Source organism: Patescibacteria group bacterium (assembly GCA_041650995.1).
Lineage (GTDB): Bacteria > Patescibacteriota > Patescibacteriia > XYB2-FULL-38-15 > XYB2-FULL-38-15 > JAHIRI01.
In genome coordinates, this window is record JBAZJZ010000001.1 from 1 (window position 1) to 57,671 (window position 57,671).

Annotated in this window: 51 protein-coding genes and 1 pseudogene (1 of these 52 running past the window's edge); 45 read left to right on the forward strand and 7 right to left on the reverse strand. The window is 42.1% G+C overall.

Annotated features, from left to right (window positions below; genetic code table 11):
• The 9 genes from WC445_00005 to WC445_00045 all read left to right on the forward strand — a co-directional run.
• Positions 1-480: MopE-related protein (locus WC445_00005; GenBank protein MFA5128336.1), on the forward strand; the 480-nt coding region annotated here is incomplete at its 5' end.
• Between the two features lie 513 nt (positions 481-993).
• Positions 994-1,983: a radical SAM protein gene (locus WC445_00010; GenBank protein ID MFA5128337.1), complete on the forward strand. Its 990-nt coding sequence runs from the start codon at positions 994-996 to the stop codon at positions 1,981-1,983.
• A 5-nt stretch (positions 1,984-1,988) separates the two neighbouring features.
• Positions 1,989-3,416 carry an O-antigen ligase family protein gene (locus tag WC445_00015; GenBank protein ID MFA5128338.1) on the forward strand — a complete coding sequence of 476 codons (1,428 nt, stop codon included), beginning with the start codon at positions 1,989-1,991 and terminating at the stop codon, positions 3,414-3,416.
• 43 nt (positions 3,417-3,459) lie between these two features.
• A complete protein-coding gene (locus WC445_00020) occupies positions 3,460-4,137 on the forward strand; it encodes a methyltransferase domain-containing protein (protein ID MFA5128339.1) in 678 nt (225 codons plus the stop codon).
• Positions 4,138-4,165: 28 nt separating this feature from the next.
• Positions 4,166-5,260 (forward strand): glycosyltransferase, encoded by a 1,095-nt coding sequence (locus tag WC445_00025; GenBank protein ID MFA5128340.1) that lies wholly within the window; start codon positions 4,166-4,168, stop codon positions 5,258-5,260.
• Between the two features lie 33 nt (positions 5,261-5,293).
• Complete coding sequence (locus WC445_00030) at positions 5,294-6,511, forward strand: glycosyltransferase family 4 protein (GenBank protein ID MFA5128341.1); 1,218 nt, start codon at positions 5,294-5,296, stop codon at positions 6,509-6,511.
• Positions 6,512-6,553: 42 nt separating this feature from the next.
• The gene (locus tag WC445_00035) at positions 6,554-8,695 is read left to right on the forward strand and encodes a putative glycoside hydrolase (GenBank protein ID MFA5128342.1); all 2,142 of its coding nucleotides are present in this window, start codon (positions 6,554-6,556) and stop codon (positions 8,693-8,695) included.
• 18 nt (positions 8,696-8,713) lie between these two features.
• Entirely contained in the window at positions 8,714-10,036 is a 1,323-nt protein-coding gene (locus tag WC445_00040) for a hypothetical protein (protein ID MFA5128343.1), read from the forward strand.
• A gap of 123 nt (positions 10,037-10,159) precedes the next feature.
• Positions 10,160-11,341, forward strand: a complete 1,182-nt coding sequence (locus tag WC445_00045; protein ID MFA5128344.1) for a glycosyltransferase family 4 protein — start codon at positions 10,160-10,162, stop codon at positions 11,339-11,341.
• A gap of 57 nt (positions 11,342-11,398) precedes the next feature.
• On the opposite strand, the gene WC445_00050 is transcribed toward WC445_00045, so the two are convergent.
• Positions 11,399-11,674: an excisionase family DNA-binding protein gene (locus tag WC445_00050; protein ID MFA5128345.1), complete on the reverse strand. Its 276-nt coding sequence runs from the start codon at positions 11,672-11,674 to the stop codon at positions 11,399-11,401.
• 408 nt (positions 11,675-12,082) lie between these two features.
• Here WC445_00050 and WC445_00055 point away from each other — a divergent pair, with 408 nt between their 5' ends.
• The 18 genes and pseudogenes from WC445_00055 (at position 12,083) to WC445_00140 (ending at position 38,560) form a co-directional block, all read left to right on the forward strand.
• Positions 12,083-12,691 (forward strand): RNA polymerase sigma factor, encoded by a 609-nt coding sequence (locus WC445_00055; protein ID MFA5128346.1) that lies wholly within the window; start codon positions 12,083-12,085, stop codon positions 12,689-12,691.
• Positions 12,681-13,949 (forward strand): DUF5667 domain-containing protein, encoded by a 1,269-nt coding sequence (locus WC445_00060; GenBank protein ID MFA5128347.1) that lies wholly within the window; start codon positions 12,681-12,683, stop codon positions 13,947-13,949. The genes WC445_00055 and WC445_00060 overlap by 11 nt, the downstream gene beginning before the upstream one ends.
• 159 nt (positions 13,950-14,108) lie before the next feature.
• A complete protein-coding gene (locus WC445_00065) occupies positions 14,109-17,849 on the forward strand; it encodes a hypothetical protein (protein ID MFA5128348.1) in 3,741 nt (1,246 codons plus the stop codon).
• A 251-nt stretch (positions 17,850-18,100) separates the two neighbouring features.
• Complete coding sequence (locus tag WC445_00070; GenBank protein ID MFA5128349.1) at positions 18,101-18,679, forward strand: transposase; 579 nt, start codon at positions 18,101-18,103, stop codon at positions 18,677-18,679.
• A gap of 421 nt (positions 18,680-19,100) precedes the next feature.
• The gene (locus WC445_00075) at positions 19,101-19,760 is read left to right on the forward strand and encodes a tetratricopeptide repeat protein (GenBank protein MFA5128350.1); all 660 of its coding nucleotides are present in this window, start codon (positions 19,101-19,103) and stop codon (positions 19,758-19,760) included.
• 96 nt (positions 19,761-19,856) lie between these two features.
• Positions 19,857-20,126: a GIY-YIG nuclease family protein gene (locus WC445_00080; GenBank protein ID MFA5128351.1), complete on the forward strand. Its 270-nt coding sequence runs from the start codon at positions 19,857-19,859 to the stop codon at positions 20,124-20,126.
• Positions 20,127-20,195: 69 nt separating this feature from the next.
• Complete coding sequence (locus tag WC445_00085; GenBank protein ID MFA5128352.1) at positions 20,196-21,884, forward strand: Ig-like domain-containing protein; 1,689 nt, start codon at positions 20,196-20,198, stop codon at positions 21,882-21,884.
• 93 nt (positions 21,885-21,977) lie between these two features.
• A pseudogene (locus WC445_00090) lies at positions 21,978-22,343 on the forward strand (endonuclease domain-containing protein).
• 456 nt (positions 22,344-22,799) lie between these two features.
• Positions 22,800-25,553 (forward strand): invasin domain 3-containing protein, encoded by a 2,754-nt coding sequence (locus WC445_00095; protein ID MFA5128353.1) that lies wholly within the window; start codon positions 22,800-22,802, stop codon positions 25,551-25,553.
• Positions 25,554-25,722: 169 nt separating this feature from the next.
• The gene (locus tag WC445_00100) at positions 25,723-28,560 is read left to right on the forward strand and encodes an Ig-like domain-containing protein (protein MFA5128354.1); all 2,838 of its coding nucleotides are present in this window, start codon (positions 25,723-25,725) and stop codon (positions 28,558-28,560) included.
• A 181-nt stretch (positions 28,561-28,741) separates the two neighbouring features.
• Complete coding sequence (locus WC445_00105; GenBank protein ID MFA5128355.1) at positions 28,742-30,625, forward strand: invasin domain 3-containing protein; 1,884 nt, start codon at positions 28,742-28,744, stop codon at positions 30,623-30,625.
• Between the two features lie 87 nt (positions 30,626-30,712).
• Entirely contained in the window at positions 30,713-32,941 is a 2,229-nt protein-coding gene (locus tag WC445_00110) for a S8 family serine peptidase (GenBank protein MFA5128356.1), read from the forward strand.
• Positions 32,942-32,967: 26 nt separating this feature from the next.
• Positions 32,968-33,999, forward strand: coding sequence for an NAD-dependent epimerase/dehydratase family protein (locus tag WC445_00115; protein MFA5128357.1), 1,032 nt, complete (start codon positions 32,968-32,970; stop codon positions 33,997-33,999).
• Between the two features lie 47 nt (positions 34,000-34,046).
• Complete coding sequence (locus tag WC445_00120; protein ID MFA5128358.1) at positions 34,047-34,712, forward strand: glycosyltransferase family 2 protein; 666 nt, start codon at positions 34,047-34,049, stop codon at positions 34,710-34,712.
• Positions 34,713-34,719: 7 nt separating this feature from the next.
• The gene (locus WC445_00125; GenBank protein MFA5128359.1) at positions 34,720-35,079 is read left to right on the forward strand and encodes a DUF2304 family protein; all 360 of its coding nucleotides are present in this window, start codon (positions 34,720-34,722) and stop codon (positions 35,077-35,079) included.
• 11 nt (positions 35,080-35,090) lie between these two features.
• Entirely contained in the window at positions 35,091-36,149 is a 1,059-nt protein-coding gene (locus tag WC445_00130) for a glycosyltransferase family 2 protein (protein MFA5128360.1), read from the forward strand.
• Positions 36,150-36,152: 3 nt separating this feature from the next.
• Entirely contained in the window at positions 36,153-37,364 is a 1,212-nt protein-coding gene (locus WC445_00135) for a glycosyltransferase family 4 protein (GenBank protein ID MFA5128361.1), read from the forward strand.
• Between the two features lie 8 nt (positions 37,365-37,372).
• Positions 37,373-38,560, forward strand: a complete 1,188-nt coding sequence (locus WC445_00140; GenBank protein ID MFA5128362.1) for a glycosyltransferase family 4 protein — start codon at positions 37,373-37,375, stop codon at positions 38,558-38,560.
• Between the two features lie 80 nt (positions 38,561-38,640).
• Here WC445_00140 and WC445_00145 read toward each other — a convergent pair whose 3' ends face one another.
• The 3 genes from WC445_00145 to WC445_00155 form a co-directional block, all read right to left on the reverse strand.
• The gene (locus tag WC445_00145) at positions 38,641-39,318 is read right to left on the reverse strand and encodes a Fic family protein (protein MFA5128363.1); all 678 of its coding nucleotides are present in this window, start codon (positions 39,316-39,318) and stop codon (positions 38,641-38,643) included.
• Positions 39,319-39,325: 7 nt separating this feature from the next.
• Positions 39,326-39,502 (reverse strand): hypothetical protein, encoded by a 177-nt coding sequence (locus WC445_00150; protein ID MFA5128364.1) that lies wholly within the window; start codon positions 39,500-39,502, stop codon positions 39,326-39,328.
• 170 nt (positions 39,503-39,672) lie between these two features.
• Positions 39,673-41,805 carry a hypothetical protein gene (locus tag WC445_00155; GenBank protein ID MFA5128365.1) on the reverse strand — a complete coding sequence of 711 codons (2,133 nt, stop codon included), beginning with the start codon at positions 41,803-41,805 and terminating at the stop codon, positions 39,673-39,675.
• 8 nt (positions 41,806-41,813) lie between these two features.
• On the opposite strand from WC445_00155, the gene WC445_00160 reads away from it, so the two are divergent.
• The 10 genes from WC445_00160 (at position 41,814) to WC445_00205 (ending at position 49,091) form a co-directional block, all read left to right on the forward strand.
• Positions 41,814-43,442, forward strand: a complete 1,629-nt coding sequence (locus WC445_00160) for a glycosyltransferase family 39 protein (protein MFA5128366.1) — start codon at positions 41,814-41,816, stop codon at positions 43,440-43,442.
• Positions 43,443-43,445: 3 nt separating this feature from the next.
• Positions 43,446-44,039 carry a hypothetical protein gene (locus WC445_00165; GenBank protein MFA5128367.1) on the forward strand — a complete coding sequence of 198 codons (594 nt, stop codon included), beginning with the start codon at positions 43,446-43,448 and terminating at the stop codon, positions 44,037-44,039.
• On the forward strand, positions 44,036-44,233 hold the full coding sequence (locus WC445_00170) for a hypothetical protein (protein MFA5128368.1): 198 nt from the start codon (positions 44,036-44,038) through the stop codon (positions 44,231-44,233). The genes WC445_00165 and WC445_00170 overlap by 4 nt, the downstream gene beginning before the upstream one ends.
• A 4-nt stretch (positions 44,234-44,237) precedes the next feature.
• On the forward strand, positions 44,238-44,648 hold the full coding sequence (locus tag WC445_00175) for an HIT family protein (GenBank protein MFA5128369.1): 411 nt from the start codon (positions 44,238-44,240) through the stop codon (positions 44,646-44,648).
• Between the two features lie 14 nt (positions 44,649-44,662).
• Positions 44,663-45,676, forward strand: coding sequence for a dTDP-glucose 4,6-dehydratase (gene rfbB, locus WC445_00180; GenBank protein MFA5128370.1), 1,014 nt, complete (start codon positions 44,663-44,665; stop codon positions 45,674-45,676).
• Positions 45,677-45,679: 3 nt separating this feature from the next.
• Positions 45,680-46,093, forward strand: a complete 414-nt coding sequence (locus WC445_00185; GenBank protein ID MFA5128371.1) for an FdtA/QdtA family cupin domain-containing protein — start codon at positions 45,680-45,682, stop codon at positions 46,091-46,093.
• 11 nt (positions 46,094-46,104) lie between these two features.
• A complete protein-coding gene (locus tag WC445_00190) occupies positions 46,105-46,296 on the forward strand; it encodes a hypothetical protein (GenBank protein MFA5128372.1) in 192 nt (63 codons plus the stop codon).
• A gap of 125 nt (positions 46,297-46,421) precedes the next feature.
• On the forward strand, positions 46,422-47,009 hold the full coding sequence (locus WC445_00195; protein ID MFA5128373.1) for a hypothetical protein: 588 nt from the start codon (positions 46,422-46,424) through the stop codon (positions 47,007-47,009).
• A gap of 164 nt (positions 47,010-47,173) precedes the next feature.
• Complete coding sequence (rfbD, locus tag WC445_00200; protein MFA5128374.1) at positions 47,174-48,016, forward strand: dTDP-4-dehydrorhamnose reductase; 843 nt, start codon at positions 47,174-47,176, stop codon at positions 48,014-48,016.
• 4 nt (positions 48,017-48,020) lie between these two features.
• Positions 48,021-49,091: a glucose-1-phosphate thymidylyltransferase gene (locus WC445_00205; GenBank protein ID MFA5128375.1), complete on the forward strand. Its 1,071-nt coding sequence runs from the start codon at positions 48,021-48,023 to the stop codon at positions 49,089-49,091.
• Positions 49,092-49,162: 71 nt separating this feature from the next.
• On the opposite strand, the gene WC445_00210 is transcribed toward WC445_00205, so the two are convergent.
• Positions 49,163-50,317 (reverse strand): PEGA domain-containing protein, encoded by a 1,155-nt coding sequence (locus WC445_00210; protein MFA5128376.1) that lies wholly within the window; start codon positions 50,315-50,317, stop codon positions 49,163-49,165.
• Between the two features lie 81 nt (positions 50,318-50,398).
• Here WC445_00210 and murA point away from each other — a divergent pair, with 81 nt between their 5' ends.
• Both murA and WC445_00220 read left to right on the forward strand, forming a co-directional pair.
• On the forward strand, positions 50,399-51,652 hold the full coding sequence (gene murA, locus WC445_00215; GenBank protein MFA5128377.1) for a UDP-N-acetylglucosamine 1-carboxyvinyltransferase: 1,254 nt from the start codon (positions 50,399-50,401) through the stop codon (positions 51,650-51,652).
• A 15-nt stretch (positions 51,653-51,667) separates the two neighbouring features.
• On the forward strand, positions 51,668-52,918 hold the full coding sequence (locus WC445_00220; protein MFA5128378.1) for a S41 family peptidase: 1,251 nt from the start codon (positions 51,668-51,670) through the stop codon (positions 52,916-52,918).
• Positions 52,919-52,965: 47 nt separating this feature from the next.
• Here the strand turns inward: WC445_00220 and WC445_00225 are convergent, their stop codons facing one another.
• Entirely contained in the window at positions 52,966-53,235 is a 270-nt protein-coding gene (locus WC445_00225; protein MFA5128379.1) for a hypothetical protein, read from the reverse strand.
• Positions 53,236-53,344: 109 nt separating this feature from the next.
• Between WC445_00225 and rplI the strand changes: the two genes are divergently transcribed.
• The 3 genes from rplI to WC445_00240 all read left to right on the forward strand — a co-directional run bounded on the left by rplI (position 53,345) and on the right by WC445_00240 (position 56,338).
• Positions 53,345-53,791, forward strand: a complete 447-nt coding sequence (rplI, locus tag WC445_00230; GenBank protein MFA5128380.1) for a 50S ribosomal protein L9 — start codon at positions 53,345-53,347, stop codon at positions 53,789-53,791.
• Between the two features lie 73 nt (positions 53,792-53,864).
• Positions 53,865-55,490 (forward strand): CTP synthase, encoded by a 1,626-nt coding sequence (locus WC445_00235; protein ID MFA5128381.1) that lies wholly within the window; start codon positions 53,865-53,867, stop codon positions 55,488-55,490.
• Between the two features lie 35 nt (positions 55,491-55,525).
• Complete coding sequence (locus tag WC445_00240; protein ID MFA5128382.1) at positions 55,526-56,338, forward strand: C39 family peptidase; 813 nt, start codon at positions 55,526-55,528, stop codon at positions 56,336-56,338.
• Between the two features lie 132 nt (positions 56,339-56,470).
• Here the strand turns inward: WC445_00240 and rpmA are convergent, their stop codons facing one another.
• On the reverse strand, positions 56,471-56,755 hold the full coding sequence (gene rpmA / locus WC445_00245; protein MFA5128383.1) for a 50S ribosomal protein L27: 285 nt from the start codon (positions 56,753-56,755) through the stop codon (positions 56,471-56,473).
• A 206-nt stretch (positions 56,756-56,961) separates the two neighbouring features.
• Here rpmA and WC445_00250 point away from each other — a divergent pair, with 206 nt between their 5' ends.
• The 3 genes in view from WC445_00250 to WC445_00260 are tightly spaced (at most 19 nt apart) and all read left to right on the forward strand, a layout consistent with a single transcriptional unit that may run on beyond the window.
• A complete protein-coding gene (locus WC445_00250; protein ID MFA5128384.1) occupies positions 56,962-57,183 on the forward strand; it encodes a hypothetical protein in 222 nt (73 codons plus the stop codon).
• A gap of 19 nt (positions 57,184-57,202) precedes the next feature.
• Positions 57,203-57,586, forward strand: coding sequence for an iron-sulfur cluster assembly scaffold protein (locus WC445_00255; protein MFA5128385.1), 384 nt, complete (start codon positions 57,203-57,205; stop codon positions 57,584-57,586).
• 4 nt (positions 57,587-57,590) lie between these two features.
• Positions 57,591-57,671, forward strand: the 5' end (the start) of a protein-coding gene (locus WC445_00260; GenBank protein MFA5128386.1) for a NifU family protein. 144 nt of this gene lie beyond the right edge of the window; 81 of the gene's 225 nt are visible here — the first part of the coding sequence; its start codon is at positions 57,591-57,593; its stop codon lies off the right edge, out of view.

Below are 57,671 nucleotides of genomic sequence, written 5' to 3' on the forward strand. Positions count from 1 at the left end.
GGGACGGACATGGGCGCTTGCGTCCGTGGTACCGCCACCTGCAGCGGCGGTCGCTGGGGCGTCTGCGCCGGCGAGATCACGGGTTCGCCCGAGACCTGCGACGGCCTGGACAACGACTGCGACGGCTCGGTTGACGAGCTCCTGCTGAATGCCTGTGGTACCTGCGGACCCGTCCCGCCCGAAGTCTGCGGCGACGGGTTGGACAACAACTGCGACGGGTTCATCGACAACGGCTGTGCCGCTCCGGTCTGTCTCACCCCGGGCAGTCCGGAGATCTGCGACAACGGTCTGGATGACGACTGCGACGGGGCGATCGACGACGGCTGCTCCGGGCCGGCCAGGTACCAGCACTGCACTGCTGGGCTCTGCCTGCCGCGTCCCCAAGGGTGGCCTTCGAAGGTTGTTCGGGTTGGGCGATTTCCACTGGTCCGGGTGATGGTCTCAACGGCCGTCTTGTCTGCACCCGGTCATGGAGTCTGATCGCGGAGACGACGGGCGCAAGCTCGTTCTGCTTCGCGGTGTCGCTCGACCCGGGCCAGATCATCGAGTACAATTCGGTGAGCGATCTGGTTCCCGATTTCTGGGGTTGCGTCGGGCCGTATCCGCCAGGAACGCTGAACGGAGCGCACACCGCCACTCAAGGCGGTGTCCCGACGGCGTTCACTCTGGTGGACAATCGGCTTTCCGGCTGCAACTTCCGATACCAGCGGCCGTAGCCAACTCCTGGAGGGACAATTCGTAAGTCCGTTTTCCCAAAACGGACGAAGGAGGATAGTGTAGGAGTTCCTGGTTCTTCCCTCCACCAGGAACTCTTGCACCCCAGCAGACGGGGTGTAGAAGTGGTCAAATGGGCCGACGCAAGTTGGCTCTAATGATCCGCCGCCCCTCTAACTGGGGCTGCGGGCGGGCGTTTTACGTGATCGAGTAATCGAACATGTAAAACGTCCCGCCCGCTTTTTTTATTTTTGTAAGATGTTATAATGATATAAATATATGAATAGAATAAATTTACCCATAGATTGTGTTTTGGCCGTGACCTACCGGTGCAATTCGCGCTGTACGATGTGTGATATCTGGAAACTAAAAGACACGCCGGAGCTGGAACTGGAGCAGTATAAAAAATTACCGTCAACATTGCGTGATATTAATGTAAGCGGCGGCGAACCGTTTTTGCGTCAGGATATCGTGGATCTGGTCAGAATTTTGCACGAGACTTGCCCAAAGGCGAGAGTTGTTATTTCTACGAATGGTTATCTTACAGATTTGATAAAAGAAAAAATGCGGGAAATTTTAAAATATGCGCCTAACGCTGGCATAGGAGTTTCTATTGATGGAATAGGGGAAATACATGACAAAATTCGCGGTATTCCCGGCGGATTTAATTTGGCGACCCGAACCGTGAAAGTTCTCCGCGAAGAATTGGGCATGAAAAATTTACGCTTGGCCTTTACCGTTTCTAAACAGAACGTAGATCATCTGAGTAAGGTTTATGATTTATCGCGCGAACTCGGGGTGCAATTTACCATGGCTTTGGCCCAAAGTTCAGAATTTTTCTTTGGCGGTAAACAAGTAGAAGAATCGCCGGATATAAATGTCTTAAAAAAACAATTCAGTTATGTTATTCGGCAGGAATTGCAAAGTTGGCAACCCAAAAGATGGGCGCGGGCGTATTTTACAAAAAGCCTTTTGGATTTTGCGATTACTGGAAAACAAGCTCTCCTTTCACGGGCTGGTATAGACTTTTTCTTTCTTGATCCGTTTGGAAATGTTTATCCGTCGGTCGTGCATAACGCCGTAATGGGAAATTTGCATGATAAAAATTTTGAAGAAATTTGGAATTCGCCTGAGGCGGAAACAGCGCGGGCAAAAGTCCGCGAGGCGGAACAAGATGTTTGGATGATTTGTACGGCGAGAACGGCGATTAAAAAACATCCAGTAAGGGTTGGATGGTGGGTTTTAAAATCAAAAATTAAAAATTTATAACATTGATGTTATCTCGTCTTGGCCAAATTTTATTTCCCGGACATACGGCGGAAGAGCAAGCGCGTTTTTTAATCTGGGCGCTGGTTTTGATTTTGGGAATTACCGCGGTAGCGCTTTTGGCACCATGGCAATATGTTTTGGGAACCATCGCCATAGTTTTAATTTTACTTTTCTTTTTCAGATTTATTACTCTCGGGTTGTATTTAATGGTTTTACTTTATCCGTTCATTTATCTTCAACTATTTGTCGGACGCGATATTAATATCCCTTATGTTGATTTGCTCGCGATGATAGTTTTTTTCTCCTGGGCGGTTCGTTCGATTTTTTTCCCGCCTTATGGAGGTATTCATTTTATAAAAAATTTGGGAAGGGGGACTAAGTTTTCCTTTGAAAATTTTCCCGGTCTTGTTTTTTTTCTTTTATTTTTTGCGGCTTCCCTGCTTTCTTTAATCAACGCGGAAAACGTTTTGTATAGCTTGAAATATATTTTCCGGCCGCTGACTTTCTTCTATTTGATGTTTGTTGTATTACCATATAATGTAATCAATTCAAGAAAAGTTCTTTTAAATGTTTTAAGAATTTTTTATGGAGTAGGAATTTTTGTCGCCCTGATGGGTCTTTGGTCGATTTTATTTTCTGAAAATTCCGGGATTCTTCGGCGCGCTCTGCCTTTGCCGATTTTCGGTGTGCCGATTTTAGGGACAAACCATAATTTAATTGCCGAAGTTTTAATTAGTGTTATTCCAATCGGTTTTATTCTGATTTGGGAAGCTAAAGAAATTTGGCTTAAAAAAATTTTGATAGCGGGGGTTCTTTTAATGGCGGCGATTAACCTTCTGACTTTTTCGCGCACCGGATGGATTGCTTTGGCTTTTGAGCTTTTGGCTTTGGTTTTAATAAAATACAGAAAAAATATCAGAAGTTATTTTGAACTTGGTTTGGTGGTGATGTTGATTATTTCTCCGCTTTTGCTTTACGGATATATTTTTTTAACAAGCGAAATTGTTCGAAGTTCCAACATGAATCGTTTGGCTTTGACAAAAATCGCGCTGGAAACTTTTATTAAACATCCGATTGTCGGCGCGGGCGCGGGAACTTTTGTTGAACAGGTGGCGATGAATCGTTGGTTTGTTCTTGATTTTGGCAATCCTCTTGAAGCGCACGGCGTTGTTCAAAAACTTTTGGCGGAAACCGGGGCGCTTGGATTTTTGACATTTTTTGCTTTGCTCGGCTATATAATTTTTAGGTTAGTTCAAACGTATCGAAAAATACCAAGTAGTTCTCCGTATAAATATATTCTTTTGGCGTTAATTTTAACTTCGACTGGCAGTATTATTTTTCAACTTTTTAATACATCATATTTTGTCTCAAAAATGTGGTTACCGCTTGGCGTTGCATTAGCTGCTACGCGTTTGGCCGAAGAACAAAATTAATCTTACCAATTGTAATTATATTGATGAGGGCAAACAATATTTTATGCAAACACCAGCCGAAAAATATCTCGTAAAAAGGCTCGCTGAATTTCTTAAAAAAGACGAATTAAAGAGGGTAGTTGCTCCTAGGATTTTAAACATTGGCGCAGACAAAAGTCTTTCTATAGAAAACCAATTAACTGCCTCTGGCAGTAATTATATTTGTGATCGCATCGACATTAGTGATTGTGGAGTAGATTATTTTGCGGTGGATAAGTGTTGGAAATGTTCAGTTGAAGAAATGTCGCCAGTAAGTTCTGAATATTATTTTGCGGCATTCGCGAATTATGTTCTTGAACACGTTTTAGTTTTAGACAAAGCCGCCAGAGAGATTTACCGAGTGCTAAAGCCAGGAGGAGTTTTTATCACATCTACTTCAAATCCTACGGCCCCGGAATTTGTGTTAGCCAGGTGGACGCCCCTATGGTTTCATAAAAAGATAAGGAGTGGTGAGAGTTGGGAAACACATTATGCATATAAAAATATAGAGGAATTGATAAATATTTTTGAAGATGCGGGTCTTCGCATGATTGAGATAAGACGCTATCCATTTGTTGAAGGGTATTTGGCGAGGTTTTTTCTTTTAAACATATTAGGAAAATTTTATGATAAGATTATTTCTATTTTGAAAGTAAAAAGATTTATGGGGAACGCGTGTATCGTGTTTGAGAAAAATAAATAAGATATTGAGGATGGGAATATAAAAAACTATGTCTTCTTCCAAAAAAATAAAAGTCATTCATCTTATAACGAGTCTTAATTTCGGCGGCGCAGAAATTATGCTTTTGGATTTGGCGCGCAGGCTTCCTTCAGAAATTTTTGATGTTAAAGTTGCTACCACGGTTCGGGGTGGAGCGTTAGTTGATGATTTTAGAAATGCAGAAATTCCGGCGCATGTTTTTGATAAAAAAAGCAAACTTGGTCTTGGAGTAATTTGGAAACTTTGGAGGTTTTTGCGCCATGAAAAACCAGATATTGTCCACACACATCTTTTTGGCGGAGATACTTGGGGAAGGATTGCCGCAATTTTGGCTAGAGTGCCGGTGATTGTTTCTACGGAACACAACATGAATTTTGACGAAGGATGGATAAAAAGAAAAGTAAAGAAATTTTTAAGTCATTTCACAAAAAAAATTGTCGCTGTTTCCGAAGCGGTAAAAAATTATTCTGTAAGCCGTGACAAAATCAAAGCAAGAAAAATAACCGTTATCGCGAACGGAATTGATTTAGATAAATTTGCGTCAATTCCAGAAAAAGAGTTTGGCGATCCGCCGGTTATTGGAATTATTGGCCGGCTTGAAGAGCAGAAGGGTCACAAATATCTTTTTGAAGCATTGAATCTGATTAAAACAGTTCCCTGGATTTTGTGGGTGGTGGGGGATGGTTCGAAAAAAAATGAGCTTGAGAGATTGGCTAAAGATTTAAATTTACGCGAGAGAATAATTTTTTTGGGGGCAAGAAAAAATGTCACTGAAATTTTGTCGGGAATAGATATTTTCGTTATGCCGTCGCTTTGGGAAGGTTTGGGTTTGGCAGTGCTCGAAGCCGCGGCGGCAGGGAAACCGATTGTAGCCTCGCGCGCGGGGGGAATTCAGGAAATAATTGAAGATGATAAAACAGGAATTTTAGTTGAATCAAAAAATGTGAAAAGTTTGGCCGATGGGTTGGAGCGAGTTCTTTTGGGAAAAATAGATGCGCGGGAAATGGGCGCGCGGGCGAGGGAAATGGTGAAAGAAAAATTCAGCGCAGAGAGAATGGTGGAGGAATATGAAAAATTATATAAAGAATTGATAAATAAAAAGTAATTAGTAAATAGTAATTGGTAATTATTGTTTTGTATGCGTATTTTGCAAATTAATAAATTTTTTTATCGGCGGGGCGGAAGTGAAACATATTTTTTTGGATTGATTGATTTGCTACAAAAAAACGGTCATGAGATTGTTCATTTTAGCACTAAATCTCCGGCAAATATACCTTCGCCATACGACGATTTTTTTGTTAATGAAATAAATTTTGGAAAAAGAGAGGGTTTAGTTCGTGATTTAAAAAAAGTCGGCCACTCACTTTATTCCTTTGAAGCAAAAAGAAAATTAGAAAAATTAATTTTAAAAACAAAACCGGATATTGCTCATCTGCATAATATTTCCCATCACCTTTCGCCGTCGATTTTAGGCGTGATTAAAAAATATAAAATTCCGGTGGTGCAAACTTTGCATGATTATCAATTAATTTGCCCGAATTTTAAATTATTTACCAAGGGGACGGTTTGTGAAAGATGTAAAAAATATAAATACTGGAATGCCGTTTTGCATAAATGCATTCATGATTCTCGGCTTCAAAGCTGCATTGAGGCCAAGGAGATGTTTTTTCATAAGGCTTGCCAATTTTATGAAAAGGGAGTAAATTGCTTTGTTACACCGTCAAAATTTTTAGCGGAGAAATTGGCGGCATGGCAAGTCAAGTCAAATGTGGAAAACATACCGCTTTTTCTTGACGCGAACCAGTTTGAGCCAAAATACGAACCGGGCGATTATATTATTTATTTTGGAAGATTGGCAAGGGAAAAGGGGATTGATGTTCTTATCGAGGCCCTAGTCGGCACGGAAATAAAATTAAAAATTGTCGGTGACGGACCGGAAAAAGAAAAATTAAAAGTTGAAAGTGAAAAATTAAAAGTTAACGCGGAATTCATTGAGCATAAAAGTGGAAAAGAGCTGCACGACTTGATTCGCGGCGCGAAATTTGTTGCTTTGCCCTCAGTTTGGTATGAAAATTATCCAATGTCTCTGCTTGAGGCGGGTGCTTTGGGCAAAGCCGTAGTAGGCGCGCGTCTTGGCGGAATTCCTGAAATTATTTTTGACGGAGAAAACGGATTTTTGGTCGAGCCGGGAAATGCGGACGATCTGCGGGAAAAAATTCAGCGACTTTTTGGAGATAACGATTTATGTGAAAGAATGGGCAGGCGGGCAAGAGAAATGATTTTAGAAAAAAATTCGCCGGAAGATCATTATAGAAAAATAATGGAAATTTATAAACGACCAACGACAAACAACTAACGACATGGTTGTGGGTTGTAAGTCGTGAGTTGCGAGTCGCGTATGCCAAAACAAAAAATTAAAATTGATCATGATGCGCCGGGGGTAAAAGTGGGATTTTTTTGGTTTAAAAATAAATACTTTAAATATTTAACGCTAAGTTTGATAGTCGGGACAATTGCTCTCTCGGCTGTTTTTTATAATCAAGAAAGTCCGGATTTTTCTATCCAGGCGGTTAAGATGGAAGAAAAATATCCCCGCCTGGCCAACCTTTTTTTCAAGTGGGATGTGACGGATGGCGAAGCCAGGGAATTATCCAAATGGGATGTTCTCGTGATTGATATGGAAGCGCAAATTAACACGCCGGACAATTTAAGGAAAATTAAAGAATATAATCCGCAAATAAAAATTTTAGCTTATATTACTTCGCAGGAATTTACTTCAAGTGTTTCCCGGTTGAAATCCAGTAGCTTGCGGAGAAAATTATACAGCGGAATGTCTGACAATTGGTGGTTGAATTCTTCCGGCGGAGGTCGTCTTGTTTGGTGGCCGGGTACGTGGCTTTTAAATGTTACTGATGATTCGCCGACTGATGGGGGAGGGAAAAAATGGAATGATTATCTGCCGGAATTTGTGGCGCGGGAAATTTTAAGCCAGCCGTATTGGGACGGAGTTTTTTATGATAACGCTTGGGATAGCGTTTCCTGGATGCCTTCGGGAAGTGAAATTGATTTAAATCGGGACGGCCAGGCAGAATCTTCTGCTACATCAGATCAAAAATGGCGCGAAGGAATGAACAAAATTTATCGACGGACCAGAGAGCTTGCGCCCGGGAAGATAGTTATGGGTAATCAAGCTGGTGGCGCGAGCGGCAAGATTTATTTTTCAAATCTGAATGGTATTTCTATAGAGCATTTTCATAAATATAATTGGACAGATGTTTTAAATAATTATTTTTTCATCTTAAACAATGGCCAGACGCCGAAGACGACTATTCTAAATTGCAACACGGAAAATACCGGCCGGCAAGATGATTACGCCAGAATGCGTTTTTGTCTCGCAAGTACTCTTTTGGGTGACGGATATTTTAGTTTTGATTATGGCGATCAGGCTCATAACCAAACTTGGTGGTATGACGAGTATGGCGTTTTTTTGGGCAAGCCAATAAATTCCGCCTACAATATTGCAGATGGCAGTACGAAAATTTCCTCTGGCGTATGGCGCCGAGATTTTCAAAATGGTATCGTGCTTGTTAATTCCGGAAGCACATCTAAAACAATAAATTTGGGTGAGGAATTTGAAAAAATTCATGGTAGCCAAGACAAGACAGTAAATAGCGGGGCAATTGTAAAGAGTATTTATCTTTCGCCTAAAGACGGGATTATTCTTTTACGTCGAGCGGAAGTTGAAACGGTCTCTAATTTTCAAAACGGTTCTTTTGCTCGTGTTTTCGACGGTAACGGAAAACTTAAACGGACTGGCTTTTTTACTTATGATGGAAAATATAAACCGGCAAGCCAGGTGATGATAGTTGATTTAAATCAGGATGGCCCGAAAGAAACCGTGGTGGCGGATTCGTCAAAAGTAGAAATTTTTGACAGCAGCGGAAAAAAACTTTATTCATTTTTTCCGTATGACCAAAATTACGATAAAGGAATTAATTTTGCGGTCGGTGATTTAACCCATGATGGTAAAATGGAAATTGTTACAGGAACTTTGCGCGGCGGCGGCCCGCATGTCAGGATTTTTAATTGGCAGGGGCGCCTGATTCATCCGGGATTTTTTGCTTACGGTAAAAATTTCCGCGGCGGAGTTTCTGTTGCCGTGGGAGATACCGATGGTAATGGCTGGCCGGAAATTATTACCGGCGCCGGTTTTGGCGGCGGACCGCATGTCAGGATTTTTTCCGGCGGGGGAAAATTAATGCATCCGGGATTTTTTGCCTATGACCCAGCTTTCCGCGGCGGAGTGAATGTGGCTATGGCTGATCTCAATGACGATGGACGAGCGGAAATAATCACGGGTCCGGGGATCGGCGGCAGTCCGGAAGTTAAAATTTTTGATGCCAAAGACCTTTCTCTTAAGGCTAAGTTTTTTGCCTTTAGCGCGACGAGCCGTGGCGGGGTTGCCGTTTTTGCGGGAGATTTGGATAATGATGGAAAAGAAGAAATAGTTGCCCAAACTACAGATATATTTTCTTTTTAATATATAATTTAAATAATTATGAAAAATATAAAAAATAAAAAAGAAAAAATAACAGCGTCTTCGCCAGAAGAAATGGTCTGTGTGGAATCGTCCGATAAAGAAGAAGTGGTTTGCGCAAAAGGCGGAGAAGTCGTTAGTGTTGAAGCGAAGGAATCGGAAAAACCGCAAACAAAAAATGGCGGAGTTTGGATTGGCACAATAAATTTTTTCGCGGCTCCATATCAGGAGTTAAAAGAAAATTATGAAAAAAAATATGGCCAAGCTAAAAAATTATTTGTCATAGATTTGATTTTGCTGGGTATCATCGGACTTCTTTTTGGCTTTAATATTTATTTATTTTTAACCAAAACAACTGGCGGCTTGTCTTGGTTTAATTTTCCAGAAATTACAGCTCCCGGTGATGTTGTTTCCGAGCCGGTTGCCGGCTCGCTGCTTAAAACAGAAATGAAAATAAATGGTGAGGCACAAATAGTTTTAAATCCGGGAGAGGACCTGGAATATGTTGTTTCTTATTATAATGGCGGGAGTAAAGAACTTTATGACGTCGCTGTAAAAGTAGATTTAGCGGGCGCAGCGGTTGACCTTAGCCAATTTTCTTTGAGCCAAGGAACTTTGCGCGGCGGGGCAGTTGTTTGGACAAAAGACCAAATACCGGATTTTGTTAAATTATTGCCGGGCAAAAGCGGCGAATTAAAATTTAAAGTCAGTACGAGCCAAATTGTGGAACCAGCCAGAGTTTTGAATTTTGGCAGTCTTCTTAAAAGTGAGTTAGAAATTTCTTATAAATTAGAAAGTAGTTTTGGGGAAGCGCATAATTTCAAAAGCGCCATCCGGGAAGATAAATTTAATTCGGATTTAGTTTTGGGAGATTACGCGAGGTATTACACGCCCGAGGGCGATCAACTGGGTTTGGGCCCCTTACCGCCGAAAGTCGGGGAGCGAACAACATATTGGGTTTTTTGGAATATAAATAATAATTTGAATGATTTAATCAATGTTTCTGTTTCCGCGCTTTTACCGCCAAACGTTTCTTGGACAGGGAGGATGAGTGTGACTTTAGGCCAGCTAAATTACAATTCCGCCCGTCGCCAGATTAATTGGAAAGTTGGTGAAGTCGGGTGCTACACGGGGGAGGAATGGCCAAAGCTTGGCGTTGCCTTTGAGCTAGCTTTAGTGCCTACTGCGGAACAGCTTGGAAGCGAGCCGGCCCTTCTTGGCCAAGTTAAAGTTTTTGGAGAAGATAAGTTTACTGGCCAATTTTTAGAAAGAGAGGGGACGGTTCTGACGACAAATTTAATTTATGATAGTTTGGCGGAAGGAAAGGGGAGGGTGGCGAAGTAACTGGTAATTAGTAAATAGTAATTGGTAATTAAAATTTAAAGCCGGCCGAGAGGCCGGTTTTTTGTGTTGTAATTGTCCCCTTGACAAAACGTTTAAATTTTGCTATGATTTAGGGTCATAAAAATGACAGAAATAGGCCTTTATTATAAGCCTTTTATTATGCGTATTGCCATGGTTGGACAAAAAGGAATACCAGCTGTCTACGGGGGCATTGAACGCCACGTAGAGGAATTAAGCGCTCGTTTAGCCGAGGGCGGTTTTGATGTTACGGTTTTTTGCCGGCCGTGGTATGGAAATAAATCAGAAGTAAAAAATGAAAAGTTAAAAGTTTATAAAGGTATTAATCTGGCTTATTTGCCATCTTTAAAAACCAAACATTTTGACGCGATTTCTCATACTTTTTTGGCGACGATTTACGCGATGATTGGTAAGTTTGATATTATTCATTATCACGGTGTTGGACCAGCTTTACTCTCTTTTCTGCCTAGAATTTTTTGTCGCAAAACAAAAGTTATCACCACTTTCCATTGTATTGATCGCAAGCATCAAAAGTGGGGATTGTTTGCCAAGATTATGCTTCGGGCGGGGGAGTGGGCGGCTTGTCGTTTTGCTCACGAAACAATCACGGTTTCAAAAACCTTACAGCAATATTGCTCCGAGGCTTATGATAAGGATACGGCTTATGTTCCGAATGGCGTAAACGTGGTGGAGAGTTCTCCAAATCCGTCTTCGGAAATTTTGAAAAAATTTAATTTGGAAAAGAATAAATATTTATTGATGGTTTCCCGTTTGGTTCGCCACAAAGGCGCGCATTATTTAGTGCAAGCATTTCGCGATCTTAAAGAAAAAGACGCAACTTTCCGAGATTTGAAGTTGGTTTTTGCCGGGGATTCCGCCTTTACCGATGATTATGTAAAAGAATTAAAAAATTCAGCCAAAGATGATTTAAATATTGTGTTTGTCGGGTTTCAGTCCGGTCGGCCGCTTGAAGATTTATTTTTGAATTCTTTGGCAGTAGTCCATCCTTCAGAATCAGAAGGATTGCCCATTGCCGTGCTTGAAGCCATGAGTTATGGAAAAGTTGTTTTGGCCTCGGATATTCCGGAAAATATGGAATTGATTAAAGATTATGGTTTCAGTTTTCAAAATAAAAATATCGGCGATTTAACACAACAGCTTAAGGAAGTTTTGCCGCGCCATGATCTTTGGGAAAAAGGAGAAGAAGCAAAAAAATTCGTTGCCAAAAATTACAGCTGGGATTTTGTTGTCTCGGAAGTGAGAAAAGTTTATCAAAGTTTATATTAAAATAGAAAGAATATAAAAAAGACTGGGGGTAATTCCTCAGTCTTTTTATCCCCGAAATTATTCCGTAGCCTTTGGGTTTGGAGAATAAAGAGTATTTTTTATCCGCCATTTTTCTACGTATTGCCCAAGTCCTTTTGTTTCAGTTTTATATTTTACAAGCGGTCGCTGTTGGGACCATTTCACAAGGCTCGCGAAGTCGATTTTATATCTTCCGCGGACGACGACATAACGCAGAGATTGATCTTTTAGTGCCCGGCGGATGGTGAGGGGGTTAACCCCAAAAAGGCGAGCGGCCTCCGACACGGAAACACGGATTGGATTTTGATTGGCCATAAGTTGATAATAATGTGTAAATTATTTATTAAGGAGTGACACGCTTTAGCGTGTTATCGGTGTAACAGCCTAAAGGCTGTCAGTCCAGCCCATTTGATAAATTAATTTTATTTAATTATTTTATTGATTTAAAAATTTAAAATTAATAGATTAAAACCTTGCCAAAAGTTTATATTATTGTTAAGGTAATGTATAAATTAATGTCTACATTTATATTATAAAACATTGATTTTATTTGTAAAGATTTGGGGTGTGGATAAATAAGATAATATTAATCTAAACATTTTGTATATAATATCTTTAACATCAAAATGGTAAAACACGGAAGTCGAGACAGTGAAATTATTTGTAATTTTAGCGGTTTTTCTCTATAATGAGGCTGTAACAAAATTCTAAAAAATCGTCTCAATGAGTAGAAGCTTGAAAGAACAATATCTTTTCCTTAAATTGCGCGCCACCCGTGACCCAGAGGTCTTCGGCAAACTTTACGATATTTATGTTGATCAGATTTATCGGTTTATCTATTTTAAAGTCGGCCGAAAGGAAGAAGCAGAAGATTTAACGGGTGATGTTTTCTTGAAAACCTGGCAATACATAAATGAAATGGGTTCGGAAGTGATTGATAATCTGCGCGCCTTTCTTTATCAAACCGCGAGAAATACTGTAATAGATTTTTACCGTTCGCGAGATCAAAAAGAATTTGTCGCCTTGCCGCAAGAAAGCGATGAAGAAAAATCGGCCGCTGTGGAAATAGTTGATGAGAAGCAGGATTTGGTGGAAAAAATTGAACTGGCCTCAGACCTTGAAGAAGTTAAAAAAGCTTTACAAAAAATAAGAGAAGAATATCGCGAAATAATAATTCTCAGATTTATTGAAGAAATGAGCGTGAAAGAAACAGCGGAAATTTTAGGAAAATCGGAAGGGGCGGTTAGAGTTCTGCTCCACCGCGCCGTCGCCGCCTTAAAAGAAGAAGCCACGCGAAAAGTTTTAGCGAAAAATCAAAATTATGTCCACTGATTTGATAAAAAAACTCAAAGGGCTAAAGAGAATTGAAGCAAGGACCGAATGGAAAAAATCCAATCGGGAATTTTTGATGTCGCAGATTGAGAATAATTTAAGTGAGAATTCTATAAATGAAGGTTGGGCGTTGGAGTTATCAAAAATCGTTTTTCCTTGGAAAGTAATGAAATTAGTAGCCCGTCCGGCCATGGCTCTTGTAACAGTTGCCGCACTTGTTTTGGGTAGCGGTCTGTCTGTTTCCGCTTCGCAATTGGCGTTGCCTGGCGACGCGCTTTATGGTTTGAAGATTGCTTCCGAAAAAGTGCAGGTGGCTCTGACTTTTGATAAAAAAGAATCGGCAAAAATGCACGTTGAGCTGGCTGGAAAAAGAATAAATGAAATAAAGAAAATAAAAGAAAATACTGATTCGGTTGAGAAAAAAACTAAGAAAATTAATGTTGCCATGGATAAATTTAAAGAAGAAATTTCTACAGTGCAAAATAAATTAGATAATCTAAACAAAGAATCGTCTCCTGAGGCTACGGTTGAGGTGGCTAAAATTATTGACAACAAAACAGCTGAGTATCAGAAAGATTTGGTTACGGCTACGAATGAATTACCCACGTTGAATGGAGCGGCGAAAAACATAAATCAGAGTTTGGACTTAGCGGATAAAACAAGCGATGCAGCCTTGGCTTTAGTTGTGGAAAAACATGTTCAAGGAGTTGTGATTTTGACAGGAGAATCCGAGGGAGATGTTTTAAAAAGAGTCGGTGAAAAAATTGAAATCATAGAAGAAAAAGTAGAGGCAGTTTCGGGACAAGCAAGCGGCTTGACCTTACCAGTTGATCCGGCCGCGACCCTTGTGGCTCAACAGACGGTCGGCCAGGCAAAAGTTGTTTTAGGGGAAGCTCGCGAAGCTTTAAATAAAAAAGATTTGAGCATTGCCTTAACTAAAGCTATTGAAAGTAAAGAGTTGGCCAGGCAAGCGGAGCAGATAGCCACCGAAGCAGTTGCCGCTGTTCCCGCCCTGACAGAAGTTGCGGATTGTGGCGAAGCTTGTGGCGAGAATGTCACAGAACAAAATCCTGATTTGACGGATACCGCAGAGAATGTTACAAACACTAAAACCGAAGTGAATACAAATACCAACACAGTAAAAACATACATCCCGGTCAAAGTTGTCACGCCGCCTCCGCCGGCCGAGCCAGTTATTGATGAAAGCACTTTAAAAGTAGGGATTGACATAGTGCAGGAGCCGACAGCCACAGAGTAATTTTAATTTTTAATTCTTAAATTTATAAATCGATAAAAGCATAAAGGTCGACCCAAATGGGGCTTTTGTCATTAATAAAAATAAACACGAATTGAAAACCAAGAAATAAACGCGAGTTTATTCTTAGTTTGGTTCGTGGCAAAACAAGAAATTTACTTTATGAACGATTTGATTAAAAGCGGGAAGAAAGTCTTCACGTTTGCCGTTGTTCTTACCACAATCGTTTGGTCAATCGGAGTTGGCGCTTTGGCACTGCCATTAGCTGCTAATGCCGTGACATCTGGCGATTTGATTAAGGGCTCTGGCACCGCCGTTTATTATTACGGCGCGGACGCGAAGAGATATGTATTCCCATATCAGGCTGCTTATGCGTCATGGTATGGCTCCACCTTTGGTGCTGTCACCACTATGACCGACGCAGATTTAATTGCCATTCCTTTTGGCGGTAACGTGACTGTTCGTCCGGGCAAATTAGCCCAGATTGTCAGCATGGATTCTCCTTGGATGGTAATGGATCCTAAAGTTTACGCCGTAGAAAAAGACAACGTTCTTCGCTGGGTTAAATCCGCGGACGTCGCTGTCGCCATCTTCGGCGCGACCTGGGAATCACAGATTGTCGCTATTCCAGAAGCTCTCCTCACCAATTACACAATTGGCGCGGAAATCAATGCTGCTGGTGACTACAGTTTAGCCACTCAGCAAGCTGTTGCCTCAATCAATGAGTGCAAAGGTTTGACCGGCGTTTCCGGTGGTGGAGCCTTAACAGTCTCCTTAGCCTCCGACACTCCGGCTGCCGCTTCAGTGCCAAAGAGCGCGGCTGACGTTAACTTCACAAAGGTTAACTTCACTGCTGGCGCCGCTGATGTTGTCATTACCGGCCTTAAGGTCACACGATCCGGTCTTGGTATTGACGCGAATTTAAGCGCCGTGAAACTTTTTGTTGATGGCGTGCAACGCGGCACTTCTCAGAGTTTAGGTTCGCTTCATCAAGCAACCTTCTCTTTGACCTCAAACCCGATTACGATTTCTGCCGGCACCACAAAAGCGGTTATGTTGGCTGCTGATATTGCTGCCGCGACCGCGTTTGATCAGCATATCTTGGGCATTGCCAATGTTGCTGATATTACCACAACTTCATCAGTTTCCGGCACGTTCCCAATCAATGGTAACGTGATGTCTTTGGTCAACACTTCAATCGGTTCCGCCACAATTTCAGGCGGTCCATTGAATCCGGGCTCTTCGTCAGGCGATGTCGGAATTGATCCGGCCGCGGTTGGTTTTAGATTTTCACAGATTAAAATTGCCGCTGGCTCAGTCGAGCCGATCGTTGTTGATCAGATCAGCGCCATCAAAAATGGCACTGCTGCCAACACTGATGTCAAAAATATTGAACTCTTCAACGATACAGCTGGCGTTTCTTTAGGAACTGTGACTGGTTTGGATTCAAACGGCAAAGCCGTATTTTCAAACCTGAATCTAACAGTTGCCAAGGGCGCTTATGTTGAATTGTCAATTAAGGCCGATATGGCTGGCGGTTCTGGCAGAACAATCGGTTTTGACGTCCATGATGGCACATCATTCTCCGGCATGATAAAGGGTGGAACCTTTAACTTTGGTATTACCCCGACCTTTACCAACACGGTTGCTTTCTGCGACACTGGTGTTACAGATTACACCTGTCAAAGACAAACAATTAATCAGGGCTATTTAACAGTTTCAAAGAGCGCTTTAGCTCCGGCCACTAGCAAAGTTGCCGTGGGCGGATCAAACGTTCCTTTGATGGCCTTTGATTTTGTCGTGGCTGGCGAGCCGATCAATGTCACTTCAACAGTGGTTCGTTACACCACTGCCGATGGCACTGGTACAGGTGGAACTGGTATTAGAACGTATGTTACTAATTTCACATTAGTAACAGCTGACGGCACCATTTTGGCTGGTCCAAAAGATGGCGCTACCACCAACAACAGCGTTGGTACGGAAACATTGACCATTACTGATGGTTACACTTTGCCGGTTGGCACAACTGTGGTTTATGCTAAAGCGAATTTGGACACAAGAATGACCGCTGGAAACACGATTGTTGTTGATATGCAGACCAGCGCGATTACTGGCAAAGGCGCGAATTCTGGCAAAACCACTTACACCACTTCAACCGGCGGAACCGTTCCTCCGGCATCTATAATCACTGGCAACACGATGACTTTGCAAGGTCCGGTATTAGCCGTCACCACAGCCGCGACTCCGGTTGTCGGCAATATGGTGGTTAACGCGCAGGATCAGGTTCTTGCCTATTTTGATTTGGATGCTTCAGGTGGTGGTGAAAACATCAGAATTTCAGCTATTACCGTAACGGCTACTGACGCAGTAGCTGCCTCACGCCCGGTCGCTGACTTCAACAATTTTGAACTTTGGGGCGATCCGGATAACACTGACGCCACAGCAGTGAATGAACGCTTGGTGACTTCAAATTCAACCGCCACAATGGTTGACGGAGGCGCTACGACAGCGACACTGGCGTTTACGTTCCAAACCCCAATCGTTGTTTCTAAAACAGCAACTTCTCGCCTAACTTTAAAAGCAGATGTTGTTGGTAATACTACTTCTGTGACTGCATGGAATGTTGCCGCAGGCGGAGATGTTACTGCGATTGGCGCGACTACTGGTAATACAGCCTCAAAGAGCGTTTCGGGGAATGGACAACAGCAGTCAACCCAGGCAAGCGGCACTTTGAAGGTTGAAAAAGCGGCTGATATGCCGTCTGCTGTTCAGCTCGTTTCGTCCTCAACCGGCAATGAAGTGATGAAATACAAATTCACCACTCAATATGAGCCAGTTGACATCACGACGATCGGTCTCTTCTGCGGTAACAACGCTCAAGGCGGCACAAGCTGCACTTTGGGCAACATCGCGAAACTTTATGTTTATGCTGATGGTGTCTTGGTCGGCAATACCGGAGGCTACTCTTTAGATGCCAATGGTCTCGCTACCGTTGTCTTGGATAGCGGAACTTTGGTTATTCCAAAGGACAGCTATAAGACAATCACCATCAAGGCTGATTTGCCTGACAAGACTCAGGTGACGACCTCTGCTGGTGCTTTGATCCAAATTGGTATTGAAGCCGCGAAGACAAATGGCACGGTCAGAGATGAGGATAATACTTGGGGCGATGGAGCTGGCGACCAGGACTACTGGATTATTGCGACTGGCCAATCTTCAGGCGCGATAATTGACAAAGATACCATTAACAGTGCGGCGCATGCCACAACTGGCCAAGTCTTTGCTTCAAATGGCTTCAGTGCTCACAAAGGTATCTTAACTGTCAGCTTGAACGCTTCTTCACCTTCCGGCACTCAAACCGCTGGCTTGAATAAGGAAGTCTTAAGACTCAACCTTACTGCCACTGGTGATGATATCACTATCAGAGAATTGGAAATGGTGAACAGCGGCACAGCGACTATCTCCGGTACTGGCGACTTAACCGTGAAGAGCGATGATCTTGGCACAACTTATGCCACGGTCGTGACTGCCAACGCCAACACTTATGGCGGCAGCACTGCTCCTCTCGCGGCTCAGTTGTCAATTGGTCCGAATGGCTGCACCGTTGGTGCTGCTGACGGCACTGGTGATAAATGCGCTGCTGGTTGGGCTGCGGCCGACAATCTCCAGATTGCGGCTGGTACCACGAAAGTCATCAGAATCTTTGGTGACACGACTGGCGCCCTTTCAACCAAAACCTACCAGATGTCAGTCAGCAACTCTGCCGCGAATAAGACCACCATGTTTGGTGTGACTTATCGCGACAGCTCTGGCACTGATGTCGGCGATAGGACTGGTTCAGCGGACAGCACACATCCAGCAACCAAGAATCTGCCTTTGACTGGCGGAAGCTTGAGCTACTAATCTCTGAATTCGTTGATATAGAAAAAGCAGGGCGCTTCGGCGCCCTGCTTTGATTTTGTGGTAAAATAAATACAACGGGTTGACAGCCTCCACAATAAACACGGACTGACAGCCTTTAGGCTGTTACGATAACACGCTAAAGCGTGTCACTCCACAATAAACACGGACTGACAGCCTCCACAATAAACACGGACCGACAGCCTTTAGGCTGTTACAATAACACGCTAAAGCGTGTCACTCCAATTACTTCTATGTTCCCTCAAGATCGTAATGCCCATCGTCCGCCACATTTAAGTGGTAACACCCTAAAGGGTGTCACTCCGGGTGTCACTCCGGACAATAATATTTATTTTATTACCGTGAGAACCGTGGATCAAAAACCATATTTTGACGCTGATTTTAAAAAGAAATTATTTTGTCTTTGCCTAAAGGCAGGACTCCAAAAATTTGAGATTCATTTATACGCCTGGGTGTTGTTGAATAACCATTATCATCTGTTATTTAAGATTCTGTCAGGGGAAAATTTATCTAAATTTATTAATTTTATTAACGGCAAAAGCTCTTTTGAACTAAATAAATTGGAGAACGAACAAGGCCGTAAAATTTGGTACCAATATTTTGACCATTGTATTCGCGACGAAGCTGATTTTTGGAAACATTTTAATTACATTCACCAAAATCCGGTAAAGCATGGTTTGCGCACCGACTTGGCGGGCATTTTTGCTTATCCCTTTTCAAGCGCGAAAAATTGGAGTAAAATAAAAGGGGAAGAGTGGGTTGATTCGTGTTTTGAACTTTATCCGATTGTTGATTTTATTGCGGGGGAATAACGCCGCGGTCGGAATGACAGCCTTCAGGCTGTTACGATAACACGCTAAAGCGTGTCATTCCACAAAAACATAGATTGACGGTCAGACTGACAGCGCCTGCAACTTTTCGGAATGACAGCCTTCAGGCTGTTAAAACTAGATAACACGCTAAAGCGTGTCATTCCACAAAAACATAGATTGACGGTCAGACTGACAGCGCCTGCAACTTTTCGGAATGACAGCCTTCAGGCTGTTAAAACTAGATAACACGCTAAAGCGTGTCATTCCACAAAAACATAGATTGACGGTCAGACTGACAGCGCCTGCAACTTTTCGGAATGACAGCCTTCAGGCTGTTATGGTAACACCCTAAAGGCTGTCACTCCGGGTATTACTCCAAAATTTAATTTAAAAAACATTTTAATAATTAATTTAAAAACCTATGACCAAAAAAACAAAAATCATTATCCTTGTCGTAGTCCTCGTTTTAATTCTTGGCGGACTTCTTGCCTGGAAAACATGGAGTTGGCAAGGAAAGATGGGGGATCTGAGAAACTATGTTTCTTCCTTATTTTCCAGTGAAGAAGAAAATTTGCCTGAAGATATTAAAGCAGCTTATGAAACTCTAAAAAATGATCCGTCGGACACAAGCTCTTACATAAAAATCGCACTCTGGAAAAGGGACAATGGCGATTTGGAAGAGGCGGTTAGATTGTATGAAAAAGCCTTGGAAATTAAACCGGACGACACGCTTCTTTTGATGAATATCGCTGATCTTTACATAAGAAATGAACAATACCCTGAGGCGGCCGGGGCTTATGTAAAAGTTATGGAAAGCAATCCAAAGTGGCTTGCCGCTTATCGCGGTTTGGCTGATCTCTACCGCTATCAAATGCCGGAGAGAAAAATTGAAATTCCAAGTATTTTGAAAAAAGGTCTGGAAGCCAATTCAGAAAATGAACTTTACTTTGTTGGGCCGCTTGCTATTTACTACAAAGATTTTGGTCCGGAAGACGAGGCCATTCGCTGGTACGAGCGCTTGATTGAACTTGATCCGGAAAATACTACGGCGAAGAATGAACTTGAAGAATTGAAGAAATAAATAATAAAATTTTAATTTTTAATGTACCAATCTTATTCCCTGAGCGAAGCGTAGCGGAGTCGAAGGGCGGCCTTCGACAAGCTCAGGCCGTAGCATATGCCAGGATGGAAGTGGTACATTTATATTATTCGGTGTAAAGATAAAAGTTATTACACTGGTTTGACATGGCAGCCAAGTGATCGCTGGGCACAGCACCTGTCCGGTTTTGGGGCGGAATACACCAAACTTCATAAGCCGGAAAAAGTTGTCTTTTTGGAAGAATATGAAGATTTGGAAGAGGCGAGGAGGAGAGAAAAACAAATAAAGGGTTGGACAAGAAAAAAGAAAGAAAAATTGATTAAGGGTGAGTGGAGCAAATGGGAATAGCCCTTCGATAAGCTCAGGGCATAATATTTTATGTTATTTAAAAATTAAAAATTATAAAATTTAAAAATTATGAAGAAGTTTTTTTCAGTTTTAATTTTCTTTTTAATTATAGCGGGTTTTTCTGCGCAGGCATCCGAAACCATCACCGTCACAAACACCTCCGCTCCGACCGCGATTTTTTACCCCTCGGAGTTTGACAAGTTAGTGATGGATTTTACAATCGCGCGGGCGGATGGAGCAGCTGATGTTTTAAACGCTTTAACTTTAAAAAATGAAGGAACAGCCTGGGGTTGGGATATTTCTAAAGTTGTGGTTTGGGCGGATATTGGACCAACGGGATTTCAGGGAATGGATATAGACAAAAAAATAGGCGAAGCAGTGCGTTATGAAACCGGCGGATATTGGTATTTGCAGGCGCTTCAGGAAACTGTACCCGCGACCGGGCTTCGAATTTTCGTAAGTATCGAAACGGCATCAAGGAGCGTGATTTCATCCAACAAAACAATGCAAATGAAAGTGCCGGCGCTTGAAGATAGCGGAACAATCGGCAGGTTTGATTTGGGAGACACGGGTTTGTTTTTGGCTGGAACGACGGGAGTTTCCGAAGGGATTTTGAATCCACACGTTCAAACTATTTGGCCTTCAAACTATGACGCAAGCGCGCCGAAAACCGTGATTACTTCGCCTTCCGGCGGAGCAACGCTCACTGGCTCAAGTTACAAAATCATGGGCACTTCGCGCGATCAGGGCGGTTCAACTCCGGCCTCGGTGCAGATTTTAATTTCATCAGGAAGTTCGGCCGGCTCTTGGGTTGATGTCACAAATACCGGAACAAATTATTCAACCTGGGAATACAATTGGACAAATATTTCCGACGGAACTTATACGATTAAAACTCAGGGGTCGGATTGGATTGGCAATGTGGAGACTCTCGGAGAGGGGATCACAGTGACGGTTGACCAGACCGCCGCGACCGCGGTTTCTGCCGCGCTTTCCACGGTTTCCGTTTCGCCGAATGTTTTGACTGCTGATGGCGTAGCAAGAGCTTTTGCCACAGTAACCGTTAAAAATTCCGCTGGCAGTACGCTTTCCGGGAAAACCGTTACTTTAACTTCAAACCGTTCAACCGATAGCATCACGGCAACAAAAGATTTAACCGGATCTGATGGCGTGGCTACCTTTGAAATAAAATCAACTTCGGCAGGCGATGCGACACTAAAGGCCATGGTCGGAACTGTAGAAATTTCAGAGCAGCCGGTTATAACTTTTACTGCGGTAACTTTTGCCGCGGGAGATTTGATCAAAGGGTCTGGCAGCACCGCTGTTTACTATTACGCGGAGAATGGCAGAAGATATATTTTCCCGACCGCTGCGACTTATTCTTCCTGGTTTTCTAATTTTTCTTCAATTAAAACAATTTCCGACGCAGAACTCGCTTCAGTGCCGACAACCGGAAACGTGACAGTTCGTCCTGGAAAATTAGTCCAAATCGTGAGCATGGATACGCCGTGGAAAGTAATGGATCCCAAAGTTTATGCCGTAAGCCGCGAGGGAGTTTTACACTGGATTAAAACCGCCGAGGTGGCCGTCGCGATTTTTGGAGCGAACTGGGAGAGCCAAATCATTGCCGTGCCAGAAGTTTTTTCTACAAATTATAATTACGGCGCGGATATTTCCGCTACCGCCGATTATAATCTTTCCGCCGAGCAGGCGATAGCGACGATTGACGAGGATAAAAGAGCATGGGTGACGGAGTAATTGGTAACTGGTAAATAGTAATGGGTAATCATGGATATCGGGTCAAAATTTTTCCCCTCTTAAGATAAGAGGGGATTAAGGGGAGTTATGAAAATGCCTCGTTTGTGTAATAATGTTGTCATTAAAATAAGGCGGCGTATTCTGCGTAAAAACCAAACTGATGCAGAAAGAAAATTGTGGAGTATATTGCGAAACAAGCAAACGGACAACTTAAAATTTTTTCGTCAGTATAGTGTCAGCCATTACATTCTTGATTTTTACTGCCCTAAACATAAGTTGGCCATTGAACTCGACGGCGGGCAGCATGGAGAGGAGAAACAAAAGGCACATGATGACTAGCGTACTGGATATCTTCAACAATATAAGATTTATGTCCTGAGATTTTGGGATGATGAGGTGTTAACTAATCTAGATGGAGTGGCGATGAGTATAAAAGAAAAAATTGATGGCCGTTCATAACCCCTCCCAACCTCCCCTTATCTTAAGGGGAGGGGAAAATCTCGTTACTTATTACCCGTTACCCATTACATTCAAATACTGTGGATAACTTTCCTCTTGACCAACTCGTTTTTTCGTGATAAAATAAAAGAAGATTAAATTCTTATGAATCGTACCGTGCTTGTCGTTTCGCAAACAGGCGAATTAGTTTTAAGTTTCTCTAGGGGGAGAGACTGGTTTAATGCTTAATTTTAGGCATTTTTTTGTTGTTTTTTGTCATTGCGAGGAGTCCCGCCAGAGTGGGACGACGCGGCAATCTCTTAAAAAGACGTCTACTTACTAATAAATTTAATTAAATATAAATCTTATCCCGCGAGAATTTACTTTCTGCGGGGAAAATAAAGACGAATTTCAGAATTAATCGCGAATAAATTTTTATTCGCGGTTCCCAATTCTTAATTCGTAATTTAGAAAAATATGGCAGAAAAAATCAAAAAAGGCTTTTTTAAAGTATTACCATTGTCGGTGGTAGTATTTTTAGTCATCGGCGTGTCCGTCGGTGTCTGGTATAGTTTACCAGTTAACCCGGCTAAGGCAGCTGCCTTAGCGCCTTTGACTACCACATACCTAGACGCGGATGCCGACGGAACAGTTGATAATATCAGACTTACTTTCACTAATGTTACTGCCTGCACTTATGAAGCGGGTGATTGGGCAGTGGGCGCGGCTGGGACAATAAATGTTACGGCTGTAAATGGTTTTACTAACGCTGCTTCTTGTACGACCGATGAATATATCGACGTAGCTGTTACAACTACTCCGGATATTACCGGCGGGGCAGTTGATCCGAGACTTGACTATACAGACGCGGGTGTGGCAGGAAGTGTAGTCGCCGATGGCAATCAGGATGCGGCTAATTTTACGGCGACTGACGCGGCTGCGCCATATCTTGTTTCCGCAACTTACGCAGATTCCGACGCGGGTGGTAATATCGATGAAGTTACTTTTGTATTTTCCGAGTCGACAACTTGGACCGCCATGACTGCTGCGGATTGGGCATTTTCAGCGGTCGGTGATGTTAATTTGGCGGGAGATTTTCTCATTGGCGATTGTACTGCCTCTCCGGCTGTAACCTATACCTGTACTGATGCGGCCAATGCGCACATTACTTCCGACGCCAATAAAACCGGTAAACAAACCACGGGAGGAAGTGAGCCAACCTTTACTTATACTAATGCCCACAACGATATCAACGACACAGTCAACAATACCGCCACTTTTGGGCCGAGATCTTTAGTTGATGGCGCCGCTCCGTTAATTTTGACGCGCGTCACTAAAGACACTAATTCAACTTCGGGCGCTGCGGGAACAGCTGATGGTGATTTGGATGGCGTTCTTGCTACCTTTACCGAGGTCATGGATGCTTCCTCTGTCGCCGTCACGGATTTCGTTATTACTCTAAATGATGGTACGGCTAAAACCGAAGCATATGCAGACACAACCGATGACACTACTTTATTTTTTGGCTTGAGCAACCCAACTGCCAATGATACTTATGATCTTTTAAAGTTGCAGATCACTGGTGGTGATGGCATTTTGGATTATGCCGGCGTTAGTTTTGTTGCTGAAGGAGCTTCCTCGGCCGCAACCGATGGCGCTGCTCCAGTCATTGTGACCACTTCTCCGGCCGACAACGCAACCGACGTGGCTTTAGACGCAAACCTTGTTATCACCTTCTCTGAACCAATGACTACAGCCTCTGTCACCGGCGCGATTGCCAGAGTTCCGTCCTTTACTCTTGGTGCGGCAGGTTGGACGGCTGGCAATACAGTCTTGACTTACGCGGCACATGATGCGTGGGCCGGCATGCAGAACTACATTATTACCTTAGCTGGAACTATCGCTTCGGCTGCCGTGGGTGATCCTGATCTTGGAACTGGTCCGGTCGCCAATCCCTTTGACTTTACAACAGTCGCGGCTTCAAGCGGCGGCAGCAGCGGCGGCAGCAGTTTACCTGCTTCTGTAACCGTCACTGCTCCGAATGGCGGGGAAACTTTGGTCGGCGGTTCAGCATATAGCATCACTTGGTCTGCGGCGGGTGTCACTGATACTGTGAGCATCTACTACTCCCTTGATTCCGGAATTAATTTCCCATACACCATTGCCACGGGCGAAACAAATGATGGATCTTACATATGGACAGTGCCGAACATTGGGACAAGTACTGCTAAAATAAAAGTAGCTGCCGGTTCTTTAAATGATATTTCCGACGCGAATTTTACAATCACTTATTCTACAACAGAGGTTTCTGCCTCAAACTCTACGATTGTTGCTTCTCCAACCTCAGTTGTTGCCAATGGGACTTCTAAATCAACCGTTACAGTCACTGTCAAAGACACAAGCAACAATTTGCTTTCCGGCAAGACTGTGACCTTAGCCTCAAGTCGAGGCACTTCTGATACGGTCACTACTGTGACGGGTACGACTGGCGCAAATGGCGTTGCCACTTTTGAAGTGAAGTCCGGTACTGCCGGCACTTCAACTTACACGGCGACTGCCGCGGGTGTAATTCTTAGCCAAACCGTTTCAGTTGTCTTTTCAGCTCCTGGCGAAACTCCTCCAGTTGGCGAAACCCCAGTTTCTTTGAGCGTTGGCGATTTGATTAAGAGTAGTTTGAGTTCTTCTGTTTACTATTATGGCTCTGATGGTAAACGCCACGTCTTCCCAAATGAAAAGACTTACAAGAGTTGGTATGTTGATTTTACTGGCATTAAGATTATTCCCGCTTCTCAACTTCAGGGATTGGCTCTTGGTAACAATGTCACTATCCGCCCCGGCACTGTGCTTGTGAAAATCCAAACAGATCCTAAAGTTTACGCCGTTGAACCAGGCGGTCTTCTCCGCTGGGTGCCGACCGAAGCCCGCGCCACCACCTTGTACGGTTCTGCCTGGGCGACAAAGATTGTTGATGTCCCGGTGGTTTTCTGGGGCGACTATACCTTTGGAAGCGACATAACAACTGATGCTCATCCAACAGGAGCAATAATCCAATATTCTGGCTCAACAGACAAGTACTACATCCAGGGATCGGCAAGGCGATTAATCTCCACAGCTGGCTTTACTGCCAATCACTTCCAGCTCGGATACGTCCTTTCTGTTCCAACCACATTGTCTTATTCTCTGGGTTCGCCCTTGACTGCTGAGGAGACTGCGCTTACGAGGATTTTTTAGCATAAGGTTAGATAGTTAAAAACCAGGCTGGGTTTATTCCGGCCTGGTTTTGTGGTATAATAAAAAAACCATTCATTAGGGCGTGTGGATAAATTTATTTTTAAAAATAATTAATTTTTCAGTTTGGCCATTTTTAATTTTTACATTTGGCTAAATTAACTAAAAAAATATGGCAGAAAAAATCAAAAAAGGCTTTTTTAAAGTATTACCATTGTCGGTGGTAGTATTTTTAGTCATCGGCTTGGCAGTAGCGTTTACCATGCCAACCCCTCAAAACCCAGGTGTTCGGCCCGCGCTTGCCGGTGTAATTACCATGTCTAGCGCAGTGACAGCCGATACGAACGGAGATGGCACAGTTGATCAGATTACAATCACTTTTAGTGAAAACGCGGATATTACCGATGCTGGCGCTGGCGCTGATGGTTTAGACGTTATTACCCTCACGGATGGCTGTACAATACCAAACGTAGATTATACGGCACTCGCTGCGCCAACATTAGTCTTGAGCAATCTTACGGGATGCACTGCTGGTGACACAAGTATAACTCCTACGGTAACGTACACCACAGCGGGGGCTTCCACAATTGTGGACAGCGCGGGTTCCGTAGAAATGGTTAATGGTGTAAATGTGGTAGCCACTGATGGTGCCGCGCCGGTTATCAAAACAATTACTTACAAAGACGCTGACGGTGATGGACAAATTGATCGCATAACTCTTGATTATACAGAAACAGTTGTCGCCACTTCAATTCTTGCGGCCAATGATTTAATTTTTGGTGATGTAGGTAGTTTCTTAGGCGCGGATTTTGGAACCGACGCTACGGATCTTATTGTTGGCGCTGTTGCGTCTACTGATGTAATCCTGGGGACAGAAGCAAGTATTGTTGCCACACATGATGATTCGGGCACATTGGCGGTTTCCACGCAGAATGCATTTTCTTTGGTTGATAGTATTCCAAATACCAATGCACTGCTTGGTAACCAAACCCAGGCCACTTATGCCGATGGCGCTGGTCCGGTTTTGATTGGTGGACAATATACTGATGATGATAATGATGGGATGATCAATTTTCTTAATGCTTCTTGGTCGGAGACGGTAGTAGTGACAGGCAGCACGGCAGTTGATTGGACAATTACGGTCGGTTCAATCGGCGCGGTTTATGCCACTTCCAGTGATAATCCCGGAACTATTACATACCCCATAGGAGTTACTGCTGACGCGAATGAAACCGGCGGCGCGGTTGCTCCAACGGTTACTTATGACAATGATGATGCAAATAATAGTGTGGTAGACCTTTATTCTAACCCCGCCGGCACAACAGGCCCGGTTGATATTGGTGACGCAGCTTCGCCAATTCCGGTTTCAGCTGCTTATAAAGATTCTGATGCCGATGGCACAGTTGATCGCATTGACGTTACGATGTCTGCGGATGTCGGCTTAGTTTGTACTTGGGACGCGGGAGATTGGTTAATCCCAACGCCAGGCAGTATTACAGCAGCCTCTCCTTCAGCTTGCAGTGTTTCCGGAAATGATGTTCAAATTACAATTTCAGCTGACGCAAATGAAACCAGTGGCGCAGTAAATCCAACAATTAATTATATTAACGCCGCTCCCAAAAATAGTGTAGGAGATAGCTCAATGAATTCAGTACAACCTTTTGTCGGCCCAATTACTGCGACTGACGGCGCCGCTCCAGTTGTCCTTAGTACCTCGCCGACCAACGGCGCTACGGGAGTAGCCTTAGACGCGACATTCTCAATTACCTTTTCAGAGCCAATGACTACAGCCTCAGTTACAACAGCCTCTCTTGGAAGATCCCCAACATTTACACTTGGTAGCGCTGCCTGGACGGTGGGTAACACAGTTGTTACTTACGCCGTTCACGAAGCTTGGGCTGGTATGCAGACTTACACTATCACTTTGGCTGGAACAATCGATTCGGCTGCGGCAGGCGATCCTAATGTCGGCGCCAGCTCCAAGAATCCTTTTGTCTTCACCACCGTCGCGGCTTCAAGCGGCACAACAGGCGGGATTTCCGAAATGACATCTATTGCATTGACTTCTCCAAATGGCGGCGAATCCTGGGCCGGCAATTCAAGCCACAATATCACATGGTCTTCTGCGGGAACAACAATTGATAAAGTAAAATTATTCTATTCCCTTGATTCGGGCATTAATTTTTCCCATACCATTGATCTTGATGAAGCGAATGACGGCTCTTATGCTTGGACTGTTCCTAATGTGACAAGTGCCACCGCAAAAATCAAAATTGAGGGATATGATGAAAGCGGCATTTTTGTGACTTCAGATATTTCCGACGCAAATTTTGCCATTACCTATGTCACTCCCACCCCCGGGACACCGGAAACCCCAAGCACGCCAGAAACTCCAAGCGTCCCAGAAACTCCTTTAGGCGAATTGCAAGCGGGCGATCTTTTTAAGAGTCCTTTGAGCACAACTGTCTATTACTACGGTTCTGACAACAAGCGCCACATTTTCCCAAATGTAAAGACCTACAACAGCTGGTATTCTGATTTTGCCAATATTAAGAGTGTTTCCGCGGCGACTCTTCAGGCGATTGATCTTGGAAAAAATGTCACAGTTCGCCCTGGTACTGTGCTTGTGAAGATTGATACGAATCCCAAGGTTTACGCGGTTGAGCCAGGCGGTCTTCTCCGCTGGGTGCCGACTGAAGCTCGCGCCATTACTCTTTATGGTTCTGATTGGGCCACAAAGGTCATTGACGTTCCGGTCGTCTTTTGGGTTGACTACACCTTTGGAACAGACATCACAACTGATTCTCATCCAACCGGCGCGCTCGTAAAATATTCCAGCGCAGCTGACGTCTACTATATCCAGAATGCCGAGAAGAGAAAAATAACCTCGGTCGGTTTTACCGCGAATAATTTTCAGAACATCCACGTTCTCACAATTCCGACGACCGTTACCTACGTTGCAGGCACTGACGTCACTGCCGCGGAGGCCGCGCTTTGGAGGATTTACTAAATCAAACAGGATAGAATTAAAAACCAGGCTGGGTTTATTCCGGCCTGGTTTTGTGTATTTTAAACCCGAATTTTGGTATAATGGTTTTGGGAGGGATGAAAGTTTTCGGCTTTTGGGGCGTTTATATTTAAAATAGGCCGCAAAATGTGGCTATAATAATTAATTTTTAAAGAAAATTTTTATGAAAACTCTTAGGATTTTCTTAATGGTCGCAGTAGTTTTAGGCGCAAGCGGAGTTAATTTTTTGCCCGAGGCGGCAAACGCCTGGACGCCGACATTAAACTCCGCCGCTTTTATTGACTCCGATCATAACGGCACAGTTGACCGCGTGAAAGTGACTTTTGATTTGAATGTTACAAGCTGCAAGTTTGAGGCGGGGGATTGGATAATTAATCCTGGAGAAATTGGATTAACCGGACCGACTGGAAGATTGAATGGTTTTGGGATTGATGAAAATTGTAATGGGACAACTAATTATTTTTATCTCCTTGTTTCCGGCGATGCGAATGAAACCGGTTATTCGGGCGGAGGCATGATTCTTCCGGCGGATATTCAATATAGAAATCAGGGGATTTTAGACGATGTGACAGTTTCCGGCGTGCCCGCGCCAAACCAGGCGATAGTCTATGTTGATGATAACGCTTCGCCAGTTATTGTTTCCACGGTTCCTGCTGCCGGAGCGACGGGCGTAGCTATCACAACTTCGTATATCAGAGTAACTTTTTCTGAACCAATGGAAACTAGCGCGACATCTCTTTCGATTAGCGCTGGGTCGTGGGGACCTCCTTCCTGGGGCAGCGACAATACAGTTATGACCCGTTCAAGATTATTGTCTCCTCCTTACGATACAAATATAACAGTTTCAGCAACCGGCGAAGATAGAAATGGATATTTGCTTGCTTCTGGCAGTTCCCCGGCCGTCGGAAATCCTTGGAGTTTCAGAACAGCCGCAGATCCGGCTCTCGCGGTTTCGGCGAGCCAATCAACACTTTCCTCTTCGCCAGGAACAGTAGCGGCTGACGGCTCTTCTGTCTCGGTAATTATTGCGACTGTAAAAAATTCTTCGGGCAGCGCGCTCTCCGGAAAAACCGTGACACTTTCCTCTAGCCGTGGAGCAACAGACATAATAGCGGTTGTTAATGGAATAACTGACGCATCTGGTAAAGCCTATTTTCAAGCTCGTTCCAACACGGCGGGAGGCGCAACCTTTACTGCGGTTGCCGATGGCGTGATAATAAGCCAGACGGCAGACGTGACTTTTACGAGTGTCGCCACAAGTTCTGTTTCCGCCTCAAGATCAAGTGTTTTGGCCACGCCCGCTTCGGTCGTGGCTGATGGGAGTGCTTATTCAGTAATTTATGTGACAGTCCGCGATTCATCAGATGGTTTGCTTGCCGGAAAAACTGTGGCTCTTTCGTCTAACCGCGGATCAGCTGACACAATTTCTATCGTGGACGGAACAACAAATTCTTCGGGTCAAGCGACTTTCCGGATTAGGTCAAGCACGACAGGAACAGCAACTCTTACCGCCGTGGCAGACGGAGTAACGATTTCCCAAACTACAACAGTATCCTTTACTGGCACCCCAGCTTTAAACTATGGAGATTTGTTTAAGGAAGCCGGGAGCACGGCAGTTTACTATTACGCGGACAACGGCAAAAGATATGTTTTTCCGACCCAGGCGATTTATTTTTCTTGGTACACTGATTTTTCTACTATTAAAACCGTAAGTCACACTATCGTGACGTCTGTTCCTCTCGGCGGCAATGTTCTCGCAAAACCTGGCACATATCTTGTCCAGTTTGTCAGCATGGATACGCCCTTCAGAGTTCTTGATCCCAAAGTTTATGTTTTGACTGCGACCGGTCAGTTGCGCTGGATTACTTCCGCCTCTGTTGCAACTTCACTTTACGGTGCTGACTGGGAAAAGAAAATTATCGCCGTGCCAGAAGTATACAAAACAAACTATGGCAATGCCATAGCCGGAGCTGACGTTAATTCAACTTCAGATTACAGCAAGACGTCAGTAGAGTTAGTCGCGAGAACGATTAGTGATCTCTATTAAATAAACAATAGCTTTAAACTTACCCGTTTTTTCTTTACGAATTAGGCGGGTTTGTTTTTTAGAGAAAAGGTGGTATAATTTTTAAATATGGCTAAAAAAATAAATTTAGTGGTAATTTTTAGTTTATTTGCTCTTATTTTCGGTCAATTTTCGGCCGTAAGGGCGGATTTTAATGTGGGGGAGAATAAAATCAGCGGAGTATATGCGCCAAACGAAATTTTAGTTAAACTTAAAGACAGTCCGCGAGCGGAAAAAATAATTTTGGAATCAAATGAGAGCGCGGCGGAAGCAATTTTTAAATATGAAAATTTGCCAGAAGTTGAATTTGCCGAGCCAAATTATAAAGTAGAAATAGAGGCAATCGCTTCAAACGACCCATATATTTCCAAGCAGTGGTATTTAGATAAAGTTAAAGTGTGGGCAGGATGGGAAAAAACTTCGGGAAATAAAGATACTGTGATTGCAATTTTGGATTCGGGAGTGGATATTGATCACCCTGATCTTGCTGACAATATTTGGGTAAATTCTGGTGAAGTGTCGAATGATGGGATGGATAACGATGGAAATATTTATGTTGATGATGTTAATGGTTGGGATTTTGTCGCGGGAGACAATAACCCCAGGCCGGATTTTAAAGAATGGTGGTTTACTAAAGAGGGAATTGACCACGGAACTATTGTTGCCGGCGTTGCGGCTTCCGTGGGAAATAATTCCCGAGGAACTGCTGGTATAGCGTGGGAGGCAAAAATTATGCCGATCCGCGTTTTGGATTCTTCTGGATCAGGCGATGTTTTGACTGTGATTGAAGGGATAGATTACGCCGTGGAAAAAGGCGCGGATGTTATTAATTTAAGTTTTATTGGTTCAGGATTTAGCAAGAGTTTATTTTTAGCGCTGGAGCGGGCTTACAAGGCTGGTGTAGTGGTGGTTGCCGCAGTGGGGAATAACGGCGTGTCGGGAAAAAATTTAGATGAAGAACCGCTTTATCCAGTTTGTTATTATGGCGGTGATGGAGAAAATGTTGTAATCGGTGTAGCGGCGACAGACAAGGATGACAAGAAAGCTCAGTTTTCGAATTATGGGACAAAGTGCGTTGATGTTTCTGCGCCGGGAGTTGATATTTGGGGCACAGTCGCCTATAATCCGGGTTTGCCACAATTTACCGAATATTATAGCGGTGGATGGTCGGGATCGTCTGTTGCCGCGCCGATTGTTGCCGGCACTGCGGCGCTCATAAAATCTTTAAATCCAAATCTTGGTGTGCCGGAAATTAGAAATCTTTTGACAGTTAATGCCGACAACATTGACGGTGTAAATCCAGATTATATTGGAAAATTGGGGAAAGGAAGATTGAATATTGGGAGAACAATTGAAGCGGCTTATTTAACAATGGAGAGCTCCCCGTTTTCTTTGCACAAGGGTGATATTTTAGTCGCGCCGGTTTCTACCCTGAAACCAGAAGTAAAAACATTTAGAGAAGACTCTTCTTTTCTAAGAAGTTTTTTGGCTTACACTGATAAATTTTTAGGCGGAGTAAGTCTTGCGTCCGGAGATGTAAATGGTGATGGAACTGGTGAAATTGTGACAGGCGCCGGGCCGGGCGGCGGGCCTCATGTTAGAATTTTCCGTCAGGACGGAACGCCAATTGGCGGATTTATGGCTTATGCAACAACTTTCCGCGGTGGAGTGAATGTTGCCACGGGAGATCTTGATAAGGATGGTAAAAATGAAATTGTGACAGGCGCCGGGCCGGGCGGCGGGCCTCATGTTAGAATTTTCCGTCAGGACGGAACGCCAATTGGCGGATTTATGGCTTATGCAACAACTTTCCGCGGTGGAGTGAATGTTGCGGTCGGAGATGTTGATGGTGATGGCCGAGCGGACATAATTACCGCGCCAGGCAATGGCCTGGAGTCAATGATTAAAGTTTTTGATTCTAAGGGAAATTTAAACACGCAATTTTTGGCCTTTGAAAAGGAATATAAAAGCGGCGTGAGGCTTTCTGTCGGCGATATTGATGGTGACAAAGTTGCCGAGATAGCCGTAAGTAAGATGAGTGGCAGCGGCGAGGTGATAATTTATGGCCAGTATATGACTTTGAAATTAAAATTTTTGCCTTTTTCCGGCTTGACGAACGGAGTAACTTTGTCTTTAGGAGATTTAGATGGCGATAAAGTTTCGGAAATTATTGTTGGCGCCGGGCCGGGCGGCGGGCCGCATATTAAAATTTACAATAATAAAGGATTTTTACGTAAAGAATTTTTCGCTTTTGGCCAGGATTTTAAGGGCGGAGTAAATGTTGGCGTAGTCAGATAATTTGTGGTAAAAATATTAATAAAAATATGGATATGCAATCTTTAGAGAAAAAAAATGTTTTAGTCACGGGCGGCGCCGGATTTATTGGTTCGCATCTTTGTGAAAAATTAATTAAAACTAGCCGGGTAATTTGTTTGGATAATTTTTCCACCAGCAATGTTTCAAACATTGATTTTTTGCTTCAACACCCGGATTTTGTTTTTATAAAACAGGATGTTTGTGACCCGATTGATTTTGAAACTCTTCCAGAGCTTGATCGCTTTAAAATAAAATTTCAGGGTATTCAGGAAATTTATCATTTAGCTTGCCCGACTTCGGCAAAGAATTTTGATCAACTTAAAGCCGCCACGCTCGCAGCTAATTCCGTGGGGATGAAAAACATGTTAGATCTGGCGGTTAAATATAAAGCAAAAGTGGTGCATGCTTCGTCGTCTGTGGTTTACGGTCCGCGGCAAGAGGACAAGGAATTTTTTAAAGAAGAAATTCTTGGCTGCGTTAATCATCTTACGCCGCGAGGTTCCTACGACGAAGGAAAAAGATTTGCCGAAACAATGGTTGAAACTTATCGCCAGATTAATGGTTTGGATGCTAAAATCGCGAGAATTTTTAGAACATATGGTCCTCGCGAAAGATTGTTTGACGGAGAAATGGTGCCAGATTTTATCATTGATGCCCTGGACAATAAAGATTTAATTATTTATGGTGATGAAAATTTTTCCACTTCGCTTTGTTATGTTGATGACGTCGTCTCTGGCCTCATAAAACTTATGGCCGCGCCATCTGATATTGGTCCAGTAAATATCGGAAGTAATGAAGATTTAAAACTTTTGGACGTAGCGAATAAAATTATTTCTATAACTGGTTCGGAATCAAAAATAATTTTTGAAAAACCATTGTTATTTATGACGCCGCTCGGCCTGCCCGATACCGGCCGAGCCAAAGAAATGCTCGGATGGGTGCCTCTTGTTCGGCTTGAAGATGGTTTACAAAAAACAATCGATTACACACAAGCGTATAAACCGCTTCTTCGGCAGCAAGGTGTAGTTGATGAAAGATAAATTGTAATCGAGTAAATGGTAAATAGTAATTGGTAATTGATATTTTTATGAAAACAATTGCGGTAATTCCCGCCTATAATGAAGAAAGAACGATTGCCGACGTCGTGATGGAAGTGCAGAAATATGTCACAGAGGTTGTAGTGGTTGATGACGGATCGGCCGATCATACCATAGAACACGCTAGAAGAGCGGGCGCGGTTGTTTATTCTCATTTTTTAAATCGCGGTCAGGGCGCGGCTCTTGAAACCGGAAAAAAAATCGCACTTTTACGCCAAGCCGATGTTATTGTGACTTATGACGCGGACGGTCAATTTGTCGCCGAAGAAATAATTAACGTCGTAAGGCCGGTCGCCGAGGGGCGGGCTGATGTTGTTTTGGGAGCTCGTTTTGGGAAATCGGAAATTCCATCGGTTAAGAAGTTTTTCTTAAGGGGTGCCACGGTTTTTACCAGATTAACTTCCGGATTGAAATTATCGGACACGCATAATGGGTTTAGGGCTTTTTCCCGCGAAGCGGCAGAAAAAATTACGATCGAACAAAATCGCATGGCTCATGCCTCGGAAATTTTAGAAAAAATCGGCCGGCACAGTTTGCGCTACGAAGAAGTCCCGGTAACGGTTAAATATTTTTCACCAGAGATTCGTCGCGGTCAGCACCTGCCAGATTATTTAAAAATTTTATTTGATTTATTTTTAGGAAAAAATATAAAGTAATTTTTGTATGCTTATTCAATATCTTTTGAGTTTTTTAATTTTGCTCATTATCTATCGAGTGGTGATAAAATGGAAGCAGGGAATTTTAACGTCTCGAGATTTGCTTTTTTGGACAGGATTTTGGTTTGTGGTGGGAATAATTATTTTATTGCCCGATACGACCAGTTTCCTGGCAGAGCTTGTTGGCGTGGGCCGCGGAGCTGATTTGGTTGTTTATCTTTCCATCGTTTTGATTTTCTACATTATTTTCCAGATGACGATTAAAATTGAAAAAATTGAAAGAAATATTACAAAGGTTGTGCGGACCGTGGCGATGAAAGAGGAAACGGAAAATAATGGACGGCAAACAACTAGCGAAAAAACATAGATTGTAAGTTTATGCCAAAGGTTGCCGTAATTCTCATAAATTATAAAGACTACGCAAAAAAATATTTGCCGGAATGCATCGCGAGTCTCCGAAATCAAAGCTATCCCAAGGATAGCTTTAAGGTTTTTATAGTTGATAACGCGACAACGGCTGAGACGGAAAAATATTTATGTGAAATCGCGCCGGAGGCGGAGATTATTTTGGAAGAAAAAAATACGGGTTTTGCCTTGGGAAATAATTTAGCGATGGAAAGGGCGCTCGCGGCGGACTATGATTACATAGTTCTTTTCAATATGGATACAGTGGCCGATCCCGAGTGGCTCCGAGAATTAGTGGCCGCGACCGAAGCCAATAAAAATGTTGGCGCGGCGCAGTCGTTAATTCGGCTTCATCCGGAAAAAGAAAAAATTAATTCGCTTGGCAACGAGATGCATTTTCTTTGTTTTGGTTTTTGTCGGGGTTATGGAGAACAAGTATCTAATATAAAATATCCCATATCTAATGATTTTTTTTACGCGTCGGGCGCGGCCGTTCTTTATCCCGTGAAAGTTTTGCGTGAAATAGGAATTTTTGATCCGGAATTTTTTATGTATCACGAGGATACAGATCTCTCTTGGCGCGTTAGACAAGCTGGTTATAAAATAATCCTCGCAGAAAAATCAATAATGTATCATAAATATCAGTTTTCCCGGAGTATTTTGCAATTTTATTATATGGAACGGAATCGGCTGATTATGATATTTGAAAATTATAGGCTTGGCACTTTAATTTTGATTTTTTTGCCGTTCTTTTTTATGGAACTCGGAATGCTCGCTTATGCGGCGCTCCGCGGATTGTTTACGACGAAATTAAAAGTTTACGGATATTTTTTCCACTTCAAAAATTGGCAGAGAATGATTAAAAATAAAAGGGCAAAAGCAAAATCAAGAAAAGTTAAAGATAGAGAATTAGCGCGTTTGATTGTCGGTAAGTTAGAATTTCAGGAGATTGCCAACCCGATTTTAAAATATATTGTTAATCCAGTTTTTAATATTTATTGGCGCGCCGTCCGAAATTTAATTTTTTGGTAAATTATGAAGATAGCAATTATTTCTCCGGTTTTTCCGCCGTATCGTGGCGGGATTGGAACGGCGGCGTACACCGAAGCGCGAGAATTGGCGCGCCGTGGCCATGACGTTTCGGTTTTTGTGCCGCGTCGACCGGGAGGCCAGGGCCATGAATTAAAAGAAAAATTTAAACTCTTTTGCCCCGGGCCGTTTTTAAGATATGGCAACGCCGCTTTTTTGCCGCAGCTTCGATGGAAATTAAAAAACTTTGATGTGATTCATCTGCATTACCCATTTTTCGGCGGAGCAGAAGTGGTTTATAAGTTAAAAGTTAAAAGTGAAAAGTTAAAAGTTGGGACAAAATTAGTTATTACTTATCATCATGACGTCGTGGGTAGTGGCTGGCTCGGGAAAATATTTCGTTGGCATACAAAAAATTTAATGCCGAAAATTTTGGGGCGAGCGGATAAAATTATTGTTTCATCGCTTGATTACGCAAAAAATTCAAATGTCAAAGAAATTTTAGAAAAAAATCCGGAGAAATTTGTTGAAGTTCCTTTCGGTGTGGACACAGAAAAATTTGCGCCAGCTGAGGCAAAGCAAGATCTTTTTAAAAAATTTAATCTGTTTGCCACTCGGACGATTTTATTTGTCGGCGGGCTGGACCGAGCGCATTATTTTAAGGGATTAGAAGTTTTGATTAAGGCAAGGGCAGAAGTGGCGAACGCTAAAATTTTGGTAGTGGGCGACGGTGATCTTCGGCCGCATTATGAAAAAATGGTGGAAGAATTAAATTTGAAAGACCAAGTAATTTTTGCCGGTTCGGTCACGGCAAAAGATTTACCGGATTATTATAATCTGGCCGATGTTGTGGTTTTGCCCTCACTTGACCAGTCCGAAGCGTTTGGCATAGTTTTAATTGAAGCGGCGGCTTGCGGCAAGTCAATAATCGCTTCAAATCTTCCCGGCGTTCGGAGTGTAGTTCAATACGGCGTGAACGGGTTTACTTTCCCGCCGGGCAATGCCAAAGAGCTCGCGGAAAAAATAAATTATTTTTTAGATAATCCCGCCGCGGCCAAAGATTTTGGCAAACACGGCCGGGAAATAGTTTTGGAAAAATATGATTTAAAAAAAGTGGGGGAGAGGTTAGAATCTGTCATTGCGAGCGCCGTAGGCGCGTGGCAATCTTATTCCAATGATAACGACGGGATTGCTTCGTCGCTACGCTCCTCGCAATGACCAAAAGAATGAAAATTTGTCTTATTTCCAATTTGTATCCGCCAATTTCCCGCGGGGGAGCGGAAAAAGTGGCCGAACGCGTAGCGAAAGGTTTGCGCGGCGAGGGCCACGAAGTTTTTGTTATTTCCACAAAACCGTGGGGCGGATGGAAAAGTTTAAAACCGGTTGCGGCAGAAGAGAACGGAATAAAAGTTTATCGTTTTTATCCCGCGAATATTTTTTATTATCTTAATGATTTTAAGCACAACGCCTTGTGGCGCGCGAAATGGCATTTTTTGGACATGTTTAATTTTCAGAGCGCAAGAGCAGTAAAAAAGATTTTGCGCGCCGAAAAGCCTGATCTGGTTCTGACGCACAATTTGATGGGCATTGGCTTTTTAATTCCCCGCGCGATTCGTGGGCTCGGCATAAAACACATTCATACGCTTCATGATGTACAGCTGGCTGTGCCGAGCGGTTTGATAATTTTCGGTCAGGAAAAAAACTGGGAGCAGAGAACTTGGCTTAGAAAAATTTATGAATCCGTTTGCCGGCGGCTATTTAATTCGCCGGACGTTGTAGTCTCACCATCAAAATGGCTTCTGGATTTTTATTTAGAAAAAGGATTTTTTAGAAAATCAAAAAAAGTCGTGCTGCCAAATCCCGTGGAGCGAATTTATCCGGCTGGGATTCCCATGGACAATAGTATTTTAAAACTTCTTTATCTCGGGCAGATCGAAGAGCATAAAGGAATTTTATTTTTAGTAGAAATTTTAAAAAAGTTAGATATTGGGTTTAAACTCCATATTGCCGGCGACGGGTCAAAATTGGAAGAGCTGAAAAAAATGGTTGGCGACGATTTACGATTTGTCGTTCACGGAAAATTGGTTGGAGAAGAAGTGATTAAAATTTTTGATTTGGTTGATTTGACTGTTGTTCCCTCGCTTTGCTACGAAAATTCGCCGAGCGTGATTTACGAAAGTTTAGCTGCCGGCGTGCCGGTCATTGCCGCAAAAATTGGGGGAGTAGCGGAATTAGTGCATGACAAAGAAAATGGTTTTGCTTTTGAAGCGGGCAATGCTGAGGATTTAGAGCGCGTTCTAAAACACGCCGCCACCAGCCGTGAAAATTTACAAAAGATGCGTCCCGCTGCCGCAAAGTCGGTGGAGAATTTTGGGATTGAAAATTATATTGGGGGACTGTTAATGAAAATTTAAATGACCAGCGTGTGGGCGTTAGACATAAACAAATCGACATCTCATTAAGATGTCGATTTTGGAAAATAAGTTATGCTATTTTAAAATTTATTTTTTGATTTTAATATTTTAATAATTTTGGCAGTTTCGTAATAAGCCGTAGTCATAACGCGGGTCATAAATTTTACGGCGGGAATAAAATCGTTCGAATCGGACGCGTTTAGACAATCCAGATATTGACATCGATTATCTTTAATGATGAAATTTATTAAAATAGGAAATGACTTCTCAGATAAATCCTCGGATCTTAAAATTAGGCACATTAATAAACGAGCAGTTCGTCCATTGCCGTCAGTGAATGGATGTATGGCGACAAACTGATGGTGGATATACCACGCCATAAACACCTTACGAAGAATTTCATACTGTTTGTCCGTGAATGTATTTTTTTCTATTTTGTTTAAGAAAAGTAGCTTAAACTTATTTTTCCATAGGCGTTTGTTGTTAATAAAATCAATTAGATCTAGAATTTTGTATTCTATTTGCCATGCCTCACAGGGCGAGAAAGTTTTTTTATGAATTTCTATTTTATCCGTGGCTGTTCTGTATCTTCCTGCTTCTTTTGGCTTGTCGGCTAATACTTCTTTATGCAGCATAAGAAAAAAGCTCTTTGGTATAAAGAGTTTTTTTCTTTTTGCTTGTTTAAAGTAAGAAAGAGCCACGGCCGTCGCCTCGGTTAGATTTTCTGTTTCTATTTTTAGGTTGGCATTCTTTCTCATACCCGTTTTAACATTGCTGGTGTTCTATTTCCACAGAGCTGCGATTTTCCAATTCTAAAAGATGGTCTGAAATTTTTTCGCGGATTGATTTTTCTAAAATTTCAAGTTGCTTAAAGGATTTTTGATATTCCCTGTGGGCTTTTTGAAATTTGTTGAGATTTTCTTTATTTATTTTTGATGCCATAATTATATTGTATAGCGTAAACAATGTATTCGTATTTAAATATATTATACCATAAGTTTTAAATATTTACAATTAATATTAAAATTTAAATTTTTTTACAAAAAAGCCACCGGTTGAAAGGTGGTGGGTAGCCGTCGGGATTCCCGGCGGTTTTTTTGTTTTAATTTTATTTAAAACTGATATTTGAACATCCAAATTTTTCCGTTGCCGATTTCCAGAGTTTCGTCGGCAGTGGGGCGGGCGGCCTCCATGATTTTGTCCGAATCGGTCCAATATTTGTTTAAGACAAAATAAACAAGTTTTACGCCGGTTAAGTTTGCCGCTTCTTTCGCCGTGGCGCGTGTCGGCGCTTCGTAGACCATTTTTAAATAATATTGGTAAAGCGGATCGCCGGTTGGGATCGGATAATAAAAATACGGTCCGTAGTATTTGTCAAATCCAAATTCTTTGACGGCCGCGGCGGAAACGCTTTGATTGGCAAGAACTACATAATCTTCCGCGCCGGCATCGTCGGCAATTGCGCGAACAGCATTTAAATCAAAAAGTGAAACAGAATATCCGCGGTCAATTGGATAGTCTTCGCCGTCGTCCTTGGGGTAAGAATAATAAAGAGAAAAGGTTAAAAACGCGGCAAAAATTAAAATGAAAAATAATTTTAATCCTTTACTCTTGCCCCCCATTAATTTTTCAAAAAATTTAAAAAGGGCGAAAAGGAAGAGGGGAATCAGAAAATAAAAACTGATTTCTAAAATACGGCTAGGAAAAATTCCTTGCTCATATTTTATAAGAGAAGGAAAGTCGGCAAAAAGTTTTATTAAAATGTAGTTTACAATTAAACAAAAAAAAGCAGTGATATAAACTAAAACAGCAGGCAAGTGTTTTCGGAGGATAAAATATCCGGCAAAACCGACGAGTAGAAGAATAAAAGGGATATTTTGTCCATAAGTATAAGCTAGGTCGTAGAGCGGCCGGAAGTGATCAACTAAAAGCGGCGCGGACCAGCCGAGAGCAGAGAGAAAATTATTTGCCCCTTCAATGGTTTTTAAGGAAATTATTGCCGCTGGGCCTTTAAAAAATAGAATTGCCGCAAGAAAAACCAGTGGGATAGCTATGGCTCCGAGAAGCGTGCTCATAATAAAAACAACGTGGCGGATAAATTCAAAAATGCCTTGTTGTTTTTTGAAAAAAGTAAAAATGGTAAGAAGAAACAAAAATATGAGAGCGGGGAGGCCAGCGAGAGGATGGATTAGAAGTGTGGTAAAACCCAAAAACCAAAGGGCGGAAATCGGGAATTCGCGGCGCAAGGCAAGAATACCGAAGAAAACTATAACGAGAAGAAAAAAGTTGGCGAGGCCTTGCGGGGTTGTGGCGATAAAAGCCGTGAAGGGTAAAAGAAAAATAAGGAGCGCGGCCAAACTCGCGCCAGGAGTTTTATTTCGGTCGGTGTAAGAGCGGAGAGAAAAATAAATTGTGGCGGGGAGAAAAATAGAAATTAAAGTTGGGAGAAGAAGGCGGTCTACCCAAATAACCGATGTATGAAAAATTTTCGCCAAAAAAACGACAAGCGAGTATTGGCCAAGATAATAAAGAGGTTTTGGTAAAATAAAACCTTGCGCCAAGATAATTTTTTCCGTAGTTTGATGAATGAAAGGATCAAAACCATAACCGATGCGATAGACAAAAAGGGCGAGCGCCACGGTCAAAAAGGTATGAACGGAAATTAAAATTAAATTTAAACCTTCTTTTTGACTTTTTAAAACAAAATAAAGAAGAACGGCTGTGGCGAAAAAATAATTTATAAAAAATTCAAATGGCAGAATTTTCCAGGGAGTGCGGATTGCTTCAACTGTCCCGGCAGTCAAGAGATGGCGGACATTTAAAATTGTTAAAAAAATAAACGCCGCCAAAAGGAGCGTCGTGCGCAAAATGTGGGGATTAATCTGAACGGGATTAAAATGTTTTTCCGATTCAGGATGATTGCCGAAACGTAAGAATGGGAGAATTACGAATGGCGGAAAAAGCACAAGTCCGGCGAGGGCCAAAGTATTTAGTTTATAAAAAAAGTAAATTATAGCGCCGAAAAGGGAAAGGCCGGCGAGAAAAAATAAAAGTCCGTAGAGAAATTTAAAAAGATCGGGTCGTCCGCGGAAAAGGACAAAACCCAGTAAAAATCCGTAAAAAATGAGGTAGGCCGGGCCGAAAGTCAGGCCTAAAATAGCATTTTCCCAAAGGAAAAAATTGCCGAGCAGGCCGACTATTAAAATCAAAGAAATGATGATACAATAAGGTAATCTGAGGGTCATATTTATTTATGTATTCTATCATAAAATGGATAAAGGGAAATAGGGCGGAAACGGCGTTGATTTTTTTTGCCGTTATTTTTTTCTTTATTTATTCATGGTTTTATTTGGGAACAGCGGTCGAAACGGCAAAATTTAATTCGCCGGACGAGGCGGCTAATTATTTTTTTATAAAAAATTACGTTTCAGAGGGGTCGCTTAAAATTTTTGAGCCGTTGAACCTTACAACTGGAGGAATTATCCATCCGCGGAGCATTACGACAGTAGGCGGATATCTTGTGCCAGGGAGTTTTTTGGGGTTAATTTTGATTTATGGATGGCTGGCGAAGATTTTTACGCTGGGCGTAATTTGGTGGCTTACGCCGTTTTTTGCCCTTGCGGCAGTTTTGTTTTTTTATGGAATTATAAAAAATATTTTTGATCGGCGGATTGCTCTTTGGTCATCCTTTTTGCTTTTGGTCCATCCGGCTTTTTGGTATTATGCGAGCCGAGGTCTTTTTCCAAATATTTTATTTATTTCGCTTTTGCTTGCGGGATTTTATTTTTTAGTGGGACATAAGAAATCAAAAGCGTGGGTATTAAATTATCTAGATTATATTTTGGCTGGTTTATTTTTTGGGTTAGCGCTGACCGTGCGGTTGTCGGAAATAATTTGGGTTGGCGCCGCGCTTCTTTTACTATTTTTAATTTATAGAAAAAATGTAAAATGGTTCGAATTGATTATTTTTATTTTCTCCGCTGGCGTAGCTTTTGTTCCAGTATTTCTTTATAACAGGACGATTTACGGCGACCCGCTTACCACCGCCTATAATTTGGGTGGGGAGAGCGCCGCAGCGGGCGAGGTGGCGTGGCATGTTTCAGCAGGAAAATTTATTTTTCCCTTTGGCCTTGAAATAAAAAATGTTTTGAATAATTTTTCCACATATTTTGTTGGGATGTTTTGGTGGTTTGTAGTTCCTGCGACTTTTGGCACCGTAGTTTTTATAAAAAAATTGATTGCTGGTAAATTAGATAAGAAAATTATAACTTATTTATCCATCGGCGGATTTATTTCTTTGTTTTTATTTTTGTATTATGGCAGTTGGGTTTTTTATGACAATCCGGCCAAAGAAGCGTCAATCGGAACTTCTTACGTGCGTTATTGGCTGCCGATTTATATTTTGTCATTGCCGCTCGTCGCGTTTACTCTCATAAAATTAGTTGATTTTATTCGTCCCCTAAAAGAAAAGATTTTCGCCGGCGTTCTTTGTTTAATTTTTATTCTCTTCGGGATGAAACTTACTTTTTTTGATAAAAATGACGGTTTGGCTTATGTTTATAAAAACGTGCATGATTACGCCATGATTGCCAAAGAAGTTAATTTACTCGTTCCATCCGAGGCAGTGATTATTGTTGACCGCGGTGATAAAATATTTTTTCCCGAGCACAGGGTTGTCTCGCCGTTTCGTGAAGAAAGTACTTATGCGGCAATCCCAAAACTTGCGAAAACTTTACCGCTTTATTATTACGGCCTGCCGCTCACCGAAAAAGAAATGGATTATCTTTATGATGACGGGAGGATTAATGGGGAAGAGATAAAAATAATTGAAATAAAAAATTTTGGAGCGGAGACGCTTTATCAATTGGAATATTTAAAATAGAATATGCTTTCTTTTTGGCATAAATTTATCCGTACAATTTTAATTTTTATTCCCATGATCGCTTTGGGCTGGCTTTCCGTAAAAGCAATCGCGCCTAGCGGTAGGATGGAAGCAGTTTATGATATGCGGAGCGAAACGCCCTTTATTTCCAAACTTTATCCAAAAGATAGAGTTTCCGAAATAGAAGAAGATATTGACGGTGAAACTTATCGGACAATGCTTTCCGAGCCGGTTTATTTTGATTTGAGTCCGAATAGCAATTTTTCCGAGGTGGCCGTGACTATAAAATATAAAAATTCAGCCGATGTGCCAATAAAATTTGGTGGTCTCGCGAATAAAGATGCCTGGACATTTGATTTTCGCGAATTACCGCCGACCGAGGGAGCTTTGCAAACAAAAACAGAAATTTTTGAGTTGGGAAAACTTTCCCCGGAAGGAAAAAAGTTTAGATTTGGTTTTTCCGCGCCGGAACTTCAAGCGGGCGATATTATGATTTATAAAATTAGGGCACTTTTTATCCGCAAACCGATGACCGAAAAAGAAATAGCCAATAAAGTTCTGGAAGAAATAATCGAGCGGTTAAACAAAATTTTATGACAATAAAAGAATTTTTTTACAAAATTTTTAGAGATGCGTTTGTGGTTTCCTTTATTGCCCTTATTGTTTTTTGTATTTTGGATTGGATTGAACCTGGGTTTGTGAGTTTTTATATTAGTTTTAATTTACTCTTGATAATCCCGCTAGTTTCTGGTATTCTGACGGTAATATTGGATAAAAAAATCAAGACATAAAATTATGGACTGCATTTTTTGTAAAATCATCAGAGGAGAATTGCCCTCGGTAAAAGTTTATGAAAATCACAAAGTGGTGGCCTTTTTGGACATTAATCCGGTGAATCCCGGACATACACTTGTCGTACCCAAAGAGCATTTTGAAAATTTGCTTGACGGAGGAGAGGAAATTTTAAAAGAAATAATGATTACAATAAAAAAAGTGGCGTGGGGAATTACCAGGGCGTTTGATTTGAAGGGTTTTAATGTCGGACAAAACAACGGCGCGATCGCCGGTCAAGTCGTTCCGCATTTACATTGGCACATTATTCCACGCTTTGAAAACGACGGTTTGCATCCGTGGTCAAGGACAAAACAATATCAGGAAGGGGAGATGGCAGAAATCGGGGAAAAGATTAAAAAATTTATAGAATAAATAAAAATAAAATTATGAATTTATTAGTTTGTGGAGGCGCCGGATTTATTGGTTCAAATTTTGTCCGGCAAATGTTAAAAAAATATCCGGATTATAAAATCGTAAATTACGACAAGCTAACTTACGCGGGAAATCTGGATAATTTGCGCGACGTAGAAAATAATCCCAACTACACTTTTGTCCAAGGTGATATTTGCGATTTGGAAAAATTAAACCAAGTTATTGCCGAGCACAAAATTAGCCATGTGATTAATTTTGCCGCGGAAACTCACGTTGACCGTTCAATCCATGGTGGCTGCAAAGATTTTGTTATGACAAATACGCTCGGTGTGCAGATGATTTTAGACGCCGTGCGAGCCAATAATATAGAAAAATTTGTAAATGTTTCAACCGATGAAGTTTACGGCGCGTTGAGACTTGATGAAGATAGAAAATTTATTGAGTCCACTCCGATCTGGCCCAATATGCCTTATGCCGCGGCCAAGGCCGGCGGAGATTTAATGTGTAACGCATATTTTGTCACCCACAAAGTTCCGGTCGTGGTGACTCATTGTTCAAATAACTACGGACCATATCAATTTCCCGAAAAATTAATTCCATTCTTTATTTTCCGCTTGATTAATAATCAAAAAGTTCCGGTTTACGGCGATGGACTTTATGTCCGCGACTGGATTCATGTTACAGACCATGCTGCCTCTCTGGATTTGCTGCTTCACAAGGGCGTGCCAGGAGAAGTTTATAATATCGGTGTTGATAATGAACGCAGCAACATGGAGATTACAAAGATGATGTTAGAAATTATGGGCAAGGGAGAAGAGATGATTGAGTACGTTACTGATCGTCCGGGACACGATCGCCGCTATGCGATTGATGCTTCAAAAATTTTGACTTTGGGATGGCAGCCAAATTATACGCGTGATAAATTTGAGCAAGGCTTGAAAGAAACTGTGGAATGGTACTTGGCGAATAAAGAATGGGTAGAAAAATTGCAAAAGCGAAAAGAAGAGTTAAATCCGCATATTAAATAATTTATGGCAAAAGAATTTAAAATTTTTGAATTAAAGAAAGTTGACACGCCGAAATTTGTGATGAGTCCGATGGAGTTGAAAGATTATATTGATTTTGAAGTGAAGAGAGTTTATTTTATTACAAAGCCCCAATCTCCGACCGGGGCGCACTGCCATAAAGTTGAAGAAGAATTTTTTGTTTTGGTTCAGGGAACATGCACAGCAGTTATCGATCGCGGACAGGGTCTTGAGGAAATCCCGCTTACCGGACCGACCGGAGCGCTTTATGTTCCAAATTTTGTCTGGCATCATTTTAAAGATTTTTCCCCGGACGCGGTACTTTTGGCCTTGTCATCTACAAATTATAGTCCCGACCGGAGTGATTATGTTGAAGACTACGAAGAATTTAAAATAGTGAATCCTCATTATCAAAAATAAATTATAAATATATGCGAGAAGGAATAAATCCGGAAAGAGAAAAAGAGAGAATAAGAGAACGTTTTCGAAGTTTAGAGGGCATGATTTTAAGAGGAGGAAAACAGGGTGAAGACGCAAAAAAGGCGTTATTTAGAGAATTTGGTTCCCAGGTTTTGGGGATTATTGTAGAATTGGAGAGGGAAGCAAAGAAAAAGAAAAGATAATTAGTTTGGATTAAACAAAAACGGCCGGGTGGCCGTTTTTTAGTATTGACATTTTTCAGTTTTTGTTTTAATTTATTTGTATCAGCAAGAAGCCAAAAGGTGGCTTCAGGGAAGGAGAAGAAGGAATGAAAGAGACCATCACCTTGGCGGAGGCGCGCAAGCGCTTGGGCGAGAATGTCGTCGTCTGTCTCGAGCCCGATGCGGTCCGCGAGAAGAAGGTCACGGAGAACAAGGCGGCCGAGCTCTGGATTTTCGATCCGGCTACCGGATGGAGCTGCCGGGGCGACGGCAAATTCCACGACGCCCGCTACGTGGATCGCGGCGGCTGGGGACAGATCGCGCTCTACGAGGAGCCGAACGTGCCGCAGCCGGAGGACGGTAGTCCGCGCGTTGTGGGCCATGTCGTGATCGAGATGAACAGGTACGGCGCGCCGCGGGTGCGGGTGCGGAGGACCAAGGGTCTGAATGGCGAGGTCTTGGAACTGAAGCCGTCCAGTATCTCCAAGGGAGAATTGGCCGACAAGGGCAAGCTCGTCGGTACGTTCTACGATTCGAACTTCGTCGAGTCGAACCCCCAGCGCATCATGGGGATGATAGCCATCTATCTCGTGAATGCTGACTTCCCGGACGAAGAGGGCATGACTCCGGACGAGTTCCGGAGGCAGTCCACCGACGGTCGCTCGCTTTCGGCCTTGGCCAAGGCCGGGCTGTAGTCGTCCGTGGCCTGATCCGGGCAAGAACAAGGAGGAAGAACACTACACCGTTTTGGCAACTAGCAGTTGCCGAGGCGGTGTCTTTTTTATTGTTAAGGATTGACGAAAAGCAGCGATTTTAGTAAAGTAGAAAGAGTAGTAAAATGTTAAAATTTAGCTTAAATATGAAGGTTTTAATCATTGGGGCAAAGGGGATGTTGGGGCAAGAGTTAGCGCGGGAATTTAGCGGAAACGGCTATGAGGTTTTGACGTGGGATAAAGAGGAAATTGATATTACAAAAAAAGATTTAGTTTTGGAAAAAATAAAATCTGCGAGGCCAGAAATTATTATTAACGCCGCGGCTTATAATGCGGTGGATAAAATTGAAGAGGGAGAGAAAGATTTGGCTGAAGCGGTTAATGGTTATGCTGTTGGGAATTTATCTTTAACAGCCGAGGTGGTTGGCGCGATTTTGGTTCATTATAGCACCGACTATGTTTTTGACGGAAAAGAGATTGATGGTTATAAAGAAGATGACGAGCCAAGACCGCAAAGCGTGTACGCCGCGTCAAAACTTTTGGGAGAAGGGCAATTGAAAAATGAAAAATATTATTTGATAAGAACCTCGCGGTTGTTTGGCAAACCGGCAACAAGCGAAGGAGCAAAGAAAAGTTTTGTTGATGTAATGTTAAAATGCGCCGAGGAAAAAGATTGTCTGGAATTGGTTGATGAAGAAGTGAGTTCGCCGACTTATGTTTTGGATCTCGCGAAACGAACGAGAGAAATTATTGAATGGGAAAAACCGTTTGGCATTTATCACGTAACGAACTCCGGCTGCTGCACCTGGTACGGTTGGGCCAAGAAGACATTTGAATTATCCGGAAAAAGTATTAAATTGGCGCCGGTTGGCGCCGAGAGATTTCCTCGTCCCGCCAAGAGGCCAAAATATTCGGTTTTGTTAAATACCAAACTTCCGCCAATGCGAAAATGGGAAGAAGCGTTGTTGGATTATCTAAAAACGAAATAAATTTATGAAAGCCCTGATTACGGCCGGAGGAAGAGCAACAAGGCTCAGACCAATTACTTATACAACCAATAAACATTTGATTCCCATCGCTAACAAACCGATGTTGTTTTACGCGTTGGAAAAAATAGCAGAAACCGGTGTGAAAGAAGTCGGGATAAATATTAATCCTGGAGAAAAAGAAATTCAGCCGGTAGTTGGCGACGGCAGTCGCTGGGGTTTAAAAATTTCCTATATTGAGCAATCCGGCGGGCCGAAAGGATTGGCGCATATTGTCCGGAACGCCAAGGATTTTTTGGGCGATGAACCTTTTATTTTTTATCTCGGCGATAATATTATTTTGGGAAGCATCAAAAGATTTGTTGATAAATTTGTCAACGAAAAACTTAACGTTCTTTTGGCTTTCGCCCGCGTATCTGATCCGGAAAGATTCGGTGTGCCAGTTATTTCTAACGGAAAAGTTCTCCGCGTTGAAGAAAAACCAAGTCAGCCCAAAAGCAATTTTGCCCAGACGGGAATTTATATTTATGACCACCGTATTTTTGACGCCGTAGAAAATATTCCACCCTCACCGCGCGGTGAGTATGAAATTTCCGATGCCAACACTTATTTGATTGAAAAAGGTTTTAATGTTGGTTATGAGGAAATTACCGGTTGGTGGAAAGACACGGGAAAGCCGGAAGATTTGCTTGAAGGAAATCAATTAATTTTGCATGATTTGTCAGATATAAAAAATGAGGCCGATGTGGCCCCAGGAGTAATTATTCAGGGAAAAGTAAAAATTGAAAAAGGAACTTACATTGGCGGGAAATCTCTGATCCGCGGACCGGTTGTAATCGGAGCGAATTGTGTAATTAATGACAGCTACATCGGACCCTATACTTCAGTAGGCAATAACACAAAAATCACCAATACGGAAATTGAGCACTCAATTATTTTTGATAATGCGGAAATAAAATGCGGCAAGAGAATTGTTGATAGCTTGGTTGGCCATAACACAGTCGTTGCTTCGTCCTGTGATAGTTTACCGCTCGGCCATAAAATGATTATCGGCGATAATTCAATAGTGGAGTTATAGCAGATTAATTAGTGATTGCTAATAAGTGATTTTTTAATAATCAGTTTACTCGTTACCTGTTACGCGTTACTTCAATACGGGAGTTCAAAAACTCCCTTTTTGTTTCCGATAATACCGGAAAAATAAATGCTTTGCTTGGCTCCATCTACAAAAAAATTATTGAGCTCTTCTGGAGTTATAAGATCCAATACGTTCCTCTGATCGCGTTCATCAAGTTCAATAATTTTGATGGTTCCGCCAAGAAGGACAGCAATATAATTTTCATTAATCCACCCTATTTTTTTTATTTCCTGCCCATAACGACTGACAAATATTTTTTTATCAGCGGAAAAGTCGTAAACCCAGATTTCAAAATCAATAGTATAGAGAAGTTTTTTTCCATCTGCTGACCAGGCAAATTGGTCAGCCTTTGTTTCAAAGAGAGCTTCCAACGAAGTAGGGCGAACCACAGAAAGATTTTTTGTTTTTTGATCAAGGACGGCGACTACGCCGGAATATCCCGCCGAGACATCTAAATCCGGAAGAAGATGAGCGTCGGCGATATTTATAGGAACGCCCTTGAAAGTAAAATAAAAATCAGACAGTTTTTGATAGACTGAAATTTCATTATTTCCCGGATTTATCATAATATATTTATGAGTTTGAGGTGCCTCGGAGAAGTCAATAGTAATCAGAATTTTTTGGTTATCATTGCTCCATTCCAAATTAACAATATTACTTTTTTCTTCAGAAATTCTGTAAATTAAACTGCTTTTATTATTTTTAAAATTTAAAAGCCAGATTTCATCTCCAGTTTCTTTTTTATTTAGGTAAATAATTTTTTCCTTGTTAGGCGCGAGACTGAATAATTCCGAATTGGTCTCTACAACTTCGGCGGGTAATGTTTTTTCAAAGAGAGTAATATTTTCCGCGAAAGTAGTCAGGCTGCTTTCTACGGGAAGAATTTTTTGCCAAGGATAAAAATTTTTCTTTTCAATTTTGATGGTATAATCATCGGGAAGGAGATTCGCGATTCTGGCTGGAGTTTTTTCTGTTCGTAATTTTCCGTTTAAGTAAATTTCTGCTCCTGCCGGATTTGATTTTAAAATTAAAATTCCGGTTTTTTGGATTCTGTTGGTTTGGAAATTATAACGATATCCAGCCGTATAGAGAATAACGACAGGAGTAATTAATAAAAATATTATGATGAATGCCAGGTAAACTATTCGACGGAAAGGAAGGGTCATTTTATGGATTGGGTTATGAGTTAAATTTACGAAGTTTTATCTTGATATTTTGAAGCAATAACGCTATACTAAAATAATTATATGTCCAAATTTATCATTGAGGGCGGTAAACCAATAAACGGAAAAATTAGAGCTTCTGGCATGAAAAACGCGGCGACTCCGATTATCGCGGCGGCTCTTTTGACTTCTGAAGAATGTGTAATTTCAAATGTCCCGAAAATTTCCGATGTACTGCGAATGCTTGAGATTTTGAAAAGTTTGGGAGCGAGCGTGGAATGGACAGGGGATCATGAAGTAACGATTTGCGCAAAAAATGTTGATATAAAATTACTTGATGAAAAATTGGTTAAAAGTATGCGTTCGTCAATTCTTTTTTTGGGGCCGCTTTTAGCCAGATTTAGAAGAGTAACGATTCCCGAACCAGGAGGTTGTATTATTGGCAACCGTCCGCCAGACACGCATTTTTACGCCCTGGAAAAAATAGGCGCAAAAGTTACAAGAGAAAATGGACATTTTTGCCTGGAGACAGACGGTCTTATTGGTTCCCTTATCATTTTACCAGAATTTTCTGTTACAGCAACAGAGAATCTTTTGATGGCCGCTTCTTTGGCCAAGGGTGAAACAGAGGTGCACCTGGCCGCTGCTGAGCCGCATGTTCAGGATTTGATAAAATTTTTAACGAACATGGGAGCAAAAATTTCCGGCGCGGGCACTCACACTCTTAAAATTTCAGGTGTGGAAAAATTGCACGGTGCGTGTCACACTTTGATTCCCGATCAGATTGAAATTGGGACTTTGGCCGTGGCTGCGGCCGTGTCTGGCGGTGAGGTCACAATCGAAAATATTATCCCGGAACATCTTGAAATAATTTTACTTAAATTAGAAGAGGCAAGCGTGAATTTGGAAGTCGGCAAGGATTATTTAAAAATTAAACCGTCAAAACGTTTGCGAGCTTTCCGTTTACAAACTTTGCCATACCCGGGTTTTCCAACCGACCTACAGGCGCCATTTGGAGTTTTAGCGACGCAATGTCAAGGAACGACTTTAATTGCCGATCCGCTTTTTGAAGGAAGAATGGGTTATGTCAGTGAACTTATAAAAATGGGGGCAAATGCCATCGTTGCCGATCCCCACCGCGTAATTATCACCGGTCCGACTCCGCTTGTCGGCCAAGAAATAAAAAGTTTTGATTTGCGCGCCGGCGCGACATTGATTATTGCCGGGCTCATAGCTTCTGGACAAACGATTATTAACGAGGCGGAAATTGTTGACCGAGGGTATGAGAGAATTGACGAAAGGCTCCGGGAGCTCGGTGCGGATATTAAAAGAGTTTAAAAATTTAAAATATTTATGATATATAAATTTCCCGAAAGATATAAATTTATTTTTAGGTACACCGCGATCTACGTCGTGGTAACTTTGGTTTTGGGAGGATTTTTGGGCGGCATGGCCTTGGGAGCGCGGCAGGGACGCGTCGGGGCGGAAAAAGAATTTTACGGCGGGGAAATTAAAAATGAAAAAAAAGTTTCGGAATATTTATCTAAAGATATTGATTTTAATCTTTTTTGGGAAGTCTGGAATTTAGCAAAAACCAATTACGTTCATCAGCCGGTCCGAGACACGGAACTTTTTTACGGAGCTCTTTCGGGAATTATTTCTTCCCTTGGTGACCCATATTCTGTTTTTTTTGATCCAGAAACAGCGGCGGATTTTAAACAAGAGTTGGAGGGAACTTTTTCCGGAATTGGCGCCGAACTTGGCATAAAAAAGAATCAGCTTACCATTATTGCGCCGTTGCCCGATACACCGGCCGAAAGAGTTGGTCTTAAGGCGGGCGACCAGATTTTATCTATTGACGGCCGCGATACGACTGACATGGCATTAGATTATGCTGTGAGTATTATTCGCGGAGAAAAAGGCACGGATGTTACTTTAACAATTTGGCGTGAAGGCTGGGATAAAATAAGAGATTTTAAGATTACGCGTGATAAAATTGAAGTTGCGAGTGTCAAATGGGAAATGAAGGATGGCATCGCTTATATTGAAATTAATCATTTTAACGAAGACACTTCAAGAAGATTTAATCAGGCCGTGATAGAACTTCTCGCAAAAAATCCCAAAGGTTTAATTTTAGATTTAAGAAATAATCCCGGCGGATTTTTAAACACAGCCGTCGAGATTGCCGGCGAGTGGATTCCAAATGACATTGTAGTAATAGAACAGATGGACGACGGCAAAAAAAATGAGGAGCGTTCCGAGGGTTTGGCCCGGTTTCAAAATTTAAAGACCGTAGTTTTAGTTAATCAAGGTTCAGCTTCAGCTTCAGAGATCGTTGCCGGCGCTCTTCAGGATTACGAAAAGGCAACGCTTATCGGTGAAAAAACTTTTGGGAAGGGTTCAGTGCAAAATTTAGAACCGTTGCCCGATGGTTCGGCCGTGAAAATTACCGTGGCTGAATGGCTGACACCAAAAGGGAGATTAATCGACAAAGAGGGGATAGTTCCGGACGTGGAAATTTTTCTGACAGAAGATGATTACAACGCCAATCGCGATCCACAAATGGACAAAGCAACCGAAATTATCAACAGCCCAACGGAGTAAAAACCAAAAAAGAGGCTTATCACCTCTTTTTTGGTTTCAAGGTTTAATTAAGCGAAGGTGTTTTGATAGTGGGCGTCGACTTTTGCCTTTGCTTGTATTGTGCGAGTGCAGTCCGGTTCATGAGCTCCACATTTTGCGCAAAGATACCAATCACAAGAACGGCAGGTAGAAGAAAATCTTCCGTCAATCGGTTCGCCGCAATTCCAGCAATGGGTTATTTCCCATTCGCTGCCGCAAGCGGGGCAGGACATTGTGTTCCGAAGCAGTCCCTCGCCGCGGACGGCTCGTTCGCCGCAATAGCACAGATCTTGATTCATATGTTTAATCTTTAATTTTTTCCACCTTTTATTATATGTTTTTTTTATGACGAAAAGATGAAAAGAGATGTTTTTGCTTTTTAAATTTTTTGCTATAATGAAGTGATATATGAAAGTTATTCTTCTTAAAAATGTGGATAAAGTCGGAAAAGTGGGGGAAACGAAAGAAGTGGCCGAAGGATACGGTCGCAATTTTTTGATACCTCGGGGTTTGGCGCGGTTGGCTACGGTTGGCTTTGTGGCAAAAGTGGAAGCTCAAAAAAAAGCGGCGGCGGAAAAAGCAGTAAATGAAGAGAAAAAAATAAAAAAAATAGCTAAAGAGCTTTTGGGCGCGGAAATTAAAATCGCGGCCAAGGTTGGGGAGGGCGGAAAGCTTTACGGTTCGGTCGGGATAGAGGAAGTGGCGGTTGAATTAAAAAAGAAGGGGTTTGAAATAGAAAAAAATCAGATAAAAATGGAAAAACCAATCAAAGATGTCGGCGGCCACGAAATTATGATAAAATTACGGGAAGGACTGGAAACAAAAATTTTAGTAAGGGTTATCGGAGAAAATTAATCTTTGCAACCTGAAAGGTGTAACTCATCAAAACCATGAGTTATAAGTTTTAAGTTGTAAGTTTCAAGATATTATGACCAAGTTTATTTTTGTCGTGGGCGGAGTGATGTCCGGGGTAGGAAAGGGCACGGCCGCTGCTTCTATCGGAAAAATTTTGCAGGGTAAAGGTTTTAGGGTGACGGCGGTGAAAATTGATCCTTACATTAATGTTGATGCCGGCACCATGAATCCAGTTGAGCATGGAGAGGTTTTTGTAACTGAGGACGGCGATGAAACGGATCAGGACATAGGAAATTACGAAAGATTTTTAGACACGAACATTTATTCGGACAACTACATGACCACTGGCCGGGTTTATCAGACGGTTATCCAAAAAGAAAGAAATTTGGAATATGGCGGACGGTGCGTGGAAGTCGTTCCCCACGTTCCGGAAGAAGTAATTAGAAGAATTCGCCGAGCGGCAAAAATTGCTAAAGCAGATTTTGTAATTGTGGAAGTTGGCGGGACAGTCGGTGAATATCAAAATGTTTTATTCTTGGAAGCAGCAAGAATGCTTCATCAGCGGCGTCCGGACGACGTCCTTTTTGTTTTAGTGAGCTATTTACCGATTCCGTCAAAAATTGGTGAGATGAAAACCAAGCCTACTCAGCAGGCGGCTCAACTTCTAAACGCCGCCGGGATCCAACCGGATTTTATTTTGTGCCGCGCCGAGCAGCAGATTGACGAGCCGAGAAAAAGAAAAATTTCAATTTTTTGCAACGTGGATAAGCGCGATATTATTTCCGCGCCGGATATAGATTCAATTTACGAAGTGCCACTTAATTTTGAAAAAGAACAGTTGGGGCAGAGAATTCTTTCAAAATTTTATATGCGCGCGCGGCAAAAGGATTTAGTAGAATGGAAAAAGCTTGTCAAAACCATAAAAACAGCTAAGGGCGAGGTGCGAGTTGGCGTTGTGGGAAAATATTTTACCACAGGAAATTTTGTTTTGTCTGACGCCTACATCTCCGTGATTGAGGCAATAAAGCACGCGGCTTGGGCGCATAACCGTAAGCCGGTTTTGACCTGGTTAAATTCTGAAGAGTATGAAAAAGATCCGTCAAAACTTAAAGAATTAAAAAGTCTTGACGGAATAATCGTGCCGGGCGGTTTTGGTTCGCGCGGCGTGGAAGGAAAGATAAAAGCGATTCAATATTGTCGAGAAAATAAAATTCCTTATTTTGGATTATGTTACGGTATGCAAATGGCAGTGGTAGAATTTGCGAGAAATATTTGTGGTCTTGCAGACGCTAACACGGCGGAAATTAATCCAAAAACGACGAATCCGATTATTCATATTATGGAAAATCAAAGTGATTTGGTGAAAAATAAAAAATACGGCGGGACGATGCGACTTGGCGCGTACCCTTGCATTTTAAATAAAAAATCTTTGAGTTATAAAGCTTACGGCCAAAAAAATATTTCTGAACGCCATCGCCACCGCTACGAATTTAATAATACTTATCGTGAACAATTTGAAAAAGCAGGGCTTGTGATTGCCGGTGCGTCGCCAGACAATAGTTTGGTAGAGATAATTGAAGTGAAGGATCATCCATTCTTCGTTGGAGTGCAATTTCATCCCGAGTTTAAATCTCGCCCGCTAAATCCACATCCGCTTTTTAAAGAATTTATTTCTGCCTGTTTAAAGTCTCGCGGATAAAATATTACCCCATATTATAATTTTATTTTAGATCCATGAAGCGTATTATTTTTCCAATATTAGCAATTTTATTTCTTTCCGGCTGTTTAATACAACAGCCGACTGTTGTTAATAAAAATATTTCTGGTAATCAAAATAGTGTTAGTCCGCCCGCGGTTAACTTAGCCTCAAATGTAAATCAAGAAAATAATGAGCTGGCCAACGCGAATACTAACACTAATACTAATATTAATAATGAAACGCCGGCAGTCGTTTTGCCTGTTAAATTTGATCTCAAAGTTCCTTTCGCCTCTCAAGCTCCTCAGGGTGATTGGAGTATGCCATACCAGGAAGCCTGTGAAGAAGCTTCAATGATTATGGTGGCGCGGTATTTCAAAAATGAAAAATTGGACAATAATATAATGGCAGAGGAAATTTTGAAGTTAGCGCAATGGGAAGAGGATAATGGCTATCCGATAGATTTAACTGCCGAGCAGACAGCCGAGGTTCTCCAGAAATATTTTGGACTTAAGGCGACCCTCAACAAAATGGTTTCGGAAGCGGAGATAAAGAAACAATTGATCGCGGGAAATTTGATTATTGTTCCTTTGGCCGGACGAGACATTGGCAATCCTTATTACACTCAACCCGGGCCGCTTTATCACATGCTTTTGATTCGCGGCTTTGACGAAGATGAATTTATTACAAACGACCCTGGAACAAAACGCGGTGAGGCATATCGTTATAAATATGGTGATCTGCTTTGGGCAGTACACGATTGGGTAGGCGGTGATCGAGAGTTTCATGATCCCAGGCCAGAGCCGGATATGCGGACTGGGGAGCGAATAATGATAGTTGTAGAAAAATAAAGGGTATTCGACCTTTGTTGATTGTGCTCACCGTCCCGCAGTACTGCGGGATCTCACTCGCTTATCAATAAAAAAAAACAAAAGAAGGCTACTCCAGCCTTCTTTTAATGTTAATGGAATCTTTTCTATTTTTTACGCTTTCTTGGGGAGGACATTCACGATTTTGGTCAGACGTAAATGTCCATCAAATTTTGTTTTCTTCTTCGTAGCGAATTTGACCATACCGTCAGCAACTGAATACAAAGTATCATCACTGCCGCGCCGGACATTTTGTCCGGGATGAATTTTTGTGCCGCGTTGGCGGACTAAAATACAGCCGGGATGGGCCATCTGGCCTTCGGTCATTTTTACGCCTAATCTTTGAGCTTGTGAATCGCGGCCTAAACTAGTAGAACCGCCTGCTTTTTTATGAGCCATATTTTTTAGCCGATAAGCTAATAAGCTGGTAAGCCGATAAGCTAATAAGCTGGTAAATTGATAAGTTTCAGATGTTTTATATGTTATCAAAGAGTTTTTAGGCTGTCAACCTTATTTTAGGTCTACCCTTGAATTTAAAAGATAAATGAGATATAATTGAAAAATAGATTAAAGATTTTTGGTTAAAAAATAAACAAAATAAATATATGAAAACAGAATCTTTCAGAATGGCTTTTGAGACAGAGAAGGACATTACATGGATGGTAGTTATTGAAGAATTGTTTAAACATCTAAAGGGTGAATCAGACGTTGAAAAAAGGAAAAATATTGAGGATGAAATCAGAGAGCAGTTAAAGAGATATCGAAGAGAGTTTGGCAAAACAGCGGTCGAGCCTTATTATGAAGAATTAAAAAAATTTAAAAAGTAGCAGTTTTATGTCTCAAATTATGTATTCAAAGGAAGTTATAAAACATTTTAAAACTCCGCATAATCAAGGGGTGATTAAAAATCCGACGGTTGTCGGAGAGTCGGGAAACCCTCTCTGCGGTGATATGATGAAATTATATTTAAAAATTGATAAGAAAAAAGTCGGCGGGAAAATAGTTGATTATATTAAAGACATTAAATTTGAAACTCTGGGTTGCGCCGCGGCCATTGCCACGTCGTCCATGATTACTGATTTAGTAAAGGGAAAGGAAGTAGAAGAAGCAGCCAAGGTGACGAAAGCCAATATAGCCGATTCATTGGGCGGTCTGCCGCCAATAAAGTTACACTGCTCGGTTTTGGCGGTTGAGGCCCTGCATGACGCGATTAAAAAATTAAATAAATAAATTTATGAAAAATAAAGTTAAAAAAATTTTAGACGAAATACGGCCGGCTCTTCAAGCTGATGGAGGAGATGTGGAATTAGTTGAT

What these genes read in the sequence shown, in the direction of transcription:
- WC445_00010 (MFA5128337.1), top strand. Translation starts at nt 994, where the DNA reads ATGAATAGAATAAATTTACCCATAGATTGTGTTTTGGCCGTGACCTAC.
- WC445_00015 (MFA5128338.1), top strand. Translation starts at nt 1,989, where the DNA reads ATGTTATCTCGTCTTGGCCAAATTTTATTTCCCGGACATACGGCGGAA.
- WC445_00020 (MFA5128339.1), top strand. Translation starts at nt 3,460, where the DNA reads ATGCAAACACCAGCCGAAAAATATCTCGTAAAAAGGCTCGCTGAATTT.
- WC445_00025 (MFA5128340.1), top strand. Translation starts at nt 4,166, where the DNA reads ATGTCTTCTTCCAAAAAAATAAAAGTCATTCATCTTATAACGAGTCTT.
- WC445_00030 (MFA5128341.1), top strand. Translation starts at nt 5,294, where the DNA reads ATGCGTATTTTGCAAATTAATAAATTTTTTTATCGGCGGGGCGGAAGT.
- WC445_00035 (MFA5128342.1), top strand. Translation starts at nt 6,554, where the DNA reads ATGCCAAAACAAAAAATTAAAATTGATCATGATGCGCCGGGGGTAAAA.
- WC445_00040 (MFA5128343.1), top strand. Translation starts at nt 8,714, where the DNA reads ATGAAAAATATAAAAAATAAAAAAGAAAAAATAACAGCGTCTTCGCCA.
- WC445_00045 (MFA5128344.1), top strand. Translation starts at nt 10,160, where the DNA reads ATGACAGAAATAGGCCTTTATTATAAGCCTTTTATTATGCGTATTGCC.
- WC445_00050 (MFA5128345.1), bottom strand. Translation starts at nt 11,674, where the DNA reads ATGGCCAATCAAAATCCAATCCGTGTTTCCGTGTCGGAGGCCGCTCGC.
- WC445_00055 (MFA5128346.1), top strand. Translation starts at nt 12,083, where the DNA reads ATGAGTAGAAGCTTGAAAGAACAATATCTTTTCCTTAAATTGCGCGCC.
- WC445_00060 (MFA5128347.1), top strand. Translation starts at nt 12,681, where the DNA reads ATGTCCACTGATTTGATAAAAAAACTCAAAGGGCTAAAGAGAATTGAA.
- WC445_00065 (MFA5128348.1), top strand. Translation starts at nt 14,109, where the DNA reads ATGAACGATTTGATTAAAAGCGGGAAGAAAGTCTTCACGTTTGCCGTT.
- WC445_00070 (MFA5128349.1), top strand. Translation starts at nt 18,101, where the DNA reads ATGTTCCCTCAAGATCGTAATGCCCATCGTCCGCCACATTTAAGTGGT.
- WC445_00075 (MFA5128350.1), top strand. Translation starts at nt 19,101, where the DNA reads ATGACCAAAAAAACAAAAATCATTATCCTTGTCGTAGTCCTCGTTTTA.
- WC445_00080 (MFA5128351.1), top strand. Translation starts at nt 19,857, where the DNA reads ATGCCAGGATGGAAGTGGTACATTTATATTATTCGGTGTAAAGATAAA.
- WC445_00085 (MFA5128352.1), top strand. Translation starts at nt 20,196, where the DNA reads ATGAAGAAGTTTTTTTCAGTTTTAATTTTCTTTTTAATTATAGCGGGT.
- WC445_00095 (MFA5128353.1), top strand. Translation starts at nt 22,800, where the DNA reads ATGGCAGAAAAAATCAAAAAAGGCTTTTTTAAAGTATTACCATTGTCG.
- WC445_00100 (MFA5128354.1), top strand. Translation starts at nt 25,723, where the DNA reads ATGGCAGAAAAAATCAAAAAAGGCTTTTTTAAAGTATTACCATTGTCG.
- WC445_00105 (MFA5128355.1), top strand. Translation starts at nt 28,742, where the DNA reads ATGAAAACTCTTAGGATTTTCTTAATGGTCGCAGTAGTTTTAGGCGCA.
- WC445_00110 (MFA5128356.1), top strand. Translation starts at nt 30,713, where the DNA reads ATGGCTAAAAAAATAAATTTAGTGGTAATTTTTAGTTTATTTGCTCTT.
- WC445_00115 (MFA5128357.1), top strand. Translation starts at nt 32,968, where the DNA reads ATGGATATGCAATCTTTAGAGAAAAAAAATGTTTTAGTCACGGGCGGC.
- WC445_00120 (MFA5128358.1), top strand. Translation starts at nt 34,047, where the DNA reads ATGAAAACAATTGCGGTAATTCCCGCCTATAATGAAGAAAGAACGATT.
- WC445_00125 (MFA5128359.1), top strand. Translation starts at nt 34,720, where the DNA reads ATGCTTATTCAATATCTTTTGAGTTTTTTAATTTTGCTCATTATCTAT.
- WC445_00130 (MFA5128360.1), top strand. Translation starts at nt 35,091, where the DNA reads ATGCCAAAGGTTGCCGTAATTCTCATAAATTATAAAGACTACGCAAAA.
- WC445_00135 (MFA5128361.1), top strand. Translation starts at nt 36,153, where the DNA reads ATGAAGATAGCAATTATTTCTCCGGTTTTTCCGCCGTATCGTGGCGGG.
- WC445_00140 (MFA5128362.1), top strand. Translation starts at nt 37,373, where the DNA reads ATGAAAATTTGTCTTATTTCCAATTTGTATCCGCCAATTTCCCGCGGG.
- WC445_00145 (MFA5128363.1), bottom strand. Translation starts at nt 39,318, where the DNA reads ATGAGAAAGAATGCCAACCTAAAAATAGAAACAGAAAATCTAACCGAG.
- WC445_00150 (MFA5128364.1), bottom strand. Translation starts at nt 39,502, where the DNA reads ATGGCATCAAAAATAAATAAAGAAAATCTCAACAAATTTCAAAAAGCC.
- WC445_00155 (MFA5128365.1), bottom strand. Translation starts at nt 41,805, where the DNA reads ATGACCCTCAGATTACCTTATTGTATCATCATTTCTTTGATTTTAATA.
- WC445_00160 (MFA5128366.1), top strand. Translation starts at nt 41,814, where the DNA reads ATGTATTCTATCATAAAATGGATAAAGGGAAATAGGGCGGAAACGGCG.
- WC445_00165 (MFA5128367.1), top strand. Translation starts at nt 43,446, where the DNA reads ATGCTTTCTTTTTGGCATAAATTTATCCGTACAATTTTAATTTTTATT.
- WC445_00170 (MFA5128368.1), top strand. Translation starts at nt 44,036, where the DNA reads ATGACAATAAAAGAATTTTTTTACAAAATTTTTAGAGATGCGTTTGTG.
- WC445_00175 (MFA5128369.1), top strand. Translation starts at nt 44,238, where the DNA reads ATGGACTGCATTTTTTGTAAAATCATCAGAGGAGAATTGCCCTCGGTA.
- rfbB (MFA5128370.1), top strand. Translation starts at nt 44,663, where the DNA reads ATGAATTTATTAGTTTGTGGAGGCGCCGGATTTATTGGTTCAAATTTT.
- WC445_00185 (MFA5128371.1), top strand. Translation starts at nt 45,680, where the DNA reads ATGGCAAAAGAATTTAAAATTTTTGAATTAAAGAAAGTTGACACGCCG.
- WC445_00190 (MFA5128372.1), top strand. Translation starts at nt 46,105, where the DNA reads ATGCGAGAAGGAATAAATCCGGAAAGAGAAAAAGAGAGAATAAGAGAA.
- WC445_00195 (MFA5128373.1), top strand. Translation starts at nt 46,422, where the DNA reads ATGAAAGAGACCATCACCTTGGCGGAGGCGCGCAAGCGCTTGGGCGAG.
- rfbD (MFA5128374.1), top strand. Translation starts at nt 47,174, where the DNA reads ATGAAGGTTTTAATCATTGGGGCAAAGGGGATGTTGGGGCAAGAGTTA.
- WC445_00205 (MFA5128375.1), top strand. Translation starts at nt 48,021, where the DNA reads ATGAAAGCCCTGATTACGGCCGGAGGAAGAGCAACAAGGCTCAGACCA.
- WC445_00210 (MFA5128376.1), bottom strand. Translation starts at nt 50,317, where the DNA reads ATGACCCTTCCTTTCCGTCGAATAGTTTACCTGGCATTCATCATAATA.
- murA (MFA5128377.1), top strand. Translation starts at nt 50,399, where the DNA reads ATGTCCAAATTTATCATTGAGGGCGGTAAACCAATAAACGGAAAAATT.
- WC445_00220 (MFA5128378.1), top strand. Translation starts at nt 51,668, where the DNA reads ATGATATATAAATTTCCCGAAAGATATAAATTTATTTTTAGGTACACC.
- WC445_00225 (MFA5128379.1), bottom strand. Translation starts at nt 53,235, where the DNA reads ATGAATCAAGATCTGTGCTATTGCGGCGAACGAGCCGTCCGCGGCGAG.
- rplI (MFA5128380.1), top strand. Translation starts at nt 53,345, where the DNA reads ATGAAAGTTATTCTTCTTAAAAATGTGGATAAAGTCGGAAAAGTGGGG.
- WC445_00235 (MFA5128381.1), top strand. Translation starts at nt 53,865, where the DNA reads ATGACCAAGTTTATTTTTGTCGTGGGCGGAGTGATGTCCGGGGTAGGA.
- WC445_00240 (MFA5128382.1), top strand. Translation starts at nt 55,526, where the DNA reads ATGAAGCGTATTATTTTTCCAATATTAGCAATTTTATTTCTTTCCGGC.
- rpmA (MFA5128383.1), bottom strand. Translation starts at nt 56,755, where the DNA reads ATGGCTCATAAAAAAGCAGGCGGTTCTACTAGTTTAGGCCGCGATTCA.
- WC445_00250 (MFA5128384.1), top strand. Translation starts at nt 56,962, where the DNA reads ATGAAAACAGAATCTTTCAGAATGGCTTTTGAGACAGAGAAGGACATT.
- WC445_00255 (MFA5128385.1), top strand. Translation starts at nt 57,203, where the DNA reads ATGTATTCAAAGGAAGTTATAAAACATTTTAAAACTCCGCATAATCAA.